The sequence below is a fragment of the Klebsiella sp. JN_Kp122 genome, from assembly GCF_040062085.1.
In the GTDB taxonomy this organism is placed as follows: domain Bacteria; phylum Pseudomonadota; class Gammaproteobacteria; order Enterobacterales; family Enterobacteriaceae; genus Klebsiella; species Klebsiella aerogenes.
Genome location: NZ_JBEAHW010000015.1, coordinates 56,500 through 114,170, shown reverse-complemented (window position 1 = coordinate 114,170; position 57,671 = coordinate 56,500). Strand labels below are relative to the sequence as shown.

Annotated in this window: 48 protein-coding genes and 1 pseudogene (2 of these 49 only partly in view); 19 read left to right on the top strand and 30 right to left on the bottom strand. The window is 56.4% G+C overall.

Features of this window, described 5'->3' with window-relative positions:
• The 3 genes in view from ABLU78_RS04610 to ABLU78_RS04600 are tightly spaced (at most 53 nt apart) and all read left to right on the top strand, a layout consistent with a single transcriptional unit that may run on beyond the window.
• On the top strand, positions 1-330 hold the 3' portion of the coding sequence (locus ABLU78_RS04610) for an ArsC family reductase (protein WP_048229188.1). 27 nt of this gene lie to the left of the window's left edge; the window shows 330 of its 357 coding nt (coding positions 28-357); the start codon falls outside the window, past its left edge; its stop codon occupies positions 328-330.
• A 3-nt stretch (positions 331-333) separates the two neighbouring features.
• Positions 334-1,461: a succinyl-diaminopimelate desuccinylase gene (gene dapE / locus ABLU78_RS04605; RefSeq protein ID WP_015365471.1), complete on the top strand. Its 1,128-nt coding sequence runs from the start codon at positions 334-336 to the stop codon at positions 1,459-1,461.
• 53 nt (positions 1,462-1,514) lie between these two features.
• Positions 1,515-1,715: a YpfN family protein gene (locus ABLU78_RS04600; RefSeq protein ID WP_015365470.1), complete on the top strand. Its 201-nt coding sequence runs from the start codon at positions 1,515-1,517 to the stop codon at positions 1,713-1,715.
• A gap of 309 nt (positions 1,716-2,024) precedes the next feature.
• On the opposite strand, the gene ypfH is transcribed toward ABLU78_RS04600, so the two are convergent.
• From ypfH to dapA, 6 genes are all read right to left on the bottom strand, one after another.
• Positions 2,025-2,723 carry an esterase gene (gene ypfH / locus ABLU78_RS04595; RefSeq protein WP_020078198.1) on the bottom strand — a complete coding sequence of 233 codons (699 nt, stop codon included), beginning with the start codon at positions 2,721-2,723 and terminating at the stop codon, positions 2,025-2,027.
• A 107-nt stretch (positions 2,724-2,830) separates the two neighbouring features.
• Positions 2,831-4,831 carry a GNAT family N-acetyltransferase gene (locus ABLU78_RS04590; protein WP_048229189.1) on the bottom strand — a complete coding sequence of 667 codons (2,001 nt, stop codon included), beginning with the start codon at positions 4,829-4,831 and terminating at the stop codon, positions 2,831-2,833.
• 9 nt (positions 4,832-4,840) lie between these two features.
• Positions 4,841-5,716 carry a neutral zinc metallopeptidase gene (locus ABLU78_RS04585; RefSeq protein WP_015365467.1) on the bottom strand — a complete coding sequence of 292 codons (876 nt, stop codon included), beginning with the start codon at positions 5,714-5,716 and terminating at the stop codon, positions 4,841-4,843.
• A gap of 121 nt (positions 5,717-5,837) precedes the next feature.
• A complete protein-coding gene (gene purC, locus ABLU78_RS04580; RefSeq protein WP_015703148.1) occupies positions 5,838-6,551 on the bottom strand; it encodes a phosphoribosylaminoimidazolesuccinocarboxamide synthase in 714 nt (237 codons plus the stop codon).
• Positions 6,552-6,693: 142 nt separating this feature from the next.
• On the bottom strand, positions 6,694-7,728 hold the full coding sequence (gene bamC / locus ABLU78_RS04575) for an outer membrane protein assembly factor BamC (RefSeq protein ID WP_015365465.1): 1,035 nt from the start codon (positions 7,726-7,728) through the stop codon (positions 6,694-6,696).
• Between the two features lie 16 nt (positions 7,729-7,744).
• A complete protein-coding gene (dapA, locus tag ABLU78_RS04570) occupies positions 7,745-8,623 on the bottom strand; it encodes a 4-hydroxy-tetrahydrodipicolinate synthase (protein WP_032712143.1) in 879 nt (292 codons plus the stop codon).
• Between the two features lie 153 nt (positions 8,624-8,776).
• Between dapA and ABLU78_RS04565 the strand changes: the two genes are divergently transcribed.
• Together ABLU78_RS04565 and bcp are read left to right on the top strand one after the other, a co-directional pair.
• Positions 8,777-9,346, top strand: coding sequence for a glycine cleavage system transcriptional repressor (locus ABLU78_RS04565; RefSeq protein ID WP_015365463.1), 570 nt, complete (start codon positions 8,777-8,779; stop codon positions 9,344-9,346).
• 3 nt (positions 9,347-9,349) lie between these two features.
• Positions 9,350-9,820 (top strand): thioredoxin-dependent thiol peroxidase, encoded by a 471-nt coding sequence (bcp, locus tag ABLU78_RS04560; protein WP_015365462.1) that lies wholly within the window; start codon positions 9,350-9,352, stop codon positions 9,818-9,820.
• Between the two features lie 62 nt (positions 9,821-9,882).
• Here bcp and ABLU78_RS04555 read toward each other — a convergent pair whose 3' ends face one another.
• Positions 9,883-10,947, bottom strand: coding sequence for an AI-2E family transporter (locus ABLU78_RS04555; RefSeq protein WP_015365461.1), 1,065 nt, complete (start codon positions 10,945-10,947; stop codon positions 9,883-9,885).
• Positions 10,948-11,170: 223 nt separating this feature from the next.
• On the opposite strand from ABLU78_RS04555, the gene bepA reads away from it, so the two are divergent.
• From bepA to ABLU78_RS04540, 3 genes are all read left to right on the top strand, one after another.
• Positions 11,171-12,634 carry a beta-barrel assembly-enhancing protease gene (gene bepA / locus ABLU78_RS04550; RefSeq protein WP_015365460.1) on the top strand — a complete coding sequence of 488 codons (1,464 nt, stop codon included), beginning with the start codon at positions 11,171-11,173 and terminating at the stop codon, positions 12,632-12,634.
• A 9-nt stretch (positions 12,635-12,643) separates the two neighbouring features.
• A complete protein-coding gene (gene arsC, locus ABLU78_RS04545; RefSeq protein ID WP_015365459.1) occupies positions 12,644-13,003 on the top strand; it encodes an arsenate reductase (glutaredoxin) in 360 nt (119 codons plus the stop codon).
• Positions 13,004-13,137: 134 nt separating this feature from the next.
• Positions 13,138-14,049, top strand: coding sequence for an Rpn family recombination-promoting nuclease/putative transposase (locus tag ABLU78_RS04540; RefSeq protein WP_032708871.1), 912 nt, complete (start codon positions 13,138-13,140; stop codon positions 14,047-14,049).
• On the opposite strand, the gene ABLU78_RS04535 is transcribed toward ABLU78_RS04540, so the two are convergent.
• The 4 genes from ABLU78_RS04535 to ABLU78_RS04520 form a co-directional block, all read right to left on the bottom strand.
• Positions 14,046-14,747: a DnaA inactivator Hda gene (locus tag ABLU78_RS04535; RefSeq protein WP_026612247.1), complete on the bottom strand. Its 702-nt coding sequence runs from the start codon at positions 14,745-14,747 to the stop codon at positions 14,046-14,048. The genes ABLU78_RS04540 and ABLU78_RS04535 overlap by 4 nt on opposite strands.
• Before the next feature lie 98 nt (positions 14,748-14,845).
• A complete protein-coding gene (gene uraA, locus ABLU78_RS04530; RefSeq protein WP_015370403.1) occupies positions 14,846-16,132 on the bottom strand; it encodes a uracil permease in 1,287 nt (428 codons plus the stop codon).
• 96 nt (positions 16,133-16,228) lie between these two features.
• Entirely contained in the window at positions 16,229-16,855 is a 627-nt protein-coding gene (gene upp / locus ABLU78_RS04525) for a uracil phosphoribosyltransferase (protein WP_015370402.1), read from the bottom strand.
• A gap of 196 nt (positions 16,856-17,051) precedes the next feature.
• Positions 17,052-18,482: a 6-phospho-beta-glucosidase gene (locus ABLU78_RS04520; RefSeq protein ID WP_048229196.1), complete on the bottom strand. Its 1,431-nt coding sequence runs from the start codon at positions 18,480-18,482 to the stop codon at positions 17,052-17,054.
• Between the two features lie 249 nt (positions 18,483-18,731).
• On the opposite strand from ABLU78_RS04520, the gene purM reads away from it, so the two are divergent.
• Both purM and purN read left to right on the top strand, forming a co-directional pair.
• Positions 18,732-19,769, top strand: a complete 1,038-nt coding sequence (gene purM / locus ABLU78_RS04515; RefSeq protein WP_048229199.1) for a phosphoribosylformylglycinamidine cyclo-ligase — start codon at positions 18,732-18,734, stop codon at positions 19,767-19,769.
• The gene (gene purN, locus ABLU78_RS04510; RefSeq protein WP_015370398.1) at positions 19,766-20,407 is read left to right on the top strand and encodes a phosphoribosylglycinamide formyltransferase; all 642 of its coding nucleotides are present in this window, start codon (positions 19,766-19,768) and stop codon (positions 20,405-20,407) included. The genes purM and purN overlap by 4 nt, the downstream gene beginning before the upstream one ends.
• A gap of 53 nt (positions 20,408-20,460) precedes the next feature.
• Here purN and ABLU78_RS04505 read toward each other — a convergent pair whose 3' ends face one another.
• Complete coding sequence (locus ABLU78_RS04505) at positions 20,461-21,801, bottom strand: glycosyl hydrolase family 28 protein (RefSeq protein WP_048229200.1); 1,341 nt, start codon at positions 21,799-21,801, stop codon at positions 20,461-20,463.
• Positions 21,802-22,221: 420 nt separating this feature from the next.
• Between ABLU78_RS04505 and ABLU78_RS04500 the strand changes: the two genes are divergently transcribed.
• Together ABLU78_RS04500 and ABLU78_RS04495 are read left to right on the top strand one after the other, a co-directional pair.
• Complete coding sequence (locus ABLU78_RS04500) at positions 22,222-23,673, top strand: MFS transporter (RefSeq protein ID WP_048229201.1); 1,452 nt, start codon at positions 22,222-22,224, stop codon at positions 23,671-23,673.
• The gene (locus tag ABLU78_RS04495) at positions 23,648-24,745 is read left to right on the top strand and encodes a glycoside hydrolase family 88 protein (RefSeq protein ID WP_048229203.1); all 1,098 of its coding nucleotides are present in this window, start codon (positions 23,648-23,650) and stop codon (positions 24,743-24,745) included. The genes ABLU78_RS04500 and ABLU78_RS04495 overlap by 26 nt, the downstream gene beginning before the upstream one ends.
• A gap of 5 nt (positions 24,746-24,750) precedes the next feature.
• Here the strand turns inward: ABLU78_RS04495 and ABLU78_RS04490 are convergent, their stop codons facing one another.
• Positions 24,751-26,409: a hypothetical protein gene (locus tag ABLU78_RS04490; RefSeq protein ID WP_116328536.1), complete on the bottom strand. Its 1,659-nt coding sequence runs from the start codon at positions 26,407-26,409 to the stop codon at positions 24,751-24,753.
• A 177-nt stretch (positions 26,410-26,586) separates the two neighbouring features.
• Here ABLU78_RS04490 and ppk1 point away from each other — a divergent pair, with 177 nt between their 5' ends.
• Positions 26,587-28,647: a polyphosphate kinase 1 gene (gene ppk1, locus ABLU78_RS04485; protein WP_015370393.1), complete on the top strand. Its 2,061-nt coding sequence runs from the start codon at positions 26,587-26,589 to the stop codon at positions 28,645-28,647.
• 3 nt (positions 28,648-28,650) lie between these two features.
• On the top strand, positions 28,651-30,177 hold the full coding sequence (gene ppx / locus ABLU78_RS04480) for an exopolyphosphatase (protein WP_020078189.1): 1,527 nt from the start codon (positions 28,651-28,653) through the stop codon (positions 30,175-30,177).
• A 48-nt stretch (positions 30,178-30,225) separates the two neighbouring features.
• Here ppx and ABLU78_RS04475 read toward each other — a convergent pair whose 3' ends face one another.
• The gene (locus ABLU78_RS04475) at positions 30,226-32,457 is read right to left on the bottom strand and encodes an EAL domain-containing protein (RefSeq protein WP_348820175.1); all 2,232 of its coding nucleotides are present in this window, start codon (positions 32,455-32,457) and stop codon (positions 30,226-30,228) included.
• 370 nt (positions 32,458-32,827) lie between these two features.
• On the opposite strand from ABLU78_RS04475, the gene ABLU78_RS04470 reads away from it, so the two are divergent.
• The gene (locus ABLU78_RS04470) at positions 32,828-33,019 is read left to right on the top strand and encodes a YfgG family protein (RefSeq protein ID WP_015370389.1); all 192 of its coding nucleotides are present in this window, start codon (positions 32,828-32,830) and stop codon (positions 33,017-33,019) included.
• A gap of 3 nt (positions 33,020-33,022) precedes the next feature.
• On the opposite strand, the gene ABLU78_RS04465 is transcribed toward ABLU78_RS04470, so the two are convergent.
• Positions 33,023-33,916, bottom strand: a complete 894-nt coding sequence (locus ABLU78_RS04465) for a LysR family transcriptional regulator (protein ID WP_142966374.1) — start codon at positions 33,914-33,916, stop codon at positions 33,023-33,025.
• Between the two features lie 98 nt (positions 33,917-34,014).
• Between ABLU78_RS04465 and ABLU78_RS04460 the strand changes: the two genes are divergently transcribed.
• A complete protein-coding gene (locus ABLU78_RS04460; RefSeq protein WP_032712153.1) occupies positions 34,015-35,223 on the top strand; it encodes an MFS transporter in 1,209 nt (402 codons plus the stop codon).
• Positions 35,224-35,257: 34 nt separating this feature from the next.
• Here ABLU78_RS04460 and ABLU78_RS04455 read toward each other — a convergent pair whose 3' ends face one another.
• From ABLU78_RS04455 to guaB, 4 genes are all read right to left on the bottom strand, one after another.
• A complete protein-coding gene (locus tag ABLU78_RS04455; RefSeq protein ID WP_015370386.1) occupies positions 35,258-35,590 on the bottom strand; it encodes a hypothetical protein in 333 nt (110 codons plus the stop codon).
• Positions 35,591-35,620: 30 nt separating this feature from the next.
• Entirely contained in the window at positions 35,621-35,854 is a 234-nt protein-coding gene (locus tag ABLU78_RS04450) for a type II toxin-antitoxin system Phd/YefM family antitoxin (RefSeq protein WP_004853132.1), read from the bottom strand.
• A 141-nt stretch (positions 35,855-35,995) separates the two neighbouring features.
• A complete protein-coding gene (gene guaA, locus ABLU78_RS04445) occupies positions 35,996-37,573 on the bottom strand; it encodes a glutamine-hydrolyzing GMP synthase (protein ID WP_042893054.1) in 1,578 nt (525 codons plus the stop codon).
• Positions 37,574-37,642: 69 nt separating this feature from the next.
• Positions 37,643-39,109 carry an IMP dehydrogenase gene (gene guaB / locus ABLU78_RS04440; RefSeq protein ID WP_015370334.1) on the bottom strand — a complete coding sequence of 489 codons (1,467 nt, stop codon included), beginning with the start codon at positions 39,107-39,109 and terminating at the stop codon, positions 37,643-37,645.
• A gap of 158 nt (positions 39,110-39,267) precedes the next feature.
• On the opposite strand from guaB, the gene xseA reads away from it, so the two are divergent.
• The 3 genes and pseudogenes from xseA (at position 39,268) to ABLU78_RS04425 (ending at position 42,096) form a co-directional block, all read left to right on the top strand.
• Positions 39,268-40,641 (top strand): exodeoxyribonuclease VII large subunit, encoded by a 1,374-nt coding sequence (gene xseA / locus ABLU78_RS04435; protein WP_032712154.1) that lies wholly within the window; start codon positions 39,268-39,270, stop codon positions 40,639-40,641.
• Between the two features lie 80 nt (positions 40,642-40,721).
• Positions 40,722-41,761: pseudogene (locus ABLU78_RS04430) on the top strand (M4 family metallopeptidase).
• Positions 41,758-42,096 (top strand): protealysin inhibitor emfourin, encoded by a 339-nt coding sequence (locus tag ABLU78_RS04425; protein WP_048229230.1) that lies wholly within the window; start codon positions 41,758-41,760, stop codon positions 42,094-42,096. Before ABLU78_RS04430 ends, ABLU78_RS04425 begins: the two are co-directional and overlap by 4 nt.
• On the opposite strand, the gene ABLU78_RS04420 is transcribed toward ABLU78_RS04425, so the two are convergent.
• The 11 genes from ABLU78_RS04420 to ABLU78_RS04370 all read right to left on the bottom strand — a co-directional run.
• Positions 42,093-42,308: a zinc ribbon domain-containing protein gene (locus ABLU78_RS04420; RefSeq protein ID WP_048229232.1), complete on the bottom strand. Its 216-nt coding sequence runs from the start codon at positions 42,306-42,308 to the stop codon at positions 42,093-42,095. The two genes, ABLU78_RS04425 and ABLU78_RS04420, sit on opposite strands and share 4 nt — an antisense overlap.
• Before the next feature lie 116 nt (positions 42,309-42,424).
• Positions 42,425-43,903, bottom strand: coding sequence for a ribosome biogenesis GTPase Der (der, locus tag ABLU78_RS04415; protein WP_015370328.1), 1,479 nt, complete (start codon positions 43,901-43,903; stop codon positions 42,425-42,427).
• A gap of 113 nt (positions 43,904-44,016) precedes the next feature.
• Positions 44,017-45,195 carry an outer membrane protein assembly factor BamB gene (gene bamB / locus ABLU78_RS04410; RefSeq protein ID WP_015370327.1) on the bottom strand — a complete coding sequence of 393 codons (1,179 nt, stop codon included), beginning with the start codon at positions 45,193-45,195 and terminating at the stop codon, positions 44,017-44,019.
• Between the two features lie 10 nt (positions 45,196-45,205).
• Positions 45,206-45,826, bottom strand: a complete 621-nt coding sequence (locus ABLU78_RS04405) for a YfgM family protein (protein WP_020078181.1) — start codon at positions 45,824-45,826, stop codon at positions 45,206-45,208.
• A 34-nt stretch (positions 45,827-45,860) separates the two neighbouring features.
• Positions 45,861-47,135, bottom strand: coding sequence for a histidine--tRNA ligase (gene hisS, locus ABLU78_RS04400; protein WP_045386955.1), 1,275 nt, complete (start codon positions 47,133-47,135; stop codon positions 45,861-45,863).
• Positions 47,136-47,224: 89 nt separating this feature from the next.
• Positions 47,225-48,346: a flavodoxin-dependent (E)-4-hydroxy-3-methylbut-2-enyl-diphosphate synthase gene (gene ispG / locus ABLU78_RS04395; RefSeq protein WP_048229234.1), complete on the bottom strand. Its 1,122-nt coding sequence runs from the start codon at positions 48,344-48,346 to the stop codon at positions 47,225-47,227.
• A 26-nt stretch (positions 48,347-48,372) separates the two neighbouring features.
• Positions 48,373-49,371: a cytoskeleton protein RodZ gene (gene rodZ / locus ABLU78_RS04390; protein ID WP_047053913.1), complete on the bottom strand. Its 999-nt coding sequence runs from the start codon at positions 49,369-49,371 to the stop codon at positions 48,373-48,375.
• 274 nt (positions 49,372-49,645) lie between these two features.
• Entirely contained in the window at positions 49,646-50,812 is a 1,167-nt protein-coding gene (locus ABLU78_RS04385; protein WP_015370322.1) for a bifunctional tRNA (adenosine(37)-C2)-methyltransferase TrmG/ribosomal RNA large subunit methyltransferase RlmN, read from the bottom strand.
• 290 nt (positions 50,813-51,102) lie between these two features.
• Complete coding sequence (gene ndk, locus ABLU78_RS04380) at positions 51,103-51,534, bottom strand: nucleoside-diphosphate kinase (RefSeq protein ID WP_004866348.1); 432 nt, start codon at positions 51,532-51,534, stop codon at positions 51,103-51,105.
• A 160-nt stretch (positions 51,535-51,694) separates the two neighbouring features.
• Entirely contained in the window at positions 51,695-54,019 is a 2,325-nt protein-coding gene (pbpC, locus tag ABLU78_RS04375; protein WP_048229236.1) for a peptidoglycan glycosyltransferase PbpC, read from the bottom strand.
• Positions 54,020-57,671 carry the 3' portion of an alpha-2-macroglobulin gene (locus ABLU78_RS04370; RefSeq protein ID WP_142966375.1) on the bottom strand. 1,292 nt of this gene lie beyond the right edge of the window, so 3,652 of the gene's 4,944 nt are visible here — the last part of the coding sequence; its start codon lies beyond the right edge, outside the window; its stop codon occupies positions 54,020-54,022. It abuts the gene before it with no gap.

Genomic DNA, 57,671 nt, shown 5'->3' with positions numbered 1-57,671 from the left:
TGCGACACCATTAAAAAGGCCCACCGCTGGCTGGAAGCCCATCAGATTGACTATCGCTTCCATGATTATCGTGTTGACGGACTGGACCGCGAATTGCTGAATACCTTTATTGCCGAATTAGGCTGGGAAGCGCTGCTTAACACCCGCGGTACCACCTGGCGCAAACTCGATGAATCGGTCCGCGCCGGTATCGATAATGCCGATGCGGCGGCGGCGTTGATGTTGGAAATGCCGGCAATTATCAAACGCCCATTGCTCTGCGCGCCCGGTCAGCCTATGCTGCTGGGCTTTAGCGAAGCAAACTACGAAAAATTTATTAACGAGGTGTAGTCTATGTCTTGCCCGGTCATTGAGCTGGCTCAGCAGCTTATTCGCCGCCCTTCCCTTAGCCCCAATGATGCGGGATGCCAGGCGTTAATGATTGAACGCCTGCGGGCGATCGGCTTTACCGTTGAAGCGATGGACTTCGGCGATACGCAAAATTTCTGGGCCTGGCGCGGACAGGGTGAAACGCTGGCCTTTGCCGGCCATACCGATGTGGTGCCGGCCGGCGACGCCGACCGCTGGATCAACCCGCCGTTTGAACCAACTATTCGCGATGGCATGCTGTTTGGCCGCGGCGCGGCGGATATGAAAGGATCGCTGGCGGCAATGGTTGTCGCCGCCGAGCGCTTTGTCGCGCAGTATCCGAACCACAAAGGACGCCTGGCGTTTCTCATCACCTCTGATGAAGAAGCCAGCGCCACCCATGGCACGGTAAAAGTGGTCGAAACGCTGATGGCGCGTAACGAGCGCCTTGATTACTGCCTGGTCGGCGAACCTTCAAGTACCGAAGTGGTCGGCGATGTCGTGAAAAACGGCCGCCGCGGTTCACTCACCTGTAACCTGACGATTCATGGTGTCCAGGGCCACGTCGCTTATCCGCACCTCGCCGATAACCCGGTACACCGCGCGGCGCCGATGCTGGCGGAGCTGGTGGCTATCGAATGGGATAAAGGCAACGAATACTTCCCGCCGACCAGCATGCAAATCGCCAACGTGCAGTCCGGCACCGGCAGTAACAACGTCATCCCAGGCGATATGTTCGTTCAGTTCAACTTCCGTTTCAGCACCGAGTTGACCGACGAGATGATCAAGGCGCGCATCATCGCGCTGCTGGAAAAATATCAGCTGCGCTATACCGTCGAATGGTGGCTTTCCGGCCAGCCATTCCTGACCGGCCGCGGCAATCTTGTCGATGCGGTAGTGAACGCCATTGAGCACTATAATGAAGTAAAACCGCAGTTGCTAACCACCGGCGGTACCTCTGACGGACGCTTTATCGCCCGCATGGGCGCGCAGGTAGTTGAACTGGGTCCGGTGAATGCGACCATTCATAAAATTAATGAATGCGTCAATGCCGCCGACCTGCAGCTGCTGGCGCGGATGTATCAACGCATCATGGAACAACTGGTCGCCTGACGACAATAACGATTACCCTGCAGCGCCGCTGCGGGGTAAAAAGAGGACACAGCATGGAATGGCTTATCAACCACTGGTGGATTCTGGTGTTGGTATTTTTAGTCGGCGTGATGATCAACGTGATTAAAGATCTTAATCGCGTCGACCCGAAAAAATATCTCGATAACAAACCGGATCTGCCGCCGCATCGCGACTTCAATAGCAAGTGGGATGACGACGACGACTGGCCGAACAAAGACCAGCCGAAGAAGTAAACCTGCGCTCCCCGTCATCGCGTAGGCTGGATGCATTCCCGGGTAGCGGCTGACGCCTTACCCGGGCTACGGCCCGTACCATTGCGAGATGAAGCTCTCAATTTTACCTCTGTTCCCATAGCTACTGAAACTGCCGGTGTTGGTGGCCTCAAAATTCCCCGGTGGCGCTGCCGCTTACCGGGGCTACAGCGCTGTGCGATTTGGTAGCCCGGAGAAGGCGCAACGCGCCGCGTCCGGGAAAACCCTTAAAAAAGTTGTAAACCGATAACAGTATCTACCTATACCAGCCGACGTTGTACCGCGGGGCCATTACAGCATTTCGATAATATCGTCATCTTTCGGCGTACCGCCGCTTAGCGCTTCATCAAAATAGTGCTTCGGTACGGTATAACGCAGCCGATCGAGGGCAAACTGCATGCTCCGGTCATCAATGGCATGTCCGAGATCTTCAACGATATCCAGCGTGACATCTCCCCCCAGCTCCTGCAGCCGCTCCTGCGCGGAGACCGCCCACGCCAGATCGATCACCCGATCCTCGCCGCCGTGGATCAGATGCACGGTGGTTTGCGTAGTAGCCGTTTGCGGCAGCGTCGCGTAACGGCCGTTAAAGGCAATCACACGCGACGCCAGCCCTGGCTCGGCTTTAATACTCTCAAGCGACATAATCGCCCCCTGCGAAAAACCGATCAGCGCCGTCGCCTGTGGGCCTAAACCGCTCTGTTTTTGCCAGTAGCGCACCGTTTCAATAAAGGTCGGCATAATGGCATCGATGCGTTGCTGACGATTTTCTTCCGTCACGCCTTGCACCGAAAACCACTGCCGCGCCGGCGCCGGGCCGCAGGGTTCTGCGCCACCGATACTGACAATGAGCGCATTGGGAAATTGCGGCGCAAACCAGCTACCAATTTGCCCCATCGAAACCGGATTATCGCCAACGCCATGAAACAGCAGCAGCAACTGTTGCGCAGGTGTTGCCGGGCTCTGAACAATAAAGTGATCGTGTTTCATGGTTATCTCCTGATGTCTCAGATAAGCAGGAATCTGGCTCCTGATTGATGCAAGGCAGTTTACGCCGCGCAGAGAATATGACCATGCCATTTAACTGAATGAGTTAGTTAAAAAAATTGCAGCTTCCTGACCCACTCGTCCAGCCGTTGCGCGCGGGCAGGATCGAGGCCTGACAGCGCCGCCGCCGCCTCTTCCCGCAGTCGCCCCAACAGCGCCTTGCGCCCGGATAAACCAAGGTTTGCGCACAGCGCTGCCTCATCGTGCTGCGCTAATCGCGCACGAAGCGCCACTAACGGCAGCGGCGTCACCTGCAGAAGCCGGTTCAGACTCCCAACCGCCGTCAGCAGTGGACGATGCGCAAAGGCAAAACCGGCAATCTCCAGCCAGTCCTCCTCAGTAAGCATAGCTGTTTCATCCGCCGTCACCGGAGCGCGTTCGTCACGCCACTGACTTAGCCAGCGTTCATCCCGCGCCAGCCGTTGATGTTCGCGCCAGGCCAGCTGCTGCCCCGCTGCACTGAGCGGATAAAGCGCCATCGCCGTATAGCAACCGCTGCTCGCCTCGCGATGCGTCCCCATCCGCACCAGCAGAAAACCGCAGCGCTGCCAGAAGCGCCATAGTTCAGGGGTATAACCAAAGCTGACGGAGAGATAGTCACAGCCGTGCGTCTGCTTGACGGCATGGGCGATTAAACGCTGCCCCAGCCCTTCGCGCTGACGCGCTGGATGTACGGCAATACGGCTGACGCGCCTGCCGGTCAGCGTCGCCGCCAGTGGGCTGCCGCCATGCGCGGCCAATGACTGGGCCACAAGATTGCCGCGCGGGCGGCGATATCCGGCCCAGACGGCACGGCTAAGTTCAGGTTCAAGCCCTCCCTCCTCCACCAGCCACACCGCGCCAGCGACGCCATCCCCGCAGCGAGCCACGGTAAAGTGCTGGCCCGGCGCATCCATCATCCTGCGCAAATCCAACGGCGACGTGCGGTAATGCGCGCCGGAAAGCAGTTGATAAGCCTCTGATGGGCGCGAGGGTTGTTCGCGCCAGGCACGCTGGCTTAACGTCTCCAGCTGCGGTTCCCCGTGCGGAGCCTGGAGAAACGCCTCATCGTTAAACAACAATAGCCGATCGATAACCGACTCCAGCGGGCAACCCGGCGCCCAGCGAATCGGCGACGACAGGTTATACCGCCGTAGCGTTGGGAAACTGGCGCAAAATTTCAATAAGAAGCCGCGGCCGGTTCCCTCATAGCCCTGAACCGTCGTCGTTAACAGCGTATGGGGAAAACGCGCCGTCAGCTGGCGTAGCGTCGGCGCGGGGATAGCGGCGGCCTCATCAACCACCAGCCAGTCGGCTTTCGTGTCGCTTGCCAGCAGGGCATCAGGCGCCATAAAGCGCATCTTCTGTCCCGCAAAAGCGGCGATGACCGCTGTCGCGTCGCGCGTCGGCGCGGTGACGATGGCGGAGCCGGCGAGCTGATGGATCAACATTCCCGCCAGCGCGGATTTACCGCGCCCGCGCCCGGCGGTGACGGCGGCAATTTCCGGGGGCGATGACAGTAGTGACGAAAGAATGGCGGCCTGTTCGGCCTGCGGGTAGCCATCGGCAGCATGCCAGTGCCTGCGCGGCGCGGCCTCCGGCAACCGTAAGCCGTCGCCCTGTCGCCACAGCGCGACCTCAGGATCCGCGCTAAAGAGTTGAAGACAACGATGGACAAAGTTAGGGATGGCGATCGGTTCAGACGTCTCGCTCCAGCGCAGCGAATCCCCATCCGCCTGCTCAGGCCAGCGGGCAAAATCCGGCGCCAGGAGCACTAACCAACTGCCGGCGCGCAGCGTACCGCCGAGGGCAGCAAAAGCCGCCACGTCAAAACCGTGACGAGCATCGAAGAAGGCATGCAGGAACTCGCGCCCGAGCAGCGTTTTCAGCGCGCCCGGCGCCACGCAGGGTTCCTGCTGCGGCAACGCGCCGACCCACAGACTATCGCCGCCCAGCCGCTCTCGCAGCTCAACGGCCTGCGCCAGACACCAATGTTCGTCGCCGCTGAGCACCAGCAGGCGACGAATACCCTCGCGCGCCATCCGCGCGGTCAGGTCAAGCAGCGTTTCCATCGGCAAACGTTAGCGAAGCGCGCTGCCGAAGGTATTACACTGCGAAGGATCGCCGCTATCGAAACCGCGTTTGAACCACGTATAGCGCTGCTGGGAGGTCCCATGGGTGAAGCTGTCCGGCACCACGCGGCCCTGGCTCTGCTCCTGCAGACGATCGTCGCCGATGGCCTCAGCGGCATTGAGCGCCTCTTGCAGATCGCCGGTTTCCATCACATCCTGTTTTTGCATGTTATTGCCCCAGACGCCCGCAAAGCAGTCTGCCTGCAGCTCCATTTTCACCGACAGGCGGTTCACTTCAGTCTGCGAAGCCTGCTGCTGCATCTGACGGACCTTAGGTTCGATGCCGAGCAGCTTCTGCACATGGTGGCCGACTTCGTGCGCAATCACGTAGCCCTGCGCAAAGTCGCCGTCAGCGCCGAGTTTGTTTTTCATCTCGTCATAGAATGACAGGTCGATATAGACCGTGCTGTCCGCCGGGCAGTAGAACGGCCCCATCACCGATTGACCGGTGCCGCAGCCGGTACGGGTCGCGCCGCGATACATCACCAGCTTCGGCTGTACGTATTGCCGCCCCATCTTTTCAAAAATAGGCCCCCAGGTATCTTCGGTAGTGGCCAGAATAACGGAGGTGAACTTCGCCGCTTCATCATCCTTCGGGCTGATCGAACGCTGGGTTGAAGTCTGCTGCTGCGGCATCGGTTCGCCGGTCAGCATGCCGGTTAAATCCACGCCATAGTAACCCGCCACCAGAACGATAATGAGCAGGACGATGCCGCCTTTACCGCTTGGAATACGGAAACCGCCACCGCCGCCGCCCAGCGGCGAACCTGAATCACTACGTCTGTCTTCCACATTGTCGCTTTCACGACGCCCTTGCCAGCGCATAAGCACCTCTATTCCATCATGTTACGAATATGAGAGATCGTAGGCGGTTCAGCGGAGGATTACCACAGGAAACAACGAATAAGAGTGCCGGAAGAGACGATTTCTTCCGGCGCGGAGGGGATTAGTCGAGCTTGACGCCCAGACGGTGGGCCACTTCTTCGTAAGCTTCGATCAGGCCGCCGAGGCTCTGGCGGAAGCGATCTTTGTCCATTTTATCGAGGGTGTTTTTATCCCACAGACGGCTACCGTCCGGAGAGAATTCATCGCCAAGCACCACTTCGCCTTTGAACAGACCGAACTCCAGCTTGAAGTCGACCAGAATCAGACCAGCATCATCAAACAGTTTGCTGAGTACGTCATTCGCTTTGTAGCTGAGCTCCTTCATGCGCGCCAGGTTTTCTTTATTCACCCAGCCGAACGTCTCACAGTAGGATTCGTTGACCATCGGGTCGTGCATGGCGTCGTTTTTCAGGAACAGGTCGAACAACGGCGGAGTCAGCTCGATACCTTCTTCAATACCCAGGCGTTTCACCAGTGAACCTGCCGCGCGGTTACGAATCACGCATTCAACCGGCACCATATCCAGCTTTTTCACCAGGCATTCAGTATCAGAAAGCAGCGCTTCCATTTGGGTCGGGATACCGGCTTCTTCCAGCTTGCTCATAATGAAATGGTTGAATTTGTTATTCACCATACCTTTACGATCGAACTGTTCGATGCGGGCGCCATCCCCTGCTGACGTATCGTTACGGAATTCAAGTACCAGCAGATCCGGGTTTTCGGTGCTGTATACCGTTTTCGCTTTGCCACGATACAACTCAGCTTGCTTTTTCATCTTTCACCACTCCAGTGATATTAAGCCAAAAAATTACCTTTCCGCCCGTAGGCAAAATCAGGCAAATTACCTGACTTTGCGGCTACGCACACGTTTGCGTCACTATACATTAAAAAGGGCCGGATTGCTCCAGCCCTTTTTATTACTTGTTAAATGCGGCCTGGAATACGGCTACCAGGGCGTCATTTTGCGACTGCGTCAGGGTGTGGCCTTTCGGGTCGATAAACTGCAGACTACTGCGGTTATCGAGATCGCCGACCTGCAGTTTATAGTCGCCAGAGGCCAGCTGCGGGTCACTGGCGCCCAGATCCTGCCAGCTACTGTCAGACAGCGGCTTGTAAGTTACCGCCATGCTGCCCTGAGAGCGAGTGCTGTCGGTTACCTTCATGCCCACTTTTTCAAGCGCGGCCGGCAGTTTCTGCCACACCATGTTGAACGGCGCGCGTACCACCAGCATCGGCAAGCCGGTGTCATCCGCCGCGCTCTGCACGTCGAAGGTCGCGCCAGCGCTTCGCTGCGCCGCGTTCTGCGCATTAGTGGCGTTGGAATCAAGACCGGAAGAGATAACGTTCAGCATTGAGGTGCTGTAGCGCTGCAGAGAAGCCGGGTCAGACACGGGCTTGCCCGCCTGCTCCAGGTTCACCAGCTTCACCACCACCGCCTGCTGATAGCCCTGCGGCTTAACGGAGATTTGATAACGGCCACGGTACTGCTGGTCTTCATCAAGGCGGTTCCACTCTACCCAATCGGTATTCAGCGTCTGGCCTGCATCGTCACGCTTGGTGATGGTGTAGTTTTTCGCCTGTACGATGCTAACCACCTGCGCCCATAAAGAACCGCTGCGGCTGTTTTCCACCATCAGGGTGGAGGTGTCGCCGTTAAACTGGGTACGCGCGCCGCTGACCAGGGCTAAAGGCTGAGCCGGCGGACGAATATCCAGCGCCTTGCCTACCGCACCGGTGCTGGCGGCAACCGGAATGTTGTAGTCGCCAGTCTGCAGCGGCAGGATCATCCCCGCCGGGGCGTGAAGTTCACTGAGCGGCGTGGCATCTAAATAAGCCTCGTCGCCGCTAACCTGACGCTTATAGCGCGAGTCAGAACTACAGGCCGCGAGGAGTAAAACCAGCGAAACACCCGCAACCTTCGCCAGGCGCGACTTCTGTACTGAGTAAGCCATCAAATCTCCCTAAACTCTACAGCAAACCGGCATGCTTCAGCGCTGCGGTAACCGCTTTCGTACCCGTTTCGGTAATCGGCGTCATCGGCAGGCGCAGCGTGTCGGTCGCTACAAGTCCCAACGCCTTACAAGCCCATTTAACTGGGATCGGGTTGGGTTCGACAAATAATTTTGTATGCAGCGGCATCAGACGCTGGTTAATCGCGCGAGCTTCCGCGAATTGACCCGCCATCGCCAGTCGGCACATGTCCGCCATTTCACGCGCAGCAACGTTCGCCGTGACGGAAATGACGCCGACGCCGCCGAGCTGGATAAAGTCCATGCCGGTTGCGTCATCGCCGCTCAGCAGAATAAAGTCATCTGAAACCAGCTCTTTGATCTGGTGAACGCGACTTAAGTTCCCTGTTGCTTCCTTAATACCGACAATATTTTTAATTTCCGCCAGACGGCCAACGGTTTCCGGCAGCATATCGCAACCGGTACGGGACGGCACATTATACAGAATTTGCGGCAGGTCAGTATGTTCAGCGATAGCTTTAAAGTGTTGGAACAGGCCTTCCTGGGTCGGACGGTTATAATAAGGAGTGACCGTCAGGCAGCCGACAACGCCGCTATCGTTGAAACGTTTGGTCAGGCTAATCGCCTCTGCGGTTGCATTTGCACCGGTACCAGCAATGACCGGGATGCGGCCATCGGCCAGCTCAAGGGTCATCATCACGACGTCGCCATGCTCTTCATGGCTCAACGTTGCGGATTCGCCGGTAGTCCCTACCGAAACAATCGCCGAGGTTCCGTTGGCGACATGGTAATCAATCAGTTTTTTCAGGCTTGACCGGCAGACATTACCGTTATCATCCATCGGCGTGACAAGCGCTACAATACTTCCCGTGAACATGGGCCATCCTCAGAGCAGAAGTGGGACAAGATTCTCAATGTTACGTTTGGTGCTGCAATAAAAGCAAGAGACCCAACGCCATCTGGGATGTTGTACGCCGGTTTTTTTTATGCTTTCCTAATGTTACCTCACCTTTTTAAAGGAAGAACAGGTTTGACAGCCTCATTACAACACTATCTGGTGATTACCGCTCTGGGCGCAGACCGCCCCGGCATCGTAAACACAATCACTCGCCACGTCAGCAGCTGCGGCTGCAATATTGAAGACAGCCGCTTGGCCATGCTCGGCGACGAGTTCACGTTTATAATGCTGCTTTCCGGCTCGTGGAACGCGATTAACCTGATCGAATCAACGCTGCCGTTAAAAGGAGCCGAGCTGGATTTGCTGATCGTAATGAAGCGCACCTCCGCCCGCCCACCGCAGGCGATGCCGAATACGGTTTGGATCCAGGTAGAGGTGCCGGACTCGCCGCATATCATTGAGCGCTTTACCGCGCTGTGCGACACGTGGAATATGAATATCGCCGAACTGGTCTCCCGTACTCAACCGGGAGAAGATAAAGACGCCGCTCAGCTATTTATTCAAATCACCGCACACAGTCCTGCCTCGCAAAACACGACAAATATCGAGCAAGCGTTCAAAGCACTATGTACAGAACTGAGCGCACAAGGCAGTATTAACATCGTTAATTATTCACAGCATGATGAACAGGATGGAGTTTAACCAATGACCCCACTGAAAGCCGGTGATATCGCACCGAAATTTAGCTTACCGGACCAGGACGGCGAGGAAGTAAATTTAACCGACTTCCAGGGACAGCGTGTTCTGGTTTATTTTTACCCGAAAGCCATGACCCCAGGCTGCACCGTACAAGCGTGCGGTTTACGCGATAATATGGACGACCTGAAAAAAGCGGGCGTCGAAGTACTGGGTATCAGCACTGATAAACCAGAAAAACTGTCTCGTTTTGCCGAAAAAGAGCTGCTGAACTTTACGCTGCTGTCTGATGAAGATCATCAGGTCTGCGAACAGTTCGGCGTCTGGGGCGAAAAATCATTTATGGGGAAAACCTACGACGGCATTCACCGTATTAGCTTCCTCATTGATGCTGACGGCAAGATTGAACATGTGTTTGATAACTTCAAAACCAGCAATCACCACGATGTCGTGCTGAACTGGCTGAAAGAAAACGCATAACGTCTAAATGAAAACGCCGGGGATAATAAATCGCCCGGCGTTTTTTTGCGTCAATCAGCGCGTCACTCGTCTTCAATAACCATTCCATCAGGCCAGGCGTGAACCACCGCCTTGATTAACGTCGCCAGCGGAATCGCGAAGAATACCCCCCAGAAACCCCACAGCCCGCCGAAAATCACTACCGACAGAATAATCACCAACGGATGTAAATTCACCGCCTCCGAGAAGAGAACCGGCACCAGCAGGTTGCCATCCAGCCCCTGAATTATCAGGTATACGGCAAACAGGCTCCAGAACTCAGTACCCGCGCCGAACTGGAACAACGCCACGCCGACCACAGGAATGGTGACCACAAAAGCGCCGATATACGGAATCAGCACCGAGAATCCCACCAGCACCGCCAGCAGCAGCGAGTAGTTGAGACCGAAGAGAATGAAGCCTATCCAGGTGGCGACGCCGACGACAATCATCTCCAGCACCTTGCCGCGGATATAGTTGGTAATCTGCTGGTTCATCTCTTTCCACACCTGCCCCGCCAGGCCGCGATTACGCGGTAATACGCGGCGTACGGCATTGAGCATCTGCTGTTTATCTTTCAGCAGGAAGAAAACCATCAGCGGAACCAGGACCAGATACACCGCCAGCGTCAGCAGGCCGACCAGCGAGGCGAGCGAATACTTCACTACCGAATCGCCAACGGTCAGCATGCGGCTGCGCATATTTTCGGCCATTGCATCAATGATGCCGGCATCCATCAATGCCGGATAGCGCCGCGGCAGCGTGGCGGCGAAATCGGAAAGCTTATTGAGCATACCAGGCATATCGCGGATGAGATAAATGCCCTGTTGCCAGGCCACCGGCATCACCACAAAGGCCATTAACAGCAAGATACCGACAAATAGCACCAGCACCAGCGAGGTGGCCCAGGTTCGCGACAAGCCGATACGCTCCAGACGAACGGTGGGCCACTCCAGCAGATAGGCCAGCACGATGGCGACCAGCAGCGGCGCCAGCAGCCCGCTGAAAAAGAACATAATGCCGAAGCCGGCCAGCAGAATAACCAGCAGCGCTATCGCTTCCGGGTCGCTGAAACGACGACGATACCACTGCATTAACATCTCAAGCATAAACCCTTCCCTGAAGCGCAAATCGCCACAATCCTGGGAATTGTATCTAAGTGTCACAAAAAAGACTTCGCTTTTTATTGGCGATGACACAAACCTGCACAACTGTGCGAATATCATATTTTCAACGCCATCAACGACAGCTAAACTCGCTGAATCTGCGGCATGGGAACATTGGGCCGCACAACCGGTCAAACTGGCACACCCACATTACAGGACAGAGGTTATGTTCAGGCAGTTAAAGAAAACGCTGGTGGCCGCCGCCGTCGCGTCGTTGACGCTGGGGACGATATTACCTGCCGCCGCTGACTCGGCGGATACGCTGCCGGATATGGGCACCTCGGCAGGAAGCACCCTTTCCATCGGTCAGGAAATGCAGATGGGGGATTACTACGTGCGCCAGCTGCGCGGCAGCGCGCCGCTGATAAACGACCCGCTGTTGGTGCAATACATTAACGGGCTGGGCATGCGTCTGGTCGCTCACGCTAATTCCGTCCGTACGCCGTTCCACTTTTATCTGATTAATAACGATCAGATTAACGCCTTTGCCTTCTTCGGCGGCAACGTGGTGCTGCACTCGGCGCTGTTCCGCTATGCGGATAACGAAAGCCAGCTTGCCTCGGTAATGGCGCACGAAATCTCCCACGTCACCCAGCGCCATCTGGCGCGTGCGATGGAAGATCAAAAACGTAGCGCGCCGCTAACCTGGGTTGGCGCGCTGGGCTCTATTCTGCTGGCGATGGCCAGCCCGCAGGCGGGGATGGCGGCATTAACCGGCACCCTGGCTGGCACCCAACAGGGGATGATTAGCTTCACCCGTCAGAACGAAGAAGAAGCCGACCGCATCGGTATTCAGGTACTGCAGCGCTCCGGTTTCGATCCGCAGGCGATGCCGGCGTTTATGGGTAAATTACTCGACGAATCCCGCTATTCCAGCCGCCCGCCGGAAATGCTGCTCACTCACCCACTGCCGGAAAGCCGTCTGGCCGACGCCCGTAACCGCGCCAATCAGATGCGCCCGGTGGTAGTCCAGTCGTCGGCGGATTTCTATCTCGCCAAGGCACGTACTCTCGGTATGTACAACTCCGGTGAAAATAAGCTCGGCAGCGATCTGCTTGACGCCTGGTCAAAAGGGAACATCCGCGAACAGCACGCCGCGCAGTATGGCCGCGCGCTACTGGCTATGGAGAGCAATAACTACGATCAGGCGCGCAAAGCGCTCCAGCCGCTGCTCAGCGCCGACCCACAAAATCCCTGGTATCTGGATCTCGCCACCGATATCGATCTTGGGCAGAAAAAGACCACTGACGCAATTAACCGCCTGAAAAACGCCAAAGAGATCCGCACCGATCCGGTCCTGCAACTGAACCTGGCCAATGCCTACGTACAGGGCGGGCAGCCGGCGGAAGCCGCGACCATTCTCAACCGCTACACCTTTAACAATAAAGATGACGGCAACGGTTGGGACCTGTTGGCGCAGGCGGAAGGCGCATTGGGTCATCGCGACCAGGAGCTGGCGGCGCGAGCCGAAGGCATGGCGCTGGCCGGTAGGCTTGACCAGGCCATCTCGCTGCTGAGCAGCGCCAGTTCGCAAGTAAAATTGGGCAGTTTGCAGCAGGCGCGCTACGACGCTCGCATCGACCAGCTGCGCCAGCTGCAGGAAAGATTCCGCCCCTATCAGAAAATGTAAGGAGACCACATGTCTGACGCGGTAAAAATTTACCACAACCCTCGCTGCTCGAAGAGCCGTGACACGCTCAGCCTGCTGAAAGCTAACGGCATCGACCCTGAAGTGGTGCTGTATCTGGAGACGCCGCCGGATGCCGCGACGCTGCGCCAGCTGTTGAAAATGCTGAATATGAGCAGCGCCCGTGAACTGATGCGCCAGAAAGAAGATCTGTATAAGTCGCTCAATCTCGCCGACCCACAGCTCAGCGAAGAGGCGTTGATTCAGGCCATGGTCGAGAACCCGAAGCTCATCGAACGGCCCATCGTGGTCAGCCACGGCCAGGCGCGTATCGGCCGCCCGCCGGAACAGGTACTGGAAATCGTCAGCTAACCCCTACGCGCCGCCGGTCTTGCCCGCGGCGCGATTTTTTCGTGCCCGCTTCCAGAAAATACAGGCCAACTCCCCCTGCCCGCACAGTGGTGCTACTGTCTGTCCGTCACCTGAATCCACTGGACGGATTGCCAATGAAAAAAGCTATTTCCACGCCGCATGACGCAGTATTTAAAACCTACCTTTCCCATTCGGATACCGCGCGTGATTTTCTCCGGTTGTATCTTCCTGAAGCGCTAAAGGAGATCTGCGATCTGCGCACGCTACATTTAGAATCAGGTAATTTTATCGAAGAAGATCTCAGACCTTACTATTCCGATATTCTCTACTCGCTGCAAACCACTGCGGGCGACGGCTATATTTACGCGCTAATCGAACATCAAAGTAGCCCCGACCGACATATGGCCTTTCGCCTGATGCGCTACGCCGTCGCCGTCATGCAGCGCCACCTTGATGCCGGACACGAAAAACTTCCGCTGGTGATCCCGGTGCTTTTCTATCACGGTCTGGTGACGCCCTATCCGTTTTCAATGCGCTGGCTGGATGAGTTTGCCGCGCCGGAGCTGGCGACCACGCTCTACTACGGCGAATTTCCACTGGCGGATATCACCGTCATACCGGATGATGAAATCGCCACTCATCAACGTATGGCAACGCTGGAATTACTGCAAAAACATATTCGACAACGCGATCTGGCGCAGTTACTCGACAAGCTGAGCGAATTATTATTGACTGGATTAGCCACGCAAACACAGGTGCAGGCGCTAATGCACTACCTGGTGCTCGCGGGAAATAGCCGCGAACCGATAAAGTTTATTCGTGAGTTGGCGCGCCGGACGCCGCAACATAAGGAGACGCTGATGACTATTGCAGAATATCTCGAGCAGCAAGGGCTGGAGCGCGGTTTGCTTCAGGGCCGGCAAGAAGGCCGGAAAGAAGAAGCACAGCGTATCGCCGCCGCGATGTTACGTAGCGGTCTCGCCCCCGCGCTGGTGGCGCAGCTAACCGGGCTGGCAGAGCAGGAACTGGCGTCGCTTTCGGCTTAAAGCTTCAGGATCTCTTTAACAAATGGGATCGTCAGTTTTCGTTGGGCGGTAATCGATGCGTGATCGAGCTGATCGAGCGTCATAAACAGCGAGCGCATTTCTCTATCCAGCCGCTTGAGCAGGAATCGGCAGACGTCTTCCGGCATCTCGAAACCGCGCAGTCTGGCGCGTAGCTGCAGCGCCTGCAGCTTATCTTCATCCGACAGCGGCTGCAGCTTATAGATTTGCCCCCAGTCAAGGCGCGAGGCGAGATCCGGCAAGCCGAGATGCAGCTGCCGCGGCGGGCAATCGCCGGTGATCAGCAGGCGGGTTTTACCTGATTCGAGAATACGGTTATAGAGATTAAAGATAGCCATCTCCCAGGGCTCGTCCCCTGCCACGCACTCGATGTTATCGATGCACACCAGCGCCAGTTGCTCCATGCCGTCCAGCACTTCCGGCACGAACCACGTGCGCTTATCCAACGGCACGTAGCCGACGGCATCGCCACGCTGGGATAGCTCAGCGCAGGCGGCATGCAAAAGGTGGCTACGCCCCGCGCCTTCACGAGACCAGATATAGATGTATCCGCTGTGTTCCTGCCGCAACACGTTCTGCAGAGCGGCAAGTAGGGAAGGATTATCACCCGGCCAGAAACTCGCGAACGTTTCGTCGTCAGGAAGATACAGTGGCAAAGAGAGCTGTGCCGGAGCGTTCAGATGGACCTCAACATAGGCTTACAGAAAAACGCGAAGAGTTTAACACAGTTTTAGGTCCGGAGAGAACCGGGCAGGATCGCTGCCCGGTATCAGGATCGTTATTTCGCTTCTTCGCTATCCGCGGCGTCCAGCACCACTTCTTCCGGACGCAGAACGCTGATCAGTTTAAAGATCAGGCTCAGACAGATACCGACGATCGTCGCCAGCGCCATGCCTTTCAGCTCCGCCGCGCCAATATGCACCTTCGCGCCGCTCACGCCGATAATCAGAATAACGGAGGTCAGAATCAGGTTCTGCGCTTTGCTGTAATCGACTTTTGATTCGATCAGCACGCGGATACCGGATGCGCCGATCACCCCGTACAGCAGCAGAGAAACGCCGCCCATCACCGGTACCGGGATAATCTGAATCGCCGCCGCCAGCTTGCCGACGCAGGAGAGCAGAATCGCAATAATCGCCGCGCCGCCAATAACCCAGGTACTGTATACGCGGGTAATCGCCATCACGCCGATATTTTCACCATAGGTGGTGTTTGGCGTTGAGCCAAAGAAACCGGAGACAATCGTCGACAGCCCGTTGGCGAACATCGAGCGGTGCAGACCCGGATCGCGGATCAGATCGCGTTTAACGATATTGGCGGTCACCACCAGGTGCCCCACGTGCTCGGCGATCACCACCAGCGCGGCAGGCAAAATAGTGAAAATGGCAAACCACTCAAAGCGCGGGGTGTAGAAGGTCGGCAGTGCAAACCAGTGCGCTTCGGCGATAGGCGTCGTATCGACCACACCCATCACGAAGGAGAGCGCATAGCCTACCAGCACGCCGATAAGAATCGGGATAATCGCCAGGAAGCCGCGGAACAGTACGGAACCAAAAACCGTCACTGCCAGCGTCACCATCGAAATAATAATGGTTTTGCTATCGGGCGATTGACCGTCAGCCGGCAGCAGCCCGGCCATGTTCGCCGCCACACCCGCCAGTTCCAGGCCGATAACCGCCACGATGGCGCCCATCGCCGCCGGCGGGAACATCACATCCAGCCAGCCGGTACCGGCTTTTTTGACAATAAAGGAGACGATGCAGAACAGGACGCCGCACATAATGAAACCGCCGAGCGCTACTTCATAACCCAGCGGCAACAGCAGCAGCACCGGGGAGATAAAGGCGAAGCTCGACCCCAGATAGGCCGGAATTTTGCCTTTACAGATAAAGAGGTACAACAGCGTACCGATGCCGTTAAACAGCAGTACGGTAGCCGGGTTAATGTGGAACAGGATAGGCACCAGAACCGTTGCGCCAAACATGGCGAACAGATGTTGCAAACTAAGCGGGATTGTCTGTAAAAGCGGCGGTCTTTCACTCACCCCGATTGCACGGCGCGTCATAATGTTATCCTCTGAGAGTCGTTTTTTATTTGTTGTGGGCGTTATTAATAAAAAAAAACCCCGACTCTCAAAGTCGGCTTTTTATCACTTCATCATTTATTTGGTACCGAAAATCTTATCGCCGGCATCGCCGAGGCCTGGAATAATGTATCCGTGCTCATTGAGGCCCTGGTCGACGGACGCGGTGTACAGCTCGACGTCAGGATGCGCTTTCTCCAGCGCGGCAATGCCTTCCGGCGCCGCCACCAGCACCAGCACCTTAATGCTCGAGCAGCCCGCTTTTTTCAGCAGGTCGATAGTTGCGATCATCGAACCGCCAGTTGCCAGCATCGGGTCAACCACCAGCGCCATACGCTCGTCAATGTTAGAAACCAGCTTCTGGAAGTAAGGAACCGGCTCCAGCGTTTCTTCATCACGGTAGATACCAACCACGCTGATACGCGCGCTCGGCACGTGCTCCAGCACGCCTTCCATCATCCCCAGACCGGCACGCAGGATAGGCACTACGGTAATTTTCTTACCTTTGATCTGCTCAACTTCGACCGGACCGTTCCAGCCTTCGATAGTGACACGCTCGGTAGCGAGATCGGCGGTTGCTTCGTAGGTCAGTAAGCTACCAACCTCTGAGGCGAGTTCACGGAAGCGTTTAGTACTGATGTCATGCTCACGCATCAGGCCCAGCTTGTGTTTGACGAGTGGATGTTTCACTTCCACGATCTTCATTCTCTTTCTCCTCTGAGGGGCAGCCACAAAAAAAATCGCGGGATTATACCGCTTTTTGCGGATTGCGCCATACCCATCTTGCTTGACGTATATCAAACAAAGTGATTTATGGATTGTTACACATTATAAAACAAACAAAAAAAGCCGGAGGTTCCCCTTCGGCCTTTATCTTTGACAAGGCTATGCTAGTTGGCGATTACAGATTTTCGCCGTTACTGGCAATAACCTGCTGATACCAGGCAAAGGATTTTTTACGGCTGCGGGCCAACGTGCCGCGACCGTCGTTATCTTTATCGACAAAGATAAATCCATAGCGTTTTTTCATCTCGCCGGTACCGGCGGAGACCAGATCGATACAGCCCCACGGGGTATACCCCATCAGATCGACGCCATCCTCCACTACCGCTTTTTTCATTTCGGCAATATGGGCACTAAGATACTCGATACGATACTGGTCATCCACGCTGCCGTCAGCTTCACGCACGTCAATGGCGCCAAAGCCATTCTCAACGATAAACAGCGGCAACTGATAGTGATCCCAGAACCAGTTGAGCGAGTAGCGCAGACCAACCGGGTCAATCTGCCAGCCCCAATCCGATTTCTTGACGTACGGGTTGGAGACCAGGCTGGTACTTTCGTCGTAATCCAGGTGCGGATTATCGTCAGTCGCTTTGGTGGCGAAGGACATGTAGTAGCTAAAACCAATATAGTCGACGCAACCCTCTTTTAACGCCTGGCTATCGGCGTCGGTGATATCCAGCGTAAAACCGCGGCGCGCGAAGTAGTTGAGCAAATGCTGCGGATAGCGGCCACGCACGTGCACATCGGTAAACCAGTAACGACGATGCATAGCGTTCATCGCCATCATGATGTCGTCCGGCGCGCAGGTGAGCGGATAGATTGGACACATCGCGATCATACAGCCAATCTGCAGGTCCGAATTAATCTCACGTGCCGCCTTTACCGCCAGCGCGCTGGCCACCAGTTCATAATGGGCGGCCTGAAACATCACCGGCTCACGGTCTTCTCCGGGCTGATACTTCAGGCCGGAGTTGGTAAAGGGGGCGAAATCTTCATGGAAGTTGGCCTGGTTGTTGATCTCGTTAAAGGTCATCCAGTACTTCACTTTGTACTGATAGCGGGTAAACACCACCTTCGCGAAGCGGACAAAGAAATCAATCAGCTTACGGTTGCGCCAGCCGCCGTATTCAGTCACCAGGTGGTAAGGCATTTCAAAATGGGAGAGCGTGATCACCGGTTCGATACCATATTTCAGGCACTCGTCGAACAGATCGTCATAGAATTGCAGGCCCGCCTCATTGGGCTCCAGCTCATCGCCCCGCGGAAAAATGCGCGTCCAGGCAATTGAAGTACGGAAACACTTAAATCCCAGTTCGGCAAACAGCGCTACGTCTTCTTTATAACGATGATAAAAATCAATTGCCTCATGGTTGGGATAGTTATGACCAGGCAGTACGCCGTCGGTGATCGTTCGCGGCACCCCATGGGCGCCTGCGGTCATCACGTCAGCGACGCTAATCCCCTTCCCTCCTTCTTGCCAGCCGCCCTCAAGCTGATGCGCCGCTACCGCGCCGCCCCACAGAAAACCTTCTTTGAATCCGGACATATACTCTCCCTATAGACGATCGTTATGCGCTTTTCACCAAACAGAAACCGGTTTCATTGGCATAATGATCATTCATTAAAGGCGAGGCAAGCAGAAGACTGTACCCGGTTTCATTTTCGTGAACAGTATCAAATTTGCTCATCTGTTAGCCGTTTTAAATCGAGTGTAAAGCAGGCTCGCAAACGTTTGCTTTCCCTGTTAGAATTGCGCCGATTTTTCTTGCTACCGCAAACGCGTGGAGACTTCGCAGTGACCGATAAAACCTCTCTCAGCTATAAAGATGCCGGCGTGGATATTGATGCAGGCAACGCTCTCGTCGACCGTATTAAGGGCGTGGTGAAGAAAACCCGTCGCCCGGAAGTGATGGGCGGACTGGGCGGATTCGGCGCGCTGTGCGCTCTGCCGCAGAAGTACCGCGAACCGGTACTGGTCTCCGGTACCGACGGCGTCGGCACCAAGCTGCGTCTGGCGATGGACCTTAAACGTCACGACACTATCGGTATCGATCTGGTCGCTATGTGCGTCAATGACCTCGTAGTTCAGGGCGCCGAGCCGCTGTTTTTCCTCGACTACTACGCGACCGGTAAACTGGACGTGGATACTGCGGCAAGCGTGATCAGCGGCATCGCCGAAGGCTGCTTACAGTCCGGCTGCGCGCTGGTTGGCGGCGAAACGGCAGAGATGCCGGGTATGTACCATGGTGAAGATTACGACGTGGCCGGTTTCTGCGTCGGCGTGGTAGAAAAATCAGAAATCATCGACGGCAGCAAAGTGGCTGACGGCGACGTCCTGGTCGCGCTTGCCTCCAGCGGCCCGCACTCTAACGGCTACTCGCTGGTGCGTAAGATTATCGAAGTCAGCGGCGTTGATCCGCAGACCACCGACCTCAACGGCAAACCGCTGGCCGACCACCTGCTGGCGCCGACCCGCATCTATGTCAAATCGATTCTGAATCTGATTGCCAACGTCGACGTCCACGCCATCGCCCACCTGACCGGCGGCGGCTTCTGGGAAAATATTCCGCGCGTACTGCCGGACAACACCCAGGCGGTAATCGACGAGTCCTCCTGGCAGTGGCCGGAAGTCTTCAACTGGCTGCAAACCGCCGGTAATGTCAGCAGCCACGAAATGTACCGCACCTTTAACTGCGGCGTCGGCATGCTGGTCGCGCTGCCGGCAGCCGAGGCGGATAAAGCCATCACCCTGCTGAACAAGCAGGGTGAAAACGCCTGGAAAATCGGTTACATCAAGGCATCCGATGCCGAACAACGCGTGGTCATTGAATGAAAAACATTGTGGTGCTGATTTCCGGTAACGGCAGTAATTTACAGGCGATTATTGATGCCTGCGCCCGGAAGCAAATCAACGGCACCCTGCGTGCGGTATTCAGCAATAAGGCCGAAGCATTCGGCCTTGAGCGCGCCCGTGAGGCCGGTATTCCGGCCTTTGCGCTCTCGCCGAAAGCGTTTGATAGCCGCGAAGCCTTCGACCGCGAGCTGATGCAGCAAATCGATGTCTTCCAACCCGATCTGGTGGTGCTGGCGGGCTACATGCGTATCCTTAGCCCAGCGTTTGTTGGCCACTATCAGGGGCGCTTGCTGAATATCCATCCTTCTCTGCTGCCGAAATATCCAGGGCTGCATACTCATCGCCAGGCGCTGGAAAATGGTGATGAGGAACATGGCACCTCGGTGCATTTCGTCACCGACGAACTCGATGGCGGGCCGGTGATCTTACAGGCTCGGGTGCCGGTATTTCCGGAAGACAGCGAAGATGACGTTACCGCCCGCGTTCAGGCGCAGGAGCACGATATCTATCCGCTGGTGGTGAGCTGGTTTGTTGATGGCCGCCTGCGTATGGAAGCTAACTCTGCGTGGCTGGATAATCGCAAGCTGCCGCCGCAGGGCTATGCCGCCGAAGAATAAGTTCGACCTGCCCCGGAGCAATCGCCGGGGCACCTTCCTCTCTTATTTCCTCGCTAATTATCGCCGTTTTCCAGACATAGCGCGTTAGGGTTCCAGGCTGCCGGTAATGGTATCGGGCGCTGATAATCAAATTCGCGCAGTGTCAGACCCGCTACGCCGTTGGCGTACAGTACCGGCAAACCGCCGGGATAAGGCTCGACACCCCAAACTCGGCCGCTTTGCGGATTCAGACACCAGGCGTTATCAATCCCCATCCCGGTCGGCGACATCGGATTGCACGGCGGGCGGATATCATAAAGCCCCTGCTCCGCTGCCAGGTTCAGCTTCTGGGTGAGCTGCACGCCGTCAAACAGAATGCGCCGGATCTGACCTGGCGTTTCACTATGCAGGTTTATCGCGCCTTCGCACTCGCCAACCAGCCCGCGGAACTGGATCTGTGAGATTTCGCCGGGTTCAATCGCCGGATCGCGACGGCGCGCGGAAAGGAAAACAGGGTCCGCCTCGCCCCAATGACAGGCCGGCGCGCTCACGCAATCAAAAGCAATGCTGCTAAAAATCATCCGCCGTAGCCGCCCGCCGTCGCGGGATATCAGGCCAATGCCGCGATTGGAGTCAAAGATAGTGCAGTTACTCACCAGCACATCTTCAATATCCTGCCAGGTTTCAGTACCGATTTTAAAGGCGCAGCTTTTCGAGCGCAGCGTGCAGTTAACGATGGTTACCTGACGCAATGGTCGCTGGATCCGCTCAGGTTTATCGGTGGTCTTCAGACAGATGGCATCATCCGCCGCGCTGAAATAGCTATTGGCGATATGGACCTGCTGGCAGCTGTCGATATCCAGCGCATCGGTATTGGCCATCGTCAAATCGTTGTCGACGGTGACGCCGTCAACCACCACCCCCGTACAGGAGACCAGATGGATTGTCCACATCGGGGCATGTCGTACGGTGATGTTTTCCAGCCGGACGCGACGGCAATTCTCCAGCAAAATGATCCGCGGGCGCGCCCTGGCTGGCGTGCGGTAGCCCATGGCATCAACGCCACGGGAAAACCAGCCATCAGCGCTGCCGTAAATCTCGCCGCCTCCGCAGATAGTAATATTCTGCGCATCCACAGCATACAGAAAGGCCCGATCTGAAGATTCCGCCCGGCTCAGCGCCGTCGCCTGAGCAAAGTCATCATAGTTTTCGCTAACGATAAGCTCGGCGCCCGGCGACAGCCACAAACAGGTGTTCGAGCCTATCCGTAAACCGCCGAGCGCGTACCTGCCGCAATCAACCACCAACCGGCCGCCGCCCGCCTGCGCCAGTTCGTCCAGCGCCTGTTGAAAGAGTTCAGTATCAGGCGTCACGCCATCCGCATGGGGATGGCGCTGCGAAAGATAAATGTTCATAGCATGTCCTGGAAATCAACGTGGGGACTATCTCACCATCTCTCTCACCCTCAGCGTAGGGTCGAAATCGCTACCGCGGAAATATCTGCGTACCCTTTCACATTCGCCGTCACGCTCAGGGGCAAAACGTGAGATTACACGCAAAATTTGCCTGCGGAAAAAATGAAAACAGGGCCGTTATCACAGTAAACGCCCTCTTAAACCGCTGCATATGTGAGCAGCGTCACGGGATTTATTTCATTTTGTCGCCATTTGGCATGCTGCTCGCAGAACGGTACGAAAAACCGACTGTCGGGATTCTCGCCCCCCACCCCCTCTTTTACTGTGCAACCTCGCATTCCTGACCAAAGAGATACGCTCATGACGAGGACAGTGACCCCGCAACGAGAAGTCAAAACCCGCAACATCCTCTGCTGGGGGATGGGCGATATTTTCGGCAGCGGCGCGATGACCATCACCGGCCTGTGGCTGCTCTACTTTTATATTGAAGTCGCCGGGCTCTCGCCCGCCGCCGCGGCCTCTATTTTCGCCATCGCCAAGATTTGGGACGGCATCACGGACCCGGTGATGGGCTACATTACCGACAACATTCGCACCCGTTGGGGGCGGAGACGGATCTTCTTTATTCTCGGCGCGCCGTTATCGCTCTGTTTCGCCCTGATGTGGATAAGTGGTTTTGGTTATGCCTGGTACCTTGGTACCTATCTACTATTCAGCACCGTCTTCACCCTGCTGATGGTGCCTTACGATACGCTGCCTGCAGAGATGACCAACCGCTATGATTTGCGCTCGAAAATGTCCGGCGCGCGAATGTTATTCGCTCAGGCGACAGCCTTTCTCGCGGCGCTGATCCCCGGGCAAATCATGGCCCACGTCGCCGATAAATCGCAGGCGTTTCTCTATATCGGCATTATCTTTGCCCTGCTTTTTGCCTTGCCGTGGGTCTTCGTCTGGCGCGGTACCTGGGAACGTGAGCATCTCCCACCACCGCAGACGCAGCAAGGTTTAGGCAAAACACTACGTTCGCTGTATCGCGAAATGGCCTCTACCTTCCGTCTGCGGACCTTCCGTATTCATATCATGATGTATGTCGGTGGCGCGGTGGCGCTGGATATTTTCGGCTCGCTGTTTATGCACTATATGACCTACGTGCTACGTGTCGGCACCTCGCTGGCTTCGCAGGCCATGAGTCTGATGACGCTGTTTCAGTTCTTCGCGATCCCTTTCTTCACCTGGCTTTGCATCCGCGTCGGCAACGGCAACGCCTATAAGGTCGCCATCGCGCTGATCCTCTGCGCGCTACTGTGGTTCAGCCAATTGACCGCTTCTTTCAGCCATCTTTCCTGGCTGCTGCTCGGCGGCGCAATCGTGATGGGCATCGCCCGCGGCGGCACCTATCTTATCCCATGGAATGTCTACAATTTTCTGCCCGATATCGATGAAGCTTACACCGGCGTGCGGCGCGAAGGGATCTACGCGGGAGTGATGATGCTGACGCGCAAATTCTCCCAGGCGCTGGCGCTGTTTATCGTCGGCCTGGCGCTGGAAGCCTTTGGATTCACCAAAGGCGCCGAAACGCAGAATACCGCCGCGCTGAATGGTATCTGGTGGGTATTCCTCGTTGGCCCCGGCCTGCTGGCCTTACTGGCAATGTATGGCGCGTTTCGTTTTCGCTTGAGCCAGCCGCGACATCAAATCCTGATTAGCGAACTGGAGCGTCTGCGCGCCGGTGGTCATCCACAGGATGCCAGCCCGCAGACCCGCGAAACTATCGAGCTACTGACCGGCCATCCTCATCGCAACGATCGCTGGCAACACGCCGCCGTTTCTTCTCAAGGAAATCACTATGTCGCAGAAAAACAACCGTCCTGAATTACAATCACTCATCGAAGCGCTAATCGGCAACTTAACCGCGATTACCGATGATAGCGGCGAGTATTTGCAGCGGCTGGCAGATGGCCGGGTGGTTGACACCAAAGGTTGGGACGGTTGGGAGTGGACGCATGGCATCGCCCTGTTTGGCCTGTTTCGCTACCAGCAACTGACAGGATCGCTTCGGGCTCGTGAACTTATCGACGGCTGGTTTAGCGCCCGTTTCGCCGAGGGTACGCCGGAGAAAAACATCAACACCGCTTGTCCGTTTTTAACCCTGGCGCTGTGCTATAAACAGACGCCGCGCAGCGACTGGCGCGCCTATCTGGAAAGCTGGGGAGATGCGATATATCGCCAGATGCCGCGTACCGAAGAGGGCTGCCTGCAACACGTCACCTATGAGAATCCCCATCATCAACAAATTTGGGACGATACGCTCATGATGGCGGTACTGCCGCTGGCGATGCTCGGCAAGATGTTTGATAAACCGCGCTGGGTAGAAGAAGCGAAATTTCAGTTTTTGCAGCACCTGCACTATTTAAGCGACCACCAAAGCGGCCTGTGGTTTCACGGCTGGCATTTCGACGGCAGACACCATTTCGCCGGCGCGCTGTGGGCCCGCGGCAATAGCTGGATAACGCTGGCGATACCGGAACTGCTGGAGATCCTCGATCTCGACGAGCATGACGCCTTTTACCGCCAACTGCAAAATACGCTGCAGATTCAGGTCAGCGCCCTTGCCCGCTGCCAGGCCGAAAACGGCCTATGGCCGACGCTGCTTAACGACCCGGATAGTTATCTGGAAGCCTCTGCGACGGCGGGCTTTGCCGCGGGTATTTTCAAGGCGGTCCGCCTCGGCTACCTCGACGATGGGTTTCTGCCGGTCGCCGGGAAAGCCTGCCGGGGCATTATCGAACATATCTCGCCGCAAGGAGAGTTAACGCAGGTGTCGTTTGGAACAGCGATGGGCAACGACCTCGACCACTATCGTAACATCCCCCTGACCGCCATGCCCTACGGCCAGGCAATGGCGATACTGTGCCTGGTTGAAGCGCTACGCCGCACGCTTTAATACGGCTATCTGAGCGCCGTCAGTTCGGTGCTCAGGCTATCCGCCAGATTACGTGCTCGTACAGGATCGAACATCACGTAAAACGCCGGTGAGGCCTCGCCTGTCTGCTGACAAAGCATTTCCATTTCCGATGCGCAGCGATATAACGCCTGCACGTTAATATGGCAAATTTCCCGCATGCTCCAGCTGTTTTCCACCTCTCGGGCGAAGTGCAGAGTAAAGAAGGCCTTTTGCGCGTGGGTAAACGTCTGACAATAGAGCGCCAATCCCTGCCACTCCTCACGCCACCGAAGCGCCAGCGCGGCGGGAAAATCCGCCGTGAGAGCGAACGCTTGCGCTGCTTTCCCCAGCAGCTGCGCGCTGGCTGCGACCTCATCTTTTTCTTGCGCGATTTGCGTGAGATTAGCCATCGACTTCTGCGGGTCGTCGCGGGTGAAGTGGATATCCTGCGCCGAACCGGGTAACCAGTGACTGCGCGCCAGTTGTCCGTAAAGGCCCCACACCGCCTGGCCGTAGCTTTCAGGCAATTGGCTATGGCGATGGAAAACATGGTCTCGCACATATATTGACTGATAGAGCGTCTGCGTCGCCTGCTCAAGCAGCGACTGGAACTGCTGCGCGACATCGGCTGGCGGACACCAGCCGTAACGCTGCGCCAGCCATTGCACCAGTAACTGCTGCTGATTTTTCGCCGCCCCTTCGCCCAGCAACTGACTACAGGCGAAGAGATTACATTCGCTTAACGTCGCAGGGATCCAGTGATTATCGATACTTTCCCAACTGGTTTTACAGATAGCGCCGGTAATGCGCGGGTTGCGACTCTGACACCACAACAGTCGCCCCTGCAGCTCATCAATACGTAAAAACGGCATGACTCCCCATCCCACTTCTTCGCCGGCAAGATCGATATCGATCCATACATCTCGCGTCTGCACCGCCAACAGCGCCGGATTGTTAGGGAAAGTAGGCCAGAAACGTTCCGGCGTGAGTTTTATCGATACCGAAACCGCAGGCGGCAGCGGTTCAATCGCATCCAGCACGGCGCTGAGATCGTCATTGCTGGCAGGGAAGACACGCAGTACCAGATGCTTATTTTGCGCGGCTACCGCCTGACTCAGGGCGTTAAAACAGCGGCGGTAGAGCATCAAGCTTTGCGCTGGCTGGCGGGGATCGTCGTGTTGTCTGTCCCACTGCGGACGAGAGATCGGTAATAATCCATCGGTACTGGAGAGCGCGATAATCAAACCGGTGAGCGCCGGTACGCTTTGACACACGGCGCGGATTTTGTCGGTTAACCAGCGGCTCCAGAAATCGACATCAAAACGCACCCCGCGCGGGGTATCCAGCAGTTCCGGATGCGCTAATAACAGTTCGGTCGGGAAGCTAAGTTCTTTCGCCTGCAGATAACATCGTAACCCCTGCTCACGGCAGCGTAACGCCAACCGGTTGAGATAGATACAGCGCGCTCGTTGTTGGCTCGACAATCGGTCGTTATAGTCAAAAGGCGTATACCCCTGTGGCGAAACCAGCTTGCCAAATAACTCGGTCTGCCCCACCACCACGGTATTAAAATCATGCTCAATTGCGTATTCAATCAACCGACAGGCCGACGGCCAGTGCCAGATGTCCTGATTATTGAGCTCCAGCGCCCGCGTTTCCCACATTGTTTCGCCCTCCATTTCGCCCCCGACTGAACATAACGTAAGCAAACAAACGCGTCCGCTTTTTCCCGGCATCTGATTGCAAGAAAACTGTCATATTGCTTTGACATAGTTGGACATTCAATGGCAAAGCTCGCCATAATGAAAAAGCGACGTCAATGATCCGGAGTGTGAGTTGTAATGGGCCAGGAAAAGCTATACATCGAAAAAGAACTCAGCTGGTTGTCCTTTAACGAGCGCGTACTTCAGGAAGCGGCGGACAAGAGCAACCCGCTTATCGAGCGCATGCGCTTCTTAGGAATTTACTCCAATAACCTTGATGAGTTTTACAAAGTGCGCTTCGCTGAACTTAAGCGACGCATTCTTATCAGTGAAGAACAAGGTAGTACCGCCCATTCGCGTCATCTGTTAGGCAAAATCCAGGCCCGCGTGCTAAAGGCCGATCAGGAATTTGATGGTCTCTATAATGAACTGCTGCTGGAAATGGCGCGTAATCAGATCTTCCTGATTAACGAACGCCAGCTGTCCGTTAACCAGCAATCCTGGTTACGCAACTACTTCAAACAGTATCTGCGCCAGCATATTTCGCCGATTCTGATCAACCGCGAGACGGACCTGGTTCAATTCCTGAAAGATGATTACACCTATCTGGCGGTGGAGATTATCCGCGGCGATACCATTAACTATGCGCTGCTGGAGATTCCATCCGATAAGGTGCCACGCTTTGTGAACCTGCCGCCGGAGACGCCGCGACGCCGCAAACCGATGATTCTGCTGGATAACATTCTGCGTTACTGCCTGGATGATATCTTTAAGGGCTTCTTTGACTACGATGCCCTGAATGCATACTCGATGAAAATGACCCGTGATGCCGAGTACGATCTGGTACACGAAATGGAATCGAGCCTGATGGAGCTGATGTCCTCCAGCCTGAAGCAGCGCTTAACCGCCGAGCCGGTGCGTTTTGTCTACCAGCGCGATATGCCGGATGCGATGGTCGAAATGCTGCGCGATAAGCTCTCCATCTCGAACTACGATTCGATGCTGCCGGGCGGTCGTTATCACAACTTTAAAGACTTTATCGGTTTCCCGAATGTTGGCAAGGCCAATCTGGTCAACAAACCGATGCCGCGCCTGCGTCACCTGTGGTTCGATAAATTCCGCAACGGCTTTGACGCCATCCGCGAACGCGACGTACTGCTCTACTATCCGTATCATACCTTCGAGCACGTGCTTGAACTGCTGCGTCAGGCCTCGTTCGACCCAAGCGTGCTGGCAATCAAAATCAATATCTACCGCGTCGCTAAGGATTCACGGATTATCGATTCGATGATCCACGCCGCCCACAACGGTAAAAAAGTGACCGTGGTGGTTGAACTGCAGGCTCGCTTCGACGAAGAGGCCAATATTCACTGGGCCAAACGTCTGACAGAAGCCGGCGTACACGTTATCTTCTCGGCGCCGGGGCTGAAGATCCACGCCAAACTCTTCCTCATTTCGCGTAAAGAAGGCGATGAGGTAGTGCGTTATGCGCATATCGGCACCGGCAACTTCAACGAGAAAACCGCTCGTATCTACACCGACTATTCGCTCCTCACCGCCGACGCGCGCATCACTAATGAAGTCCGTCGCGTGTTTAATTTTATCGAAAACCCTTACCGGCCAGTCAGCTTCGACTACCTGTTGGTATCGCCGCAGAACTCGCGTCGTCTGCTGTATGAAATGATCGACCGCGAAATCGCCAATGCGCAAAATGGGCAACCGTCCGGAATTACGCTTAAATTAAATAACCTGGTCGATAAAGGGCTGGTGGACAGACTCTATGCCGCCTCCAGTACCGGCGTGCCGGTTAACCTGCTTATCCGCGGCATGTGCTCGCTAATCCCGGGTCTTGAGGGAATTAGCGAAAATATTCGCGTGATTAGTATCGTTGACCGTTTCCTTGAGCACGATAGGGTCTATTGTTTTGAAAACGGTGGTGATAAACAGGTGTGGTTATCCTCCGCCGACTGGATGACGCGCAACATCGACTATCGTATCGAAGTCGCCGTACCGCTGCTGGACCCGCGTCTGAAGCAACGCGTATTGGATATTCTCGATATCCTGTTCAACGATACCGTAAAAGCGCGCTATCTTGATAAAGAACTGAGTAATCGCTACGTGCCGCGCGGCAATCGCCGCAAAGTACGCGCACAGATAGCGATTTACGATTATCTCAAATCACTCGAACAACCCGATTAACCTATGCCAATAAACGAAAAAACCCCTCGGCCGCAGGAGTTCGCTGCGGTCGACCTTGGTTCGAACAGTTTTCATATGGTGATCGCCCGTGTCGTCGACGGGGCAATGCAGATCATCGGTCGCCTGAAGCAGCGCGTCCACCTGGCCGATGGCCTGGATGAAAACTCGGTGTTGAGCGAAGAAGCGATTACTCGTGGGCTGAACTGCCTGTCGCTGTTTGCGGAACGTCTGCAGGGATTCTCCCCTTCCAGCGTTTGTATCGTCGGGACGCATACCCTGCGCCAGGCGGCTAACGCGGCGGATTTTCTCAAACGAGCGGAAAAAGTTATCCCTTATCCCATCGAAATAATCTCCGGTAACGAAGAAGCGCGTCTGATTTTTATGGGCGTCGAACATACGCAACCGGAGCGCGGCCGTAAGCTGGTTATCGACATCGGCGGCGGTTCGACTGAGCTCGTCATCGGCGAAGATTTCGAGCCCCGCCTGGTTGAAAGCCGACGTATGGGCTGCGTAAGCTTCTCGCAGGCCTATTTCGCCGGCGGCGTTATCAATAAAGAAAACTTCCAGCGCGCGCGCCTGGCGGCGGTGCAGAAACTGGAAACCCTGGCCTGGCAGTTCCGTATTCAGGGGTGGAACGTGGCGCTGGGCGCCTCTGGCACCATCAAAGCCGCGCACGAAGTGCTGGTCGCCATGGGGGAGAAAGACGGCTTCATTACCCCGGAACGTCTTGAAATGCTGGTCAGTGAGCTTCTGAAGAATAAAAACTTCGACTCATTAAGCCTGCCGGGATTGTCGGAGGACCGCAAAGCGGTATTCGCCCCGGGTCTGGCGATTTTGTGCGGGGTATTCGACGCGCTGGCGATCAAAGAACTGCGCCTGTCCGACGGCGCCCTGCGCGAAGGCGTGTTGTACGAGATGGAAGGTCGCTTCCGCCACCAGGATATTCGCAGCCGTACGGCCCAGAGCCTGGCGAACCAGTACAATATCGATCGCGAACAGGCGCGCCGGGTACTGGAGACTACCACTCAGATGCTGGAACAGTGGCAGGAGCAAAACCCGAAACTGGCTAACCCGCATCTGTCTGCCCTGCTGAAGTGGGCGGTAATGCTACATGAAGTGGGGCTGAACATTAACCACAGCGGCATGCATCGCCACTCTGCCTATATCCTGCAAAATAGCGATCTGCCGGGCTTTAATCAGGAGCAGCAGACACTGATGGCCACGCTGGTGCGCTATCACCGCAAAGCTATCAAGCTTGATGATTTGCCGCGTTTTACCTTGTTCAAGAAAAAACAGTTCTTGCCGCTGATCCAACTACTGCGTCTGGGCGTATTACTGAACAATCAGCGTCAGGCGACCACTACGCCGCCAAAACTGACATTGAAGACAGAAGCCAACCACTGGACGTTAATTTTCCCGCATGACTGGTTTAGCCAGAATGCGTTGGTGCTGCTGGATCTGGAAAAAGAGCAACAGTACTGGGAAGGCGTGCCGGAATGGCTGCTGAAAATTACTGAAGAAGAAGCGTAAAGCTGACATCTTTGACTAAAACGGCCGGGTCACACGCCCGGCCGTTTTTTATGCGACGTCAGCCGCGCAGGCCAGTTGTTCTATCGGAACCGGCATTCCAATGTCAAAGCCCTGCATATAATCAATCCCCAGCGAAATCACTGCCTGGCGGATCTCCGGTGATTCCACATACTCCGCCACTACCTGCATATTTTTGATTTGCGCCAACCGGCAAATCGACGCCACAACCTGATAATCCAGACTGCTGGTGACCAGATTACGGATAAAGCTACCGTCAATTTTCAGCATATCAACGTTAAGCGTTTTCAGCCGCGCATAGCTGGCATAGCCGGTGCCAAAATCATCAATCGCCACCCGGCATCCCAATTCCTGCAACCGCGCGAGCGTTTGTTGCGCCTGTTCCGGATTACTGAGCGAGTGATTTTCCGTCAGCTCAAAAATAAGCTGCCAGGGCTCAATATTATAATGATGCAGCATTTCCTCGACTTCGTCCGGGAAACGGCTGCGGCTGACCGAAACTGGCGACAGATTGATGGCCAAACGCATGCCCGGCAACGTATGGCGATTATCGTTCATAAAAGCCAGCGTATTGTCGATAACCCAGTTGTCGATGCGCGAAGCCAGGCCAAATTCGTGCGCCGCAGGCAAAAAATTATCCGGCGCAACCAGCTCCCCCTGCTCGCCCACCATACGCAACAGGACTTCATGATAGCTATCGCCGCGCATGCCGATAATGGGCTGCGCCATCAGCCGAAAACGATTCTGATCCAGCGCCTGCAGGATCTGGTTCATCATTGACACACGTTCTTTTAACCCCTGCTGAACGTGAACGGCGCCGCGGCGCTGCACGTTTTCCAGGTGGCCGCTGGTCAATGACATGTCGGCTATATTATTCAGTTCGCCGAGCAGTAAATACAGATGCTTGACAGGAGAACGTACGTTGCAATAGCTGATCCCGACAGGCGGCTGTAGCGGAATACCATCCCAGATAAAACGGAACTGCTTAATCCGCTCATCCAGCATCACGATGCGTTGTTGATGATCGTCGCTATTCAGGCGTATCACCAGGTCATGGCCCGAAAGGTGATAGACCATTTCGTTCGGCTGCAGTATGTGACTCAGGTATTCCGACAGCTGCTGCTTATACTGAATGCGTAGCATCACGCCGTAGTGCCGCCCAAGCAACTCCAGCTCTGGCATGCGTAAAAAGCACAGCACCGACCAGGTCGAGTGGTTTAGCGCTCGGCTCAGGGCCCGTAAATTCGGCATATGAACGACCGGGTCGAGAAAGGCCATCCGGCGAACCCGACGGTGGATCATCCGCTGCTGCGTCGCCAGCATTGCCATATAAGCGATAATAAAAGAGAACACCAGGTAACTGGAGGAGGTAATCGCCAGCTGGTTATTGTAGATCGGGGAAAATGGCAGGTAGCTGTAATGAAAATGGATAACCAGAATTAATATCGGCGGCCACGCCAGGGAAATAAAACGATAGCCAAAACGCATCGCCCCCCACAACATGACCGGCATAAGTAATGACAATGTATAATTTGTGCTAAATATCGTGCTGCTGGCATTTAACGGCATGAATAATAAAGCCAGTATTATTAACAATACTATTGCCCAGACAATAATTTCCAGCGGTTTTATTTTTTGGTCGATTTGTAAACGCACCTGGGATATAAAGCCGCGTAAGTGTAGCGGATTACGAATAACACGCAGCAAAAAATAGCACAGCGGCACACCGGTCAGACACCCTACCATCAGCGCCTGAAAAGTGATTAACGATCGTAAACTAAATGGCGTTGACCCCACCAGTTCCGCCGCCCGCGGATGCAGGCCAAGATACTCAGCAATCTGCGAAATAATGAGAAAAATTACCGAGGGCAGCAGCATTTGCCAGAACAGCCGATACGGCATCAGGGCAACATTACCATGTGAAATCTGCTGACGGCGTGGAACGAAAATGCGATAACCGCCCCAGCACAGCACTGAAGGGATCAAAAAATGAAACAATACGCCGATAGATTGCTCGAAGGTCATTCCGCGCGTAATGGTCAGCAGCAAGCCGACTATAATGCCCGGAATCGCCGCCCAGCCGAAAAACAGCATCAGGCTCAATACTAACGCCAGCGGAAGATAAAACAGAAAGACGGTGTGACCGTTAAGATTTGCAAATGTATTCGCGGCGCGCGCCAGCGGCAACAGCAGCGTAGGGAGGATGAGCGGTAGTGCCCACCATTTATCCTGATATCGTTTGTATAGTTTAATAATACTCATAGATGCTCGACAGATTACCCCAACTCCTGCGGAGTATATTCAGACAGGCATCCAACCCGACCAGGCTAACCGCGAAAGTAATAACGATGCGGAACAGATGGACGATTTTAGTGGCCAATGGAATCAAGCAATTGACGCAAATCAACAAACTATTTAGCTAATATTAATAAAACTTATTTTTTTGCGGACTGGTGCAATATTCAAAATCCGTGTAAATACGATGTTCATCTTATATAACATTAAGTAATGTTTTAGCACTACGATTTTTACACCGCCGACAATTGACCCCGCCGCTATACTATGACTTAATACCCCCATCGCCCGTCTTCGGGTATACTTCAAGGAACCTTTTGTGAGTCAGGCACCCAGTATGCGTAAACGACATCGATTTAACCGTCGCATGACCCGTATCGTACTACTTATCAGTTTTCTCTTCTTCTTTGGACGCTTTGTCTACTCCTCTATCGGTGCCTGGTACCATCATCAGGACAAACAAGAGTCGCAGCAATCGACCATCACCATTGATGCTCCCGCGACACCAACGACCCCAGCCCAGGAATAACGCCTACGGCAAAATTTTTAGTTGGTGCAGCAGACGCAGCATCTCCGCTATCCCTTTGTTGATAACTTTATCCTGACGCATCACTACGCCCAGTTGGCGATAGAGCCGCGGCGATAGCGACTGTACACGTATTCCGGTGCGGTCATCTTCAGCCGCCACCGCCATCTTCGGTACGATACTGTATCCCAGACCAGCACGCACCATACGCTTGATAGCCTCAATGCTACCGAGTTGCATCACCGGCGCCGAGTTTACCCCGGCAGCGCGAAACCAGCCATCGATCAGCTCACGGGTCCCGCTGCCGGCTTCAAATGCTATTAGCGAAAGTGCCTGTAGCAGTGAAGGCGTCAATTGCCCCACTAGCGGTTCATCATCGTTGGCAGTAATAAATACAAACTCTTCCTCCAGCACTGGCGTTACCGCCAGGCTGCGGCCGCTGGCAGGTAAGGTCACTAACCCCAGATCAAGCCGGCTCTCTTCCACCGCACGTACAATGTCAAGCGTATTACCGGTCGTGACGCCAACCGTTAACAGCGGATGCTTCTCGCGTAGATGGCACAATAGCGGCGGCAGCAAATGAATACAGGCCGTCGCCCCGGTACCGAAGCTCATCGTGCCGTGCACTTCATGGTTAAACTCAGTCACCGTCTGCACCGCCGTATTCACCGCCTGCTCAATAATTTCACTATGGGCCAGTAGCGCCAATCCGGCGGCAGTAGCCTTGATCCCTCGCCCGGTACGCTCAACCAACCGCGTCTGCAGGAACTGCTCAAGCTGGCGAACCTGCAGGCTTACTGCCGGCTGCGATATTCCCAGTACATCAGCGGCGGCGGAAAAACTGCCGCGCTGCGCCACCAGCCGGAAGGTTGTCAGGTTTACCAAATTCAGCATCGTCATCACAAAGTTTCTCTTATGCAGGCTATAAGCCCCAGGTGCTGCCTGCACAATAGCGCGCGCGATATGCTGCCGACAACTGCATAACGCTCTGGAATTCAATGAAAACGTCAATCTTGCCTGGCACCGCGCCTCTTTCCCTTACCCTCGCAGCCGGCGGCAACCAGCTCATCAACTGGGGGATCGTTTTTTATATGCCCGGTACCTTTGCCGGCGCTATTGCTAATGATACTGGCTGGGGCGGAACAGAGATCTTTCTCGGTTTGACCTTCGCCATGCTGATGATGGCGGCGATCTCGCCTTTTATCGCCCGCCTGTTGGCCTGGTTTGGCGGTCAGCGGGTGGTGTTCATCGGTTCATTAACCATCGCGGCAAGCTGCCTGGCAATGTCGCAGGCAGACAGCCTGATCTTCTGGTACGTCGCATGGCTACTGGCCGGTGTCGGTATGCGGCTGGCGCTATACGATGCGCTGTTCGCCGCGCTGGTTAACCTGTATGGTCAACGCGCCAGAGTAACTATTTCACGGGTGACCCTGGCTGGAGGACTGGCCTCAGCGATATTCTGGCCGCTGGGCACCGCGCTGCTCGCGCTAATGGGCTGGCGTGGAGCGCTGGTAATCTACAGCCTGTTTGGCCTGCTTAGCGCACTACTGCTGTGGCGGATGCCTAATCAATGCTTGCCCGACCGGGGCGCTCATCAGGAGAAAGTGCCGCATTCCCGTCGCAACCAGCACATAGGCCTGCTGTACGCCTCGCTTATCGCTTTGGTCACCTTTATTTCTAACGGCACATCCACCCATCTGCCTGAGTTTATCGCCAGCTACGGTTTGCCGGTAATGATAGGGGTACTATGGGGCATCGGACAGACCGGCGCCCGATTTCTGGAGGTGATTTCAGGAGCGCGCCTCTCCCCACTTCGGTTAACGCTGTTGACCACAGCGCTGTTGCCGCTCTGCTTTTTACTGGGCCTCAACGCCGCCTCGCTAAGCTGGACCGTTGGCGGTTTCGTTTTCGCCTACGGGGCCATTAACGGCCTGACGACGGTATTTAAAGCAACATTACCGTTGCAGCTATTCGCGGCGGAAGATTACGCGCGGCGTACCGGACGGCTGTTGATCCCAGCGCAACTACTGGCCGCCGTCTCGCCATTTGCCTATGCCTGGCTAAATCAACATCTGGGGATAGAAAGGAGCCTTGCTATTTCGGGTCTATTATCGCTGGTCGTACTGGGGCTGGCGCTGAGAATCGGCTGGCTGCAGCGGCGGCAGGTTGTGCGGATAAGTCATGGACAAAGTGAAGAGAGGGTATGAAAAACCCTCTGTAAAACACACACATTTAGGACTATCAGGCCACGATCAGACGCTTAAACAGCAGCTGCTGAACATCCTGCCGATGTGCCAGGATCGCATGCGCGGTTACTAAAGTTCCGTCTACGGAATACAAAACCCGGTAGCCTTCAGCGTGATTAAACTCCCGATATTTGGCGCAGCCAATTTTCAGCAATTCGGGGCAAATCTGGCAGCCCAAGGGGAACTGTCCTACGGTGCTCTCAAACTGGGTGAGAATATCTGCGATAACCGGACGCGGCTCAACATCAACACGCTTCAGAAAACCCGCTATTGTGTCGATGCAGTGCTTCACCGTAAGCGTGTACTCAAAGGTCACCTGCTGTTCCATGGAAGTCCCTTAACGTTGAGCGCGCTGCGTTTAATCCGCAAGGCCATCCAGCAACTGGTCTTTCGAGAACACGCGCCCTTCCGCTTTATCTTTCTCTGACAGAGTAAGCAATTTCAGCAAAGCAATGGCGTTTTCCCGTTCCTGCTGCTGATCATAGGACTCTATAACGTAAGCAGGCACACCGTTTTGTGTGACCAGGATAGGTTCTGACAGATCAAGCGTTGCGGCGTTCTTTTTAACGTAGCTGATAGTCTCTACTTTCATGTTGGTCCGCCTAATGGTCATGTCTCGGTTTTAATATAGACTATATTTAGACTACGCTCAATAATCCTTCCTCAGCGCCATTTACCAGGACATAAAAAAACCCTCTGTAAACAGAGGGTTTCGTTCAGCTATCAGCAGGAATTATTCCCACTCAATAGTCGCTGGCGGCTTACCGCTGATGTCGTACACCACGCGGGAAATACCGTTAACTTCGTTGATGATGCGGTTGGAAACACGGCCGAGGAAATCATACGGCAGGTGCGCCCAGTGCGCGGTCATAAAGTCGATGGTTTCTACCGCACGCAGGGAGACGACCCAGTCGTATTTACGGCCATCGCCCATCACGCCGACGGAGCGAACCGGCAGGAACACGGTAAATGCCTGGCTTACTTTGTCATACAGGTCGGCTTTGCGCAGTTCTTCAATGAAGATAGCATCCGCGCGACGCAGCAGGTCGCAGTACTCTTTCTTCACTTCGCCGAGTACGCGAACGCCAAGGCCCGGCCCCGGGAACGGGTGGCGGAACAGCATGTCGTACGGCAGGCCCAGCTCCAGGCCAATCTTACGCACTTCGTCTTTGAACAGCTCTTTCAGCGGTTCAACGAGGCCCATCTTCATCTCTTTCGGCAGACCGCCCACGTTGTGGTGAGACTTGATGACGTGCGCTTTACCGGTCGCGGAAGCGGCGGATTCGATTACGTCAGGGTAGATAGTGCCCTGCGCCAGCCATTTCACGTCTTCCAGCTTCAGCGCTTCTTCGTCAAACACTTCAACGAAGACGCGGCCAATGATTTTACGCTTCGCTTCCGGATCGTTTTCGCCCTTCAGCGCGGCCAGGAAGCGATCTTCCGCCGCAACGTGCACGATGTTCAGGCCGAAACGGTCGCCGAACATATCCATAACCTGCTCGGCTTCGTTCAGGCGCAGCAGGCCATTATCCACGAATACGCAGGTCAGGTTTTTGCCGATGGCGCGGTGCAGCAGCATCGCGGTAACGGAAGAGTCAACGCCGCCGGACAGGCCGAGGATGACTTTATCTTCACCCACCTGCTGACGAATACGCTCAACCGCGTCGTCAATGATCTTCGCCGGCGTCCACAGCGCTTCGCACTGGCAGATATCGCGCACGAAGCGCTCCAGCATACGCAGACCCTGACGGGTGTGGGTGACTTCCGGGTGGAACTGTACGCCGTAGAAGCGTTTTTCTTCATTCGCCATGATGGCGAACGGGCAGCTTTCAGTGCTGGCGACGGTCACAAAGTCGGAAGGGATAGCGGTGACTTTATCACCATGGCTCATCCACACGTCCAGCAGCGGCTTACCGTCAGCGCTCAGCGCATCTTCGATGCCCTTAATCAGCGCGCTGTCGGTCTGCACTTCCACCTGCGCGTAACCGAACTCGCGCTCGTTGGAAGCTTCAACGTGGCCGCCCAGCTGCATGGCCATGGTCTGCATGCCATAGCATACGCCGAATACCGGTACGCCGGCTTCGAAGACGTACTGCGGCGCACGCGGGCTGTTGTCTTCGGTGGTGCTTTCCGGGCCGCCGGAAAGAATAATGCCGTTCGGGTTGAACTCGCGGATTTGAGCTTCGGTCACGTCCCAAGCCCAGAGCTCGCAATAGACCCCTAATTCACGTACGCGACGCGCAACCAGCTGGGTGTACTGAGAACCGAAGTCCAGGATAAGAATGCGATGTTTATGAATGTTATCCGTCATTGACGTTAATTCCAGAGAAGTAGCGATGATTGAATAAAAATCGCCCGGCGCGTAGCCGGGCGATGAAAATCAGGAGCCCATGCGGTAGTTCGGGGATTCCTTGGTGATCGTCACGTCGTGAACGTGGCTCTCCTGGATGCCCGCGCCGCTGATGCGCACGAACTCTGCTTTGGTACGCAGTGCGTCAATAGTACCACAACCGGTCAGACCCATACAGGAGCGCAGGCCGCCCATCTGCTGGTGAATGATCTCTTTCAGGCGGCCTTTATAGGCAACGCGGCCTTCGATACCTTCCGGTACCAGTTTGTCAGCGGCGTTATCGCTCTGGAAGTAACGGTCGGAGGAACCTTTGGACATCGCGCCCAGGGAACCCATACCGCGGTAGGATTTGTAAGAACGGCCCTGATAGAGCTCGATTTCACCCGGGGATTCTTCGGTACCGGCCAGCATGGAGCCAACCATCACCGCGGCGGCGCCTGCGGCAATCGCTTTTGCGATATCGCCGGAGAAGCGGATACCGCCATCGGCGATAACCGGAATACCGGTGCCTTCCAGCGCTTCAACCGCGTCGGAAACGGCGGTGATCTGCGGAACGCCTACGCCGGTAACGATACGGGTAGTACAGATGGAGCCTGGGCCGATACCCACTTTCACCGCGCTGACGCCAGCTTCCGCCAGGGCACGAGCACCCGCGCCGGTCGCCACGTTACCGCCGATGATTTGCAGGTCAGGATATTTAGCGCGCGTTTCGCGAATACGCTGCAGAACGCCTTCGGAGTGACCGTGAGAGGAGTCGATCAGCAGAACGTCAACGCCTGCGGCAACCAGCGCGTCAACGCGCTCTTCGTTACCGGCGCCAGCGCCAACGGCCGCGCCAACGCGCAGACGACCGTGCTCGTCTTTACACGCATTCGGTTTACGTTCCGCTTTCTGGAAATCTTTTACGGTGATCATGCCGCGCAGGTGGAAGCTATCATCCACTACCAGCGCTTTTTCTACGCGTTTTTCATGCATTTTCGCGAAGACCACTTCACGGCTTTCACCTTCACGCACGGTGACCAGGCGCTCTTTCGGCGTCATATAAACGCTGACCGGCTGATTCAGGTCGGTAACAAAACGCACGTCGCGGCCGGTGATAATGCCGACCAGTTCGTTGTCTTCGGTCACTACCGGATAACCGGCGAAACCGTTACGTTCGGTCAGTTCTTTCACTTCGCGCAGGGTGGTAGTCGGCAGAACGGTCTGTGGATCGCTTACCACGCCGGATTCATGTTTCTTCACGCGGCGGACTTCTTCCGCCTGGCGCTCGATTGACATGTTTTTATGAATAAAGCCGATGCCGCCTTCCTGGGCCAGGGCAATTGCCAGGCGCGCTTCAGTTACGGTATCCATCGCCGCGGAGAGCATAGGAATATTCAGACGAATCGTTTTCGTCAGCTGCGTGCTGAGATCGGCGGTATTCGGCAGAACGGTAGAATGAGCGGGAACAAGGAGGACGTCGTCAAACGTCAGGGCTTCTTTAGCGATACGTAGCATGGGCAATATCTCGACCAGGGTGGATAAATATTGCCGTGGCATTATACAGAGCGTAACCGATTGCATCCACCCTTTTTTGCAAATAATACTTGCGATCCCCTCTCAGCGCGTTACTATCGACTGAATAACCTGCTGATTTAGAATTTGATCTTGCTCACATGTTGCCATCTCAATCCCCTGCAATATTTACGGTCAGCCGCCTGAATCAGACGGTTCGCTTACTGCTGGAACGCGAAATGGGCCAGGTATGGATAAGCGGCGAGATCTCTAACTTCAGCCAGCCCTCTTCCGGCCACTGGTACTTCACCTTAAAAGACGATAACGCTCAGGTGCGCTGCGCGATGTTTCGCAACAGCAACCGTCGCGTCACGTTTCGCCCGCAGCATGGCCAGCAGGTGCTGGTTCGCGCCAACATTACGCTTTACGAGCCTCGCGGCGACTACCAGATCATTGTCGAAAGCATGCAGCCCGCCGGTGAGGGCCTGTTGCAGCAAAAATATGAGCAGCTCAAGGCGCTCCTGACGGCAGAAGGGTTATTCGATCAAAGCCACAAGCAGGCGCTCCCCTCTCCCGCGCACTGCGTCGGCGTCATCACCTCCAAAACCGGCGCCGCGCTGCATGATATCTTACATGTGTTGAAACGCCGCGATCCCTCGCTGCCGGTGATTATCTACCCGACGGCGGTGCAAGGCGATGATGCGCCGGGGCAAATCGTGCGCGCAATAGCATTAGCCAACCAGCGCCAGGAGTGCGATGTGCTGATCGTCGGGCGCGGCGGCGGTTCGCTGGAAGATTTATGGAGCTTTAACGACGAACGGGTCGCGCGGGCGATTTTCGCCAGCCGCATTCCGGTAGTGAGCGCCGTCGGCCATGAAACTGACGTCACTATCGCCGATTTCGTCGCCGACCTGCGTGCGCCGACGCCTTCTGCGGCAGCAGAGATCGTCAGCCGCAATCAGCAGGAACTGTTGCGTCAGCTACAGTCCGGCCAGCAGCGCCTGGAGATGGCGATGGATTACTTCCTCGCCAACCGCCATCGCCGCTTTACTCAGCTGTTTCACCGTTTACAGCAGCAACATCCTCAGCTGCGCTTAGCGCGTCAGCAGACCGAACTGGAGCGCCTGCGTCAGCGAATGCGCTTTGCGCTGGAAAGCCAGCTCAAACGTGCCGACCAGCGCCAGCAGCGCGCCGTGCAGCGGTTGAATCAGCAAAACCCGCAGCCGCGCATCCATCGCGCGCAGTCGCGTATTCAGCAACTGGAGTATCGTCTGGCGGAAAATATTCGCGCCCGCCTGAGCGAGCAGCGCGAGCGTTTCGGCAATACCGTGACGCATCTGGAAGCCGTCAGCCCGCTGGCGACGCTGGCTCGCGGCTATAGCGTCACCTCAGCCGGCGATGGCAAAGTATTGAAAAAAATCAAACAGGTGCAGGCTGGCGATGTCGTGACTACCCGGCTGGAAGATGGTTGGGTCGAAAGCGAAGTGACAGCCATCACTCCGGTGAAGAAAACGCGCGCCCGCAAAAAAGTCTGATTATCCTCCCGTTTCATGCGGGGATAACTATACTGCTGTCATGCCCTTTTAAAACCGTTCATCCGGCCAGGGAGCGTGATATGCCAGATACTCGTCCTCGTTTCGTGATTCCACCCTACATTTTACGCCGCATTGTCGATCATGGCTCCGCTCAGCAACAGCGCTGCGCGCAGCAAACGCTGAGCCATGTACAAACCCTGATGGCGCATGTGCCGGGCCGCCCCGCTGCCGCCCCGCTGCCGCCCATGTCGCCATGCCAGGCCAGCTTGAGCGCGACATTTACGATGCCAGGCAGACTCAGGAACTTCCAGGGAGCCAGGTGCGTTTTGAAGGACAGCCTTCCAACGGCGATGTCGCCGTCGATGAGGCCTATGATTATCTCGGCATCACCCATGATTTTTTCTGGAAGAGCTATCATCGTGATTCGCTGGACAACCGCGGATTGAAGCTGACCGGCAGCGTCCACTATGGTCACGAATATCAAAATGCCTTCTGGAACGGGCAACAAATGGTGTTTGGCGACGGTGATGGCGAGATCTTTAATCGTTTTACTATTGCTATTGATGTGGTGGCGCACGAGTTAAGCCATGGCGTTACGGAGAGCGAAGCCGGGCTTATCTATTTCGAACAATCCGGGGCGCTCAATGAATCGCTTTCCGATGTTTTTGGCTCGCTGGTCAAACAATATCAGCGCCAGCAAACGGCAGACAAAGCGGACTGGATAATTGGCGAGGGGCTACTTGCGAAAGGTATTCACGGCCAAGGTCTGCGTTCGATGTCGCACCCGGGAACCGCCTATGATGACCCTATTCTTGGCAAAGACCCACAACCCGCCCACATGAAAGATTTTGTGCATACCCAGCAGGATAACGGCGGCGTGCATATTAACTCCGGCATTCCTAATCATGCTTTCTATCTCGCCGCCATCGCGCTGGGTGGTTTTGCATGGGAAAAAGCGGGATATGCCTGGTACGACGCGATTTGTGATAAATCGCTGGCAAAAGACGCCGATTTCCCGGCCTTTGCCAAACTGACGATTCATCATGGCGAAAAACGTTTTGGTAAAGAGACCGCCGAGGCGATTCGAAAGGCCTGGGAGGATGTTGGAGTCACATCATGAACGAGGCAGACCTCAGCGATGACGCGATTATTGAGCTGGCCCGCGAAGGTGGCGTCGCCTGGATCCCGACGCTGAGCGGCATGCGTAAGATTGTCGTGGCGCAGCTTAACGAACAGCAAAAACAGCGCATCGCCGCAATACTGCAGCAGTCGTTGCCGCTCGGCAAGCCGCCGGGGCAGCCGGATTCTCCGGGTAGCGGCGACCAGCGTTTCTTTCGCATCCAAATAATCAGCGCCCGGCGCTATCACAGCCTGATCATTCTCGTCCCGGAAGAGCGGGCGCCGGAGGCGCTGGTTGAACTCTGGCGAAATGGTGAAGGCTGCGTTAGCGATTAACCGAGCACAAATTCGACGCGTTTTTTCGAAATCAGTCCGTGGCCGTGCTGACAGAAATAATCCACCGCGCCGCAGGCCTTCAGTACATCCAGCGGCTGATGGCAGTCCGGGCAGCGCGCCTCTACAGCAAACTCTTTCTCACAGTGCGCGCAATGCGCGACGTTGCCTTGCGTTTCCAACCGGGCATGGCAAATCGGGCAATTGAGTTCCATGGTGCCTCCTTCTCATAATGAATAGCATGAGTTTATCACGTCATACGTCAGCGTTGCTGACCCGCGAAGCGTTGAATAGGGTAGATAAAAAAACCCGCCAGCGGCGGGTTTCTGCATTATTTGCTTTTCTTGATATGTTTAATCAAGCGCTTACGCTTACGCATCTGGTTCGGCGTCAGGGTATTGCGTTTATTGGCAAACGGGTTTTCCCCTTCCTTGAACTGAATACGGATCGGCGTACCCATGACATCCAGGGATTTACGGAAGTAGTTCATCAGGTAACGCTTATACGAATCCGGCAGGTCTTTCACCTGGTTGCCGTGAATCACCACGATCGGCGGGTTATAACCGCCGGCGTGCGCATACTTCAGCTTCACGCGGCGACCGCGTACCAGCGGCGGCTGATGGTCTTCTGCTGCCATGGTCATAATGCGGGTCAGCATGGCGGTACCCACGCGACGGGTGGCGCTGTCGTAAGCTTCGCGCACCGATTCGAACAGGTTGCCAACGCCGCTGCCGTGCAGAGCGGAGATAAAGTGCACGCGGGCGAAGTCGATGAAGCCCAGACGGAAGTCGAGGGTTTCTTTCACCTGCTCTCTCACTTCCTGGCTCAGGCCATCCCATTTGTTGACCACGATAACCAGGGAACGACCGCTGTTAAGGATAAAGCCCAGCAGCGACAGGTCCTGATCGGAGATGCCTTCACGGGCATCAATGACCAGCATCACCACGTTGGCGTCTTCAATCGCCTGCAGCGTCTTGATGACCGAGAATTTCTCCACGACGTCGGTAATTTTGCCGCGCTTACGCACGCCGGCGGTATCGATCAGCACATATTCGCGTTCATCGCGCTGCATCGGGATGTAGATACTGTCGCGGGTTGTGCCCGGCATATCGTAAACCACCACGCGATCTTCGCCGAGAATACGGTTAGTCAGCGTTGACTTACCGACGTTCGGACGGCCGACGATCGCCAGCTTAATCGGCAGATCTTGCGGGTTGAAGTCGTCTTCCGGCTCTTCAACTTCTTCGCCGTTTTGCTCGGCTTCAAACTGCGCCCAGTAGGCGGCGTCTTCATCCACTTCTTCCTGCGGATTAACCTCATCTACCCACGGTAGCAGCACGTGTTCCAGCAGGCTGGTAACACCGCGACCATGCGAAGCGGCGATCGGATAAATATCGCCCAGCCCCAGCGACCAGAAGTCGGCCATCGCCTGATCGACGTCGATGCCGTCGGTTTTGTTCGCCACCAGGAAGGTCGGTTTTTCGCGAGAACGCAGATGTTTGGCGATCGCGGAATCCGCCGGCATCAGGCCCGCGCGCGCATCAACCATAAACAGCACCACGTCGGCCTCTTCAATCGCCAGCAGAGACTGTTCCGCCATCCGGGTTTCCACGCCTTCTTCCGTACCGTCGATACCGCCGGTATCGATACAGATGAATTCGCGGCCTTCCACTTCAGCACGACCGTACTTACGGTCGCGAGTCAGCCCCGGGAAATCCGCGACCAACGCGTCACGAGTGCGCGTTAAGCGGTTGAAGAGCGTGGATTTTCCAACGTTAGGGCGCCCGACAAGCGCGACCACAGGTATCATGTTAAATGCCTCATACAAATTGCAATACAACCTCATTTTACGAGGTTTTTTAAAAAGTCAAAACGGCCCCTGTCTGTCAGGAGCCGTTTATTAAAGCGATACTACCGCGCGAGTTAACGCGTGATCGAATACAGCGTACCGTCTTTGGCCTGGATAAGCAGGCGACCGTCGGCGATAACCGGGTCGGTCAGGAAACCGGAGCTATCGACTTTCTGCTGCGCCACAAAGTGGCCGTCTTCCGGATTAATCCAGTGCATGTAACCTTCGCTGTCGCCTACCACCAGGCTGCCGTTATACAGCGCCGGAGAAGTCAGCAGACGGTGCAGCAGATCGCTCTGGGTCCACAGCGTTACGCCGCCATCGGTGGTCAGCGCCAGCAGACGGTCATTCTGATCGACCAGATAGATACGGTCGCCGTCAACGATGAAATCGTTCACAGAACCCAGTTCGCGTTTCCAGATAATCTGGCCGCTGCGCAGATCCAGCGCGGTCAGGTTGCCATTATAAGCCAACGTATAAACAACGCCATTAACGATAACCGGCGTGGTGTCAACGTCGTTCAGACGGTCGATTTCAGTCGGGCCGGTGGCCGTAGAAATACGCTGCTGCCAAATCATCTGCCCCTGCTGCATCAGCACGGCGCTGACGCGACCGTTGTCACCGCCGACAATCGCCGCGCCATAAGCGGTGGCCGGAGCGGACTCACCGCGCAGGGAGAGCGCAGGCATGTCCAGGTTCACGGTCCATTTTACCGCGCCGTCGGTTTCGTTCAGCGCCTGCAGCTGACCGTTGCTGGTATGCACCAGTACCATGCCATCGCTAACGACCGGACGAGAAATCGCTTCACCCGCCACACGGCTCTGCCACGCGACGGTACCGTCGCTGGTATTCAGCGCGAACAGCTGCGCCTTTTCAGTACCAACATAAACGTGGCCGCCGGAAACGGTCAGCCCGCCGGAGAGCAGCGCCGGAGCGCGCGAGAACCAGCCGTCTTTTTCCGCCAGGTTCACCGACCAGACTTCTTTACCGTCTTCAGCGTGCAGTGCTTTCACGGTGCCTTTACGGTCAGCCGCATACACAACGCCATCGGCAAAGGCCGGGTGCAGGTTGGAATAGAAATCACCGATACCATCGCCAACTGAAGTGCTCCAGGACGTGGACGGCGTAAACTGGTTTTCCACCGTCGGCAGCGGTGACATTTTCACCACATCTTCTTCGCTGTTAAACAGCGAGCAACCGCTCAGTAAGGTGACGGAAAGCAGCCCTGGCAAAAGTAATTTACGCAATTGCATCGAGTCCCTCTCAGATGGACAAATTATTTATTTTCATACGCATCATTTCGCTGAGCGCTGGCGATGCATCGCTTTTCACGCCTGCTTCCCAGGCCGCGCGGGCACCCTGCTTGTCGCCTTTGCTCAGCAGAATTTCACCGCGCAAATCGGCGACGATAGCGGTCCAGCCTTCGCCTTTAATGCCTTCCAGGGTTTTCAGCGCCGCATCCGGCTGCTTAAGCTGCAGCTGTACGCGGGCCAGACGCATATTGATAACCGATTTCAGGTTATCGTCAGAGGCGGCCGCCAGCCCTTGTTGCAGTTGCTTCTCCGCGCCCTGCAGATCGTTTTTATCGACCAGACGCTGCGCGAGCTCCAGCGATGCGAACGCGCCATAGGTGTTTTTGCTGTCGGCGGCGAATTTCTCCGCTGCGGTCAGGGTTTCAGGCGAATCTGACTTCAGTGCGGAAATGGCATTCTCATAGGCCAGAGAGGAATCCCGGGCCGAATCCAGCTGATGGGAAGTCCAGTAGCGCCAGCCAACCAGCGCGCCGATCCCTAAAATCACCCCGACGGCCAGCGCTTTACCGTTCTCGGCAAAGAAACGCTTGAGGGCGTCGACCTGCTCGTTTTCGTTGTTGAAAGTTTCCACGCAGTCCTTCTCCTGACTAATAGTTTCCGGGAAATTAACCCAGAAGTGTGCGCAAATGCGCGGCAACGCAATCCTGCGTTACGGTAGTTTGCTCACCTGAGCGTAAATCCTTCACTACCACGTTTCCGTCAGCAATTTCTGACTCACCGACCACCAGCGCGACGCGCGCGCCCCACTTGTCAGCGCGGGCGAACTGCTTCTTAAAGTTACCGCCGCCGTGGTTAGTCATCAGCTTAACGCCGGGCAGCGCATCGCGAACCTGCTCAGCCAGACGCATTGCTGCGGACTGAGTATCGGTACCGGAGGCTACCAGGTATATATCGACAACAGGATCGGCTTTAAATTCCGGATTGACTGCCTGAACCAGTAAAACAAGACGTTCCAGGCCCATCGCAAAGCCAACGCCCGGCGTTGCGCGTCCGCCAAGCTGCTCTACCAGACCGTCATAACGGCCGCCGGCGCAGACGGTACCCTGCGAACCGAGGCTGGTCGTGACCCACTCAAATACGGTGCGATTGTAATAGTCGAGCCCGCGCACCAGGCGCTGGTTGACGGTATAGCGAATTCCAGCGGCGTCGAGCAGCGCGCACAGACCGGCGAAGTGTTCTTTGGACTCGTCGTCCAGATAATCGCCCAGCGCCGGCGCATCGTTCAGCAGCGACTGCACTTCCGGATTTTTAGAGTCCAGCACGCGCAGCGGATTGGTATACATGCGGCGTTTGCAGTCTTCATCAAGCTTATCTTTAAATTGTTCCAGATAGGCAACCAGCGCGTCGCGATAGGCGGCACGCGCCTCCAGCGAACCGATGGAGTTCAGCTCAAGGCTGACATGATCGGAAATGCCCAGCTCGCGCCACCAGCGCGCGGTCAACATGATAAGCTCAGCGTCGATATCCGGGCCCTGCAGGCCAAAGACTTCCGCGCCAATCTGATGGAACTGACGGTAGCGCCCTTTCTGCGGACGCTCGTGGCGGAACATCGGCCCCACGTACCACAGACGCTGTTCTTGATTGTACAGCAGACCATGTTCGATGCCGGCACGTACGCAGCCCGCCGTTCCTTCCGGACGCAGCGTCAGGCTATCGCCATTGCGGTCTTCGAAGGTATACATCTCTTTTTCAACCACGTCGGTCACTTCGCCGATCGCGCGTTTGAATAACGGGGTCTGCTCTACAATCGGCAAACGAATTTCGCTGTAACCGTAGCTACCGAGCACCTGCTTCAGTGAGCCTTCAATGCGCTGCCAGAGAGCGGTTTCGCCCGGCAGATAATCGTTCATGCCACGGATGGCTTGAATGTTCTTTGCCACGTTTATTCTCTTTATATATAAAAATGAACCCCGGCGCCTTGCGCCCGCAGGTTCAATCATACACGGGAAGCGTATTGCTTCCCAACACGTTATTTTGCTTCAACCTGCTGAACTTCAATACGACGCGCTTCATCCAACATGGTGGCTTTCGCACGGATACGCGCTTCCAGCTGGTCGATCATGTCGTTGTTGTCCAGTCGGTCTTTGCGCACGCCGTCTTCATACAGGCCGCTTTTTTTGTTGCCGCCGGTGACGCCGAGAGTGGAAACCAGCGCTTCGCCAGGGCCGTTAACCACACAGCCGATGATCGAAACATCCATCGGAGTGATGATATCTTCCAGACGCTGCTCCAGCGCGTTCACCGTACCGATGACGTCAAACTCCTGACGCGAGCAGGTCGGGCAAGCGATAAAGTTAATACCGCGAGAACGGATGCGCAGCGACTTCAGGATATCGAAGCCAACTTTGATCTCTTCCACCGGGTCGGCGGCCAGCGACACGCGCAGGGTATCGCCGATCCCTTCAGACAGCAGCAGACCTAAACCGATCGCGGATTTTACCGCGCCGCTACGTGCGCCGCCCGCTTCGGTGATCCCGAGATGCAGCGGTTGATCGATCTGCTTCGCCAACAGACGATAGGATTCAACAGCGAGGAAGACATCTGAGGCTTTTACGCTAACTTTGAACTGATCGAAGTTCAAACGATCGAGATGATCGACGTGACGCATGGCGGACTCTAACAGCGCCTGCGGCGTCGGCTCGCCGTATTTTTCCTGCAGATCTTTTTCCAGCGAACCGGCGTTGACGCCGATGCGGATAGGAATGTTTTTGTCGCGCGCGCAGTCCACAACCATGCGGATACGCTCTTCGTTACCAATGTTGCCAGGGTTGATGCGCAGGCAATCAACGCCATATTCCGCGACTTTCAGCGCGATACGGTAGTCAAAGTGGATATCGGCGACCAGCGGGACGTTGACCTGCTGTTTGATGAGCTTGAAAGCTTCCGCTGCGTCCATCGTCGGGACGGAAACGCGGACGATGTCCGCGCCTACGCGCTCCAGCGCTTTGATTTGATTTACCGTCGCGGCCACATCGGTGGTGCGAGTATTGGTCATCGACTGTACGGCGATGGGGCTCCCATCGCCAATCGGCACATTACCAACGTAAATGCGTTTGGACTTTCTACGTTGAATTGGAGCCTGGTTATGCATGAAAAATCTCCCGCGTTACCCGTCTGTTACTGCGCCGGTGATTGTTCGGCATTAAGGGTCAGACGCGCAACCTGGTTAGTTCTGATAAAACGACTCAAATCGACTGGTTTGCCCAGATACTGGATTTGTACCGCAGCCGGGGCGCCGATTTTCAGCTTATACGGCGCCTGACCGCTCAGGTTCAGGTTCCCGCCTTTACGCTGCAGGCCGCTGAACAGTTTCTTACCGGTCGCATCGCTCACTTCCAGCCAGCAATCGGCGCTAAAGTTCATCACCAGATCCTGAGCGGAAACCGTCGTCGCGGCATTCGCCTGATCGGTCGGCAATGCGGAGGTCGGGGCTGGCGCAGCCGGCGCGGCGGCGGCGGTATCGACGTTAGCCTGCGAAGGAGCGACCACGGCGTTGTTATCCACCGGCGCGGGGGTAGCCGCTGGCGCGCTTGGCGCAGGTGCGGTGGAGGTATCGACAGGCGCGCTATTGGCATTGGCTGCCGTCGTATCCGGCGCGTTATTCGCCGAGCTGGTATCCAGCGGAATTGACTGGCTGCCGCTATCGCTACTGTTCAGATCGCTGGTGGATTGATCGGCCATGCTGGTGATCTCTTCCTGCTGCGCTTTGTGGTCTTGCCACCACCATGCACCGCTCAGGCCGATAACCACAAACAAAATCAGCCAGGTAAAGCTCATCAGCCAACCGTCGCGTTTTTTGCGACGTTTACCCAGCGAGAAGCTCTGCATCGGCGCCACTTTGGCGGCGCGAATCGGCGCTTGCTTCGCCATCATCGGCAGCAGTTCTTCTTCCGGAATATGTACGAGGCGAGCGTAGGAACGGATATAGCCACGCAGGAAGGTCGAAGCGAGATCGGCTGGCGCCTTATCTTCTTCAATATCACGAACCGTGGAAACCTTCAGGCATAAGCGTTCAGCCACCGCTTGCTGGCTGAGTCCGAGTTGTTCGCGGGCGTTACGCAGGCGCGCGCCCGTAGAGTTTGCTTCTTGATGGTCTTGAGTGGCTTCAGTATTCATTCGCTACAACTACTGGTACGTGAAATTTAAAGTTCAGCGCGGGAAAGAGCCTGCGCCGCGAGACACTGCTCAACGTCAACCGACAGTATAAGGCTGTCCGGGCGACTATCACAGAGACTTATCAATATTGAATGCTAAGCGGTTGTTGTACCGCTACATACTGCCTCAAAGTCGACAAAAACGCACCGTAATTATTAACCGAATCAGCGTATTTCGCCTGGCAATTCGACATATTTATGCAGCGCGCAGCGAAAGCTGTGCGCTGCATAACTTATCAGACGGCTTTCACGTCGATCGCTTCGCCCTGCATACGCTTACGCAGCGTACGTTTGGTACGGTCGATTACGTCGCCCGCCAGCTGGCCGCAGGCAGCATCGATATCGTCGCCGCGGGTTTTACGCACGATGGTGGTGAAACCATATTCCATCAGCACTTTGGAGAAACGATCGATACGGCTGTTAGAACTACGGCCATACGGCGCGCCCGGGAACGGGTTCCATGGGATCAGGTTGATCTTGCACGGCGTATCTTTCAGCAGCGCCGCCAGTTCATGGGCGTGCTCGGTACCGTCGTTGACGTGATCCAGCATGACGTACTCGATAGTCACACGACCCTGGTTGGCGTTGGACTTCGAAATATAGCCGCGCACCGAGTTCAGGAAGGTCTCAATATTGTACTTTTTGTTAATCGGTACAATTTCGTCGCGGATGGTGTCGTTCGGCGCGTGCAGAGAAATCGCCAGCGCAACGTCGATCATGTCGCCGAGTTTATCCAGCGCCGGCACCACGCCGGAGGTAGACAAGGTCACGCGGCGTTTGGAGAGACCAAAACCGAAGTCATCCAGCATGATTTCCATCGCCGGAACGACGTTGTTGAGGTTCAGCAGCGGCTCGCCCATGCCCATCATTACCACGTTGGTAATTGGACGCACGCCGGTAGTCTTCACCGCGCCGACGATTTTCGCCGCGCGCCAGACCTGGCCGATAATTTCGGAAACGCGCAGGTTACGGTTGAAGCCTTGCTGAGCGGTGGAGCAGAATTTACATTCCAGCGCACAGCCAACCTGTGAAGAGACGCACAGCGTGGCGCGGTCTTCTTCCGGGATGTATACCGTTTCAACGCGCTGATCGCCAACGGCAATCGCCCACTTAATGGTGCCGTCGCTGGAGCGCTGCTCTTCAACGACTTCCGGCGCGCGGATCTCGGCGACTTCCTTCAGTTTGCCGCGCAGGACTTTGTTGATGTCGGTCATTTCATCAAAGTCATCGCAGCAGTAGTGATACATCCATTTCATCACCTGATCGGCGCGGAAAGGCTTCTCGCCCATGTTTTTGAAAAACTCGCGCATCTGCTGACGGTTTAAATCCAGCAGGTTGATTTTGGCATCTTTATTCGGCACCGTCAGAGCGGCGGTATCAGGTGTGACAATTTGTTCAGACATAATTTTTCCGGCCTCGTTATTACACGTTATGGCCCCAGGTGGGTTGAAAAAGAAACGCCCCGGAGAGCGACTGCTCGTCCGGGGGCGCTATATTCTACAAATTCTGGCGCATAGAAGCCATGCCTACACGCAGTCAATGATGAAAAAATCTGTTGCTGCGTACTTAATCCTCTAAGGCTTTTCGATTGTCGCAAGGCGGCAAGCTAGTGAATCCCCGGGAGCATAGATAACTATGTGACCGGGGTGAACGCGCGCAGCCAACGCCGCGACGGTCGAAAAGACGACGAGGATTAGCGAGTGCGCGGGCAAACCTCGCCTTCAGCAAAGAAGAACGCGATTTCGCGAGCAGCGGATTCTACAGAGTCGGAACCGTGGGTGCCGTTCTCGGTGAAGCTGTCAGCGTAGTCAGCGCGCAGGGTACCGGCCAGGGCGTTGTCCGGGTTGGTGGCGCCCAGCAGGTCACGGTGACGCTGAACCGCGTTTTCGCCTTCCAGTACGGAAACCACGATCGGGCCGGAGGTCATGAACTCAACCAGACCGTCGAAGAACGGACGACCTTCGTGCTCAGCATAGAAACCGCGAGCCTGCTCAACGGTCAGATGCAGCATTTTGGTGCCGACGATTTTGAACCCTGCAGCTTCAAAGCGAGAAAAGATGCTGCCAATAACGTTTTTTGCCACCGCGTTTGGTTTGATGATGGAAAAAGTACGTTCAATAGCCATGATTACCTCTAATTAAATGTTCTGTTGTTGCACATACGATCGTATGGCCTGGCGCGCATTATAATGAGCAACGTCGGCGATGCCTACGGACGAAGGTAACATTTTGTTAAAATAAGATGAGTATTAGCAACACAAACCGCCAACAACAGATTTACCCTGTTTATTGTAGGGTGAAATTGGCGGCCGCCGTTTGCCCTGCCTCATCCATTACCACCAGTTGCCACTCGCCGGGCTTATCAAGCGTAATTGTCGTTGTTGCGCCTGTTGCCTCTAATGGCTCGCCGTTAATAAACCACCAGCGTCGCCCTTCCCCACCGCTCGTTTGCACGGGTAACATCACCCGCGCCTCGCCCGGCAGTCGTTTTATCACTGCGCCTTCGCGGATGCCGGAAAGCACCAGCGGCGCGGCATCCTGAGTCTGCAGCGGCGGACACGCCTTCGATGCCGTACCCAGCCGCGCCCGGCGGCGCTCGCTAACCGGCAGCCAGGGTTCCAGCGGCAGCGGCCAGACATCAACAGAAGTTTCTGTCGCGCCCGGACAATCCGCGGCGACCCTTTCTCCTGCTGCGTTACGCCAGACCGGGAAGCGGATACCGCGCACGCCCTCCTGACCCGGTAGCAGCAGCGTCGGCGGCTGGCTGGCGTCCAGAAGCCAGCTGGCTAAGCGCCGGCGGCAGTTGCTATCGCCAACCGGCAGATCCTGCCCGCCGGGCCAGCAGACAGTGCCGCGACTCACAGACTGCGGACGCGGGTCGACCGGCAGCCCGCCGCGGCTCATTAACGGACGCGCCAGCAGCATATTATTGACCTGGTTTAACAGCGGCACGGCGCTGGCAAAACCAAACTGCCCCACCACCGGTGTACCGTCTGGCCGTCCGGTCCAGATGCCAATCAAATAACGCGCGTTGAGGCCTACCGCCCACGCATCGCGATAACCGTAGCTGGTACCGGTTTTCCACGCCAGCGGCACCGCCTGCGGCAGCGACGCATCGGGTAATGGCTGGGCTTCGCCTGCCAATATCCGCCGGGTGATCCACGCCGCGCCTGGCGACATTAGCGCCCTTTCCACCAGCGGGTCGTCGGGCTTCATGCGCAGCCGCGCCGCCTTGCCATGACGGGCGAAGGCGCCATATGCCGCGACAATATCTTCCAGCCTCGCTCCGGCGCCGCCGAGGATCAGCGACAGATTCGGTTCGGCGCCGGCGGGTAGCATCAGAGGGAGCCCGGCATTGCGTAAATTAGCCGCAAAGCGTTTTGGTCCATAGGCTTCGAGCACCTGCACCGCCGGGAGATTCAACGAACGCACCAGAGCATCGCTGGCGCTCACCGGGCCATGAAACCCGCTGTCGAAATTACCTGGACGATAATCGCTAAAGCGCCGTGGCACATCCTGTAATAGCGATGCCGGGTGAATCAGCCCGTCATCCATCGCCATCGCGTAGATAAAGGGTTTCAGCACCGACCCCGGCGAGCGCACCGCCGAGACCATATCAATGTGGCCGAAGCGGCTATCATCGCGGATATCCGCCGATCCCACCCAGCCGCGGACTTTCATATCGGTGTGATCGACGACGACAATCGCCAGTGAGCTGCGCGGCGGCAGACGTGATTTCCAGTTCATCGCCAAATCTTCAAGCTGCCGCTGAAGCCCGGCATCGAGCGTTGTCGTCACCTTTTCATCACCGCTTGTCGCCAGCGCCCGGCGCGCAAACAGCGGCGCCAGCTGCGGCATCTGCCGCGGGAAAAGCCACACCGGCTCTTCCATCGCTTCCTGTACCGCTCGCTGCGGCCAGACGCCCTGGCTGAGCATTCTCTCCAGCACCTTATCGCGAGCCGCCTGCGCCCGCTGCGGCCAGCGGTCCGGGCGTAAACGGCTCGGCGCCTGCGGCAGCACGGCCAGTAGCGCCGCCTCGCCGTAGCTAAGCTGAGCGGGCGGTTTACCAAGATAAGCCCAGCTGGCCGCGCCGATCCCCTGCAGGGTGCCGCCAAACGGCGCGCGGTTCAGATACAGGGTAAGAATTTCGCTTTTTGACAGATGCCACTCCAGCTGCAGCGCCCGCCATAGCTGGCGTAGCTTGCCACCGAAGGTGCGCGGATGAGGGTCGAGCAGACGCGCGACCTGCATGGTGAGCGTGCTGCCGCCAGAAATCACCCGCCCGGAAGTGAGATCCTGCCAGGCGGCGCGCAGTACCGCGAAGGGATTGACCCCGGGATGTTTCCAGAACCAGCGGTCTTCATACTGAATGAGCGCCTGCAGATAGCGCGGCGAAACGTCGGCGATGGTGACCGGATAACGCCAGACGCCCTGCGCATCGGCAAAGCGCCAGAGCGGCGTGCCGTCTTCCGCCACCACCACGCGGGCGGGGGTGACTTCATGCAGCGGTAGCGGCCACAGACGATCGGCCAGCAGCACCGCTAACCACAGCAGAAAAATAAACGCCGCCAGCCAGCGCCAGCGGCGTTTTATGCGAGGTAATGCACGCATTTACGGCGTAACGGTAAGCGGGCCGCTGGCCGCCCCTGTTGCCCGCCACTGCGGTACATACATCGACTCCACCTGCGGCTGCGGTACCTGATAGGTACCCGGCGTCACCGCCCGCGCAAGATAGACCAGCGTCACCGGCTGACCTTCATTGATGGCGACTGCGGCGACAAAGCGGTCATCGCGGAACTCGATATGCTGAATATCCGCCTGCTGCATCTGGTTAAGCAGGTTTTGTACCGCTTCGCCATTCTCCTGCAGGCTGGCGCTGCTATTGGCCAGGTTCTGGTTTTCCAGCTCAAGTCCCGCCGGCAGGAGATCGACCACCAGCGCGTCAGGAACGTTACGTTTGGCGGTCACCTCCAGCTTGACCAGCACCAGTTCGCCGCTGCGCAGCGAAGTCAGCGATTTCTGCTGGCCGTGGGTATCGAAAATAGCGCGTTCAATTCCCAACACGTTGCCTCCCGGCTGTGGCGCGCTTTGCGGATAACCGCTGCTATCGAGGCGCAGCCACAGCGGCTGATTGCCGGTATTCGTCACCTGCAGCGCCGCCAGCCGATCGCCGTCGAGATTGCGGGTTTGCGCTTTGTCGCTGGCAAGCGGCTGCGCCTGCAGCGACGTTTGCGCCTGCCAGTTGCCCGGCAGGTCGGCAAGCGTACGCCCGGCAAGGAACAGCGCGTTGGTTTCCTGCGTCGACAGCCAGCGCTGACCGAAAGCCTCTTCCGACAAGCTGCTCAACAGCTGGTTTTGCACCTCTGGCAGCAGCTTATTCTCTTCCAGCAGCGCCAGCTTCAGCGCATCATCGCGAAGTTGGCTGCCGTAATCGCCCAGCCAGCGATTCTCATCCTGGCGCGGCGTGGTAACCGCCAGCTTCATGGCCTCTGCGCCGCGCGGCGCATCCCCCATGGTTTTCAGCGCAATACCGAGTTGCAGCAGCGGCAATCCAGAACGCGCCTCTTCGTGACGGCTCCAGATTTCACGCAAGGCGCCGAGCGGCGCTTTTTGCTGGCGCGCCAGCACCAGCGCGGCATATGCCTGAGCGGCAAAACGGCTGGCCTGGGCATCGTCGCTGTAGCGCACGGTCATCAAACCCGGTTCCTGTAGATAGCGCAGCAGGCGCTCGTTGCCCTTATTAATCGCGTTGACCGGCACGCTATAGCCCTGCTCACCCGCGCGGACGAGGAAGTCCATGGCGTAGGCGGTCAACCAGTACTCTTCCGGGCCGGCTTTATCCCATAGCGCAAAGCCGCCATTTTCCAGCTGCATCTGCAGCAGGCGCGAGATACCAACATCGACCGCCGCGCGGCGTTTCTCATCGCTATCGCCGCTGATCCCCAGCGCTTTTAGCTGCGCCGCGCTGGTGTACAGAGAAGGGAACAGGCCGCTGGCGGTTTGCTCAAGGCAGCCGTAAGGATAGGCTTTCAGCTCGCGGATATAGCGGGCGAGATTCAATGGCGGTTTACCGCTGAGCAGCAGTTGGCCCTGCAGCGTTTGCGGGGCGAACCCCTGACTCTGCGCCGCCGGCGCCTGCCAGCTTTCACCAGGTTGTAGCACCGCGCCGCTATTGACGGTCTGGGCCGGGAATGCCGGACGCACGCCGATTTTCCACTGCTTTTGCAGCGGCGCGAAGGTTTCGCCCGGCAGATTCAGGCCGCTGATGGTGGCATTGACCTGACCATCGCCGAATCCCGCTAACGCGGTCACCGGTATAAACAGCGTGCTGCGGGCGCCCGGCGCCAATTGTACCGGCGGCAGTTGGCCCTCGGTCAACGTGACCAACCCGCTGGCGGTAAGATGTACCTGCAGGGTTTGCGGTTTGTCGGTCAGATTGCTGAGATCCAGCGCCAGACGCGTGGCGTCGCCGCTGGCGAGGAAACGTGGGGTATTTAGTTCCGCGATAACCGGGGCGGCTACCACCACTTTATCTTCGCTGCTGCCGAAGTCGTCTGCCGTCCACGCCTGCGCCATCACCCGCAGCTCGCCGTTAAAATCGCCGATGGGTAATGTCACCGAGCCTTCACCCCGATCGTCCAACACTACCGGCTGCGCCTGCTGAGCGACGATCGTCACGTGATTAACCGGCGGTTTGCCGCCGCGTTTTAACTCGTCGCCATCGCCGCCGAAGCGCAGGTTGGCTAAACGCCCCTGCCCTTCGATCACCTGGCCGTAGATGTCATAAATATCCGCGCCGTAACGTTTCTGGCCGAAGAAAGCATTCCATGGATCCGGCGTGGCGTAATCGGTAATATTCAGCACCCCGCTATCCACCGCCGAGAGCAGAACGTTAACCTGTTTCGGCACCTCGCCCTCTTTAACGCTGGCCTTCACTTTCACCGTCAACGGCTGATTCGGGCGCATTTTCTCCGGCGCTTCCAGCGCCAGAGACAGACGGCGGTTTTCATCGCCCAGCGGCAGATGCAGCAGGCCGACCGCGCGTTTCGGCGTCGCCGATCGCGATTTATCGCCGGGGCGAACCACCAACGTGCTGAGGTAGAGATCGTGGCGATTCCAGGCTTTATCGACCGGAATAGACAGATCCATGCCCTCCGCCGGGACGTCAATTTCCTGCCACCACAGCGGCCCTTCGCTGGATTCGACCATCGCGTAGCCTTTACCCGCCGCCGGGGCGGCAATATGCAGCTTGATGGTGTCGCCCGGTTTATAGCCAGGTTTGTCGAGCTTCATCGTTACGCGATCAGGACGCGCCGCGCCGGCGCCTTCGCTGTTATCCTGCCAGCTATAGCCCGCCCAGAAGCGCACGCTGCTGACAACGTCATCCGGCCCTTTCACCTCCAGACGATACGAGCCCCACTCTACCGGGAAACTCACTTTACCTATCTGCCCGGCCTGCAAATCCAGCGACTCCTCGCCCTCCTGCAGATCTTTTTGATCGAACTGCGACTGCCAGCCTTCGCTATCGGACCAGTTCCAGTAGTAGTCGCGCCGCTCGCGGATCAGCCGCACCTGCAGACCGGAGACCGCTTTTTTCTCGCCTTTGGCATCGGCATAGACGATGTCAAACGCGGCGTTACTGTTTTCATCAACCACCGGCTGTTTCACCGTGGTATCGGTGCGGTAGTCGTAAACGTCCTTCAGCGTAAATTGCGGACGGATCCCCGGCAGCGCCTCGGCAGGCCAGATCGGCTGCTGTACGGTACGGGTCACGGGACGGCCGCCGGATTCCAGCAGGCTAGCCTGCAACACGACCTGCAGCGGCGAATGGCTATCCTGCCACTGGCTCGCGGTGGTCACTTCGCCATGGCCTTTTTCATCCAGCGTCAGTTGGACTTCATCGAGGCTACGGGAGAGGTTTTCTTCCGCGATATCGCCGAACTGGAAGCCCGGCAGCGCGGCGACGGCATCGCGTAGCGGACGCAGGAACAGTTTGCCCTGCAGCTGATTGCCGCTGGCCGGCGCGCCGTAGAGATAAGCGCCGCTGACGCTAAAGGCGACGTCGGCATCCGGGGCGATAGGTGCGGCCTGCGGCGTCAGATTCAGCGCCATGCGTTCGGGCATAAAGTCTTCGACGTGGAAATCCCACTCGCGGGGTTGATTATCGCCGGTGCTGGCGCGAATACGCCACATGCCGGTGGCCGCGCCGCTGTCGAGCGGATAAGTAAACTGATACAGGCCATTGACCGGTTTGCTCATCACT

What these genes read in the sequence shown, in the direction of transcription:
- dapE (WP_015365471.1), top strand. Translation starts at nt 334, where the DNA reads ATGTCTTGCCCGGTCATTGAGCTGGCTCAGCAGCTTATTCGCCGCCCT.
- ABLU78_RS04600 (WP_015365470.1), top strand. Translation starts at nt 1,515, where the DNA reads ATGGAATGGCTTATCAACCACTGGTGGATTCTGGTGTTGGTATTTTTA.
- ypfH (WP_020078198.1), bottom strand. Translation starts at nt 2,723, where the DNA reads ATGAAACACGATCACTTTATTGTTCAGAGCCCGGCAACACCTGCGCAA.
- ABLU78_RS04590 (WP_048229189.1), bottom strand. Translation starts at nt 4,831, where the DNA reads ATGGAAACGCTGCTTGACCTGACCGCGCGGATGGCGCGCGAGGGTATT.
- ABLU78_RS04585 (WP_015365467.1), bottom strand. Translation starts at nt 5,716, where the DNA reads ATGCGCTGGCAAGGGCGTCGTGAAAGCGACAATGTGGAAGACAGACGT.
- purC (WP_015703148.1), bottom strand. Translation starts at nt 6,551, where the DNA reads ATGAAAAAGCAAGCTGAGTTGTATCGTGGCAAAGCGAAAACGGTATAC.
- bamC (WP_015365465.1), bottom strand. Translation starts at nt 7,728, where the DNA reads ATGGCTTACTCAGTACAGAAGTCGCGCCTGGCGAAGGTTGCGGGTGTT.
- dapA (WP_032712143.1), bottom strand. Translation starts at nt 8,623, where the DNA reads ATGTTCACGGGAAGTATTGTAGCGCTTGTCACGCCGATGGATGATAAC.
- bcp (WP_015365462.1), top strand. Translation starts at nt 9,350, where the DNA reads ATGACCCCACTGAAAGCCGGTGATATCGCACCGAAATTTAGCTTACCG.
- ABLU78_RS04555 (WP_015365461.1), bottom strand. Translation starts at nt 10,947, where the DNA reads ATGCTTGAGATGTTAATGCAGTGGTATCGTCGTCGTTTCAGCGACCCG.
- bepA (WP_015365460.1), top strand. Translation starts at nt 11,171, where the DNA reads ATGTTCAGGCAGTTAAAGAAAACGCTGGTGGCCGCCGCCGTCGCGTCG.
- arsC (WP_015365459.1), top strand. Translation starts at nt 12,644, where the DNA reads ATGTCTGACGCGGTAAAAATTTACCACAACCCTCGCTGCTCGAAGAGC.
- ABLU78_RS04540 (WP_032708871.1), top strand. Translation starts at nt 13,138, where the DNA reads ATGAAAAAAGCTATTTCCACGCCGCATGACGCAGTATTTAAAACCTAC.
- uraA (WP_015370403.1), bottom strand. Translation starts at nt 16,132, where the DNA reads ATGACGCGCCGTGCAATCGGGGTGAGTGAAAGACCGCCGCTTTTACAG.
- upp (WP_015370402.1), bottom strand. Translation starts at nt 16,855, where the DNA reads ATGAAGATCGTGGAAGTGAAACATCCACTCGTCAAACACAAGCTGGGC.
- ABLU78_RS04520 (WP_048229196.1), bottom strand. Translation starts at nt 18,482, where the DNA reads ATGTCCGGATTCAAAGAAGGTTTTCTGTGGGGCGGCGCGGTAGCGGCG.
- purN (WP_015370398.1), top strand. Translation starts at nt 19,766, where the DNA reads ATGAAAAACATTGTGGTGCTGATTTCCGGTAACGGCAGTAATTTACAG.
- ABLU78_RS04505 (WP_048229200.1), bottom strand. Translation starts at nt 21,801, where the DNA reads ATGAACATTTATCTTTCGCAGCGCCATCCCCATGCGGATGGCGTGACG.
- ABLU78_RS04500 (WP_048229201.1), top strand. Translation starts at nt 22,222, where the DNA reads ATGGGCGATATTTTCGGCAGCGGCGCGATGACCATCACCGGCCTGTGG.
- ABLU78_RS04495 (WP_048229203.1), top strand. Translation starts at nt 23,648, where the DNA reads ATGTCGCAGAAAAACAACCGTCCTGAATTACAATCACTCATCGAAGCG.
- ABLU78_RS04490 (WP_116328536.1), bottom strand. Translation starts at nt 26,409, where the DNA reads ATGTGGGAAACGCGGGCGCTGGAGCTCAATAATCAGGACATCTGGCAC.
- ppk1 (WP_015370393.1), top strand. Translation starts at nt 26,587, where the DNA reads ATGGGCCAGGAAAAGCTATACATCGAAAAAGAACTCAGCTGGTTGTCC.
- ppx (WP_020078189.1), top strand. Translation starts at nt 28,651, where the DNA reads ATGCCAATAAACGAAAAAACCCCTCGGCCGCAGGAGTTCGCTGCGGTC.
- ABLU78_RS04475 (WP_348820175.1), bottom strand. Translation starts at nt 32,457, where the DNA reads ATGAGTATTATTAAACTATACAAACGATATCAGGATAAATGGTGGGCA.
- ABLU78_RS04470 (WP_015370389.1), top strand. Translation starts at nt 32,828, where the DNA reads ATGCGTAAACGACATCGATTTAACCGTCGCATGACCCGTATCGTACTA.
- ABLU78_RS04465 (WP_142966374.1), bottom strand. Translation starts at nt 33,916, where the DNA reads ATGACGATGCTGAATTTGGTAAACCTGACAACCTTCCGGCTGGTGGCG.
- ABLU78_RS04460 (WP_032712153.1), top strand. Translation starts at nt 34,015, where the DNA reads ATGAAAACGTCAATCTTGCCTGGCACCGCGCCTCTTTCCCTTACCCTC.
- ABLU78_RS04455 (WP_015370386.1), bottom strand. Translation starts at nt 35,590, where the DNA reads ATGGAACAGCAGGTGACCTTTGAGTACACGCTTACGGTGAAGCACTGC.
- ABLU78_RS04450 (WP_004853132.1), bottom strand. Translation starts at nt 35,854, where the DNA reads ATGAAAGTAGAGACTATCAGCTACGTTAAAAAGAACGCCGCAACGCTT.
- guaA (WP_042893054.1), bottom strand. Translation starts at nt 37,573, where the DNA reads ATGACGGATAACATTCATAAACATCGCATTCTTATCCTGGACTTCGGT.
- guaB (WP_015370334.1), bottom strand. Translation starts at nt 39,109, where the DNA reads ATGCTACGTATCGCTAAAGAAGCCCTGACGTTTGACGACGTCCTCCTT.
- xseA (WP_032712154.1), top strand. Translation starts at nt 39,268, where the DNA reads ATGTTGCCATCTCAATCCCCTGCAATATTTACGGTCAGCCGCCTGAAT.
- ABLU78_RS04425 (WP_048229230.1), top strand. Translation starts at nt 41,758, where the DNA reads ATGAACGAGGCAGACCTCAGCGATGACGCGATTATTGAGCTGGCCCGC.
- ABLU78_RS04420 (WP_048229232.1), bottom strand. Translation starts at nt 42,308, where the DNA reads ATGGAACTCAATTGCCCGATTTGCCATGCCCGGTTGGAAACGCAAGGC.
- der (WP_015370328.1), bottom strand. Translation starts at nt 43,903, where the DNA reads ATGATACCTGTGGTCGCGCTTGTCGGGCGCCCTAACGTTGGAAAATCC.
- bamB (WP_015370327.1), bottom strand. Translation starts at nt 45,195, where the DNA reads ATGCAATTGCGTAAATTACTTTTGCCAGGGCTGCTTTCCGTCACCTTA.
- ispG (WP_048229234.1), bottom strand. Translation starts at nt 48,346, where the DNA reads ATGCATAACCAGGCTCCAATTCAACGTAGAAAGTCCAAACGCATTTAC.
- rodZ (WP_047053913.1), bottom strand. Translation starts at nt 49,371, where the DNA reads ATGAATACTGAAGCCACTCAAGACCATCAAGAAGCAAACTCTACGGGC.
- ABLU78_RS04385 (WP_015370322.1), bottom strand. Translation starts at nt 50,812, where the DNA reads ATGTCTGAACAAATTGTCACACCTGATACCGCCGCTCTGACGGTGCCG.
- ndk (WP_004866348.1), bottom strand. Translation starts at nt 51,534, where the DNA reads ATGGCTATTGAACGTACTTTTTCCATCATCAAACCAAACGCGGTGGCA.
- pbpC (WP_048229236.1), bottom strand. Translation starts at nt 54,019, where the DNA reads ATGCGTGCATTACCTCGCATAAAACGCCGCTGGCGCTGGCTGGCGGCG.